The sequence below is a fragment of the Confluentibacter flavum genome (assembly GCF_002843175.1).
Taxonomy (GTDB): domain Bacteria; phylum Bacteroidota; class Bacteroidia; order Flavobacteriales; family Flavobacteriaceae; genus Confluentibacter; species Confluentibacter flavum.
In genome coordinates, this window is the sequence record NZ_PJEO01000033.1 from 1 (window position 1) to 57,671 (window position 57,671).

Consider the following 57,671-nt stretch of genomic DNA (forward strand, 5'->3'; position numbering starts at 1 on the left):
TGCATGTGTTAGGCCTGCCGCTAGCGTTCATCCTGAGCCAGGATCAAACTCTTCATCGTTAATTTTTAGGCGCTCATCGCGCCAATGTTCTTAACAACCAATCGGAATTCCAATACTCAAAATAATCTATTCTCTTTGTCGATCTTCGCCGTTTCCGGCTCGATCTTACGCTGTCAATTCAATATGTCTATGAACTTCTTTTTTTCTTCCCCCAGCTCGTCTCCTTGCTAAGCGGGTGCAAATATAAAACCCTTTTTCCTTTCCCGCAATACTTTTTGAATGTTTTTTGAAAAAAGTTTTTTGATCCCTTTTTCTTTAAAACCTTACAGTCTCCTGCCGAACGTCGCCCCAAAGGCTTCCCTTTTTTAGCGGCTGCAAACATACGACCCTTTTCACATTCCTAACAAACTTTTTTGAACCTTTTTTTGAAGTTTTTTTGAGGAGGTTTTAATGGTTTTATTATCAAATGATTACATGATTAATTTTATTTGAAATTCATAAAAACCCTTCTTGAAAGAGATCAAATCTTAATTGATGTCTCTATTATTTTGACCAAAAAAAGCATCAAAAACAAGGAAGCTAACTTAAATTAAACAAAAAAACCTTCCATACATTACTTAAAAATCAACTTAGAAACTGTTTAAATTTTATCTAAAAGCCATTTTTTGTTTCTTTTTTACCCATATTTCGTTGATTTTTTTTCTAATAGCTCTGCTATTAGAAAAAAATCCGCCTCATCTGACCCAAAAATAATTCAAAAAAGCATCAATAAACAAAACTTAAACAGTTTATAAACATTTTGACATAAAGCCTAAAAGTTTACCTGAAACTAGCGTTAGGGATGGCAATGGCATCCTTTTGCCTATAGGGCAAAAGATATAATGGACAGCCCGACAGCTCCCAAAGTGCTGTAACGCCACGAAAAAAATCCTAAATAATAATACCTATATATATATTGTGTGTATTTGTTTATACTACTATCTTTGCACACTGAATTTAATTTATTTTAATGATACATATAACATTGCCCGATGGAAGTGTAAAGGAGTTTCAACAAAATGTTACTCCCATGGATGTTGCTAAAAGCATTAGTGAAGGATTTGCCAGAAATGTCATTTCGGCCAGCTTTAATGGTACTACTATTGAAACGGCTACACCTTTAACTACGGATGGCTCATTGGTTTTATATACATGGAATAATGATGAAGGCAAAAAAGCGTTTTGGCACTCCTCCGCACACGTCATGGCACAAGCTATTGAAGAATTGTACCCTGGGGTTAAACTTACTATTGGCCCCGCTATTGAAAATGGGTTTTATTATGATGTAGATTTTGGGGATCATTCCATATCTGATAAAGATTTCAAGGCTATAGAGGATAAAATGATAGAGATTTCCCGTGGCAAGCATGATTTTAAAATGCGTTCTGTTTCAAAAGCAGAAGCGTTATCTATATATAAAGGTAATGAGTTTAAAACGGAGCTTATTGAAAACCTTGAAGACGGCACGATTACTTTTTGCGACCACGCTACGTTTACCGATTTATGCCGTGGAGGACATATCCCTAACACAGACATCATAAAAGCTGCAAAAATTTTATCGGTTGCTGGCGCTTATTGGAGAGGCGATGAAAAGAATAAACAACTTACAAGGGTTTACGCTATTTCTTTTCCAAAACAAAAAGACCTGACCGAATATTTAAACTTTTTAGAAGAAGCCAAAAAACGTGACCACAGAAAATTAGGAAAAGAACTTGAGCTTTTTACTTTTTCTAAGAAAGTTGGACAAGGGCTGCCTTTATGGTTGCCTAAAGGTGCTGCTTTAAGAGAACGGTTAGAGAATTTTTTAAAGAAAGCACAAAAGAAAGCAGGTTACGAAATGGTGGTAACACCGCACATTGGACAAAAAGAACTTTATATTACATCTGGACATTATGCTAAATATGGCGCAGATAGTTTTCAGCCCATACGTACGCCTAAAGAAGATGAAGAATTTTTATTAAAACCTATGAACTGTCCTCACCACTGTGAGATTTACAACAGCAGTCAATGGTCGTATAAAGATCTACCAAAACGTTACGCCGAATTTGGTACCGTATATAGGTATGAACAAAGTGGCGAATTACATGGATTAACCCGTGTTAGAGGGTTTACACAAGATGATGCGCATTTATTTTGCACTCCAGATCAACTAGATAAAGAGTTTAAAGATGTTATTGATTTAGTTCTTTATGTATTTGGTTCCTTAGGGTTTGAGAATTTTACTGCCCAAGTTTCGGTAAGAGATCCTGAAAATCCAGATAAATATATAGGAGACGTAAAAAACTGGGAGAAAGCCGAACAAGCTATTATTAACGCCGCAACAGATAAAGGTCTGAACTTTGTTATTGTAGAGGGTGAAGCCGCTTTTTACGGTCCTAAGTTAGATTTTATGGTTAAAGACGCTTTAGGAAGACGTTGGCAACTGGGTACCATTCAGGTAGATTATAATCTCCCTGAACGATTTGATCTAACTTACAAGGGTAGTGATAACGAATTACACCGACCCGTGATGATTCACAGAGCCCCTTTTGGAAGTATGGAGCGTTTTGTGGCGTTATTGCTGGAACATACAGGCGGTAATTTCCCTATTTGGCTCATGCCAAAACAGGTTGTCATATTATCTCTTAGCGAGAAATATGAAAAATACTCTGAAAAAGTTTTAAATTTGCTAGAAAATGACGAAATTCGCGCCCTTGTTGATAATAGGAATGAAACTATAGGTAAGAAAATTCGGGAAGCCGAGATGCAAAAGTACCCTTTCATGTTGATTATTGGAGAACAAGAGCAAGAACAAAACAAAATAACAGTGCGTAAGCATGGTGGAGAAGATTTAGGAATGATTTCGATTGAAGCATTTTCTAAAATTATTGAAACCGAAATAAGCAAAACATTAAAACAATTTTAAATAAGTTTAACTTAAAAAGATAAAGCCATAGCAATTAGAAGAAGAAGTCAGCCCAATTCAAGGGCTTCACAAGAGGACAAGCACAAGATTAATTCTAAAATTACATCGCCAAACGTTCGTTTAGTTGGTGAGAATGTAGAGATAGGGGTTTATTCCACCCGAGATGCTTTAAAAATAGCAGACGAGCAAGGATTGGATCTTGTTGAGATTTCACCTAACGCCGATCCTCCTGTATGTAAGGTTATGGATTATAAAAAGTTTCTTTACGAACAAAAGAAACGAGATAAAGTCATAAAAGCTAAGGCTACAAAAGTTATTATTAAAGAAATTCGTTTTGGCCCTCAAACAGATGACCATGATTACGAATTTAAAAAGAAACATGCCGAGAAGTTCTTAAAAGAAGGTGCTAAATTAAAAGCATTTGTATTCTTTAAAGGGCGTTCTATCATATTTAAAGAGCAAGGACAAATATTATTATTAAAACTTGCACAAGATTTAGAAGAGTTTGGAAAGGTTGAACAGATGCCTAAATTAGAAGGTAAACGTATGACCATGTTTTTAGCTCCAAAAAAATAAAGAAAGAAACTGAAACAACCCTTCGACTTTGTTAAGGGCAACAGATTTAGTAAAGATAAGATGCTGAAACAAGTTCAGCACTAAAGTAATTAAGCGAAATAATTAAAACTAGGAGAACAAGATGCCTAAAATGAAAACAAAATCTAGTGCCAAAAAACGTTTTAAACTAACTGGCACTGGTAAGATTAAAAGAAAGCACGCTTTTAAAAGTCACATCTTAACAAAGAAGTCTAAAAAGCGTAAACTTGCCCTGACTCATGATACTTTAGTACATAAGGCAGACGAGAGCAATGTTAAATTGATGTTACGTTTAAAGTAATATTATTTTAACCGGTTAAATAAATTATAAACCCTGGAGTTAGGCAAAAAAAGAGTTAAAAGTTGAAAGTTGAAAGTTGAAAGTTTTCAAATCTACACTTAGTTATAGTTAGACTAAAAACCAATAACCAATGATTAACAACTAAATTGACCGCCTACTACAAAAAAAACAATTAAAAATTATGCCAAGATCAGTAAATTCTGTAGCAAAAAGAGCCAGAAGAAAAAAGGTTCTTAAACAAGCAAAAGGCTTTTTCGGACGTCGCAAAAACGTTTGGACAGTAGCAAAAAATGCGGTTGATAAAGCGATGTTATACTCGTATAGAGACCGTAGAAACAAAAAGAGATCATTCCGTGCTTTATGGATTACGCGTATTAACGCTGGAGCCAGAACTTACGGATTATCGTATTCTCAATTTATGGGGAAATTAAAAGCTAATGACATTGAGTTAAACCGTAAGGTTCTAGCAGATTTAGCTATGAATAACCCAGAGGCTTTTAAAGCTGTAGTAGAGAAAATAAAATAAGGCGTTTCGCCTATTGTAAAACATATTATTCGCTTAATAAAAATCCGGTTCTTAATTGAATCGGATTTTTTTTATTTACTTAAATGAAGCTTTTATCTAAAAGACATATTTAATTTTTTTTCAATTTGGAAGCTATCATATTCTTGGAAAAAAGAATATACTTTAGTAAAAATGGTATAGGATCCTTTATTGCGAATTTTATAGGCGTGTTGTTTAATATAAAATCAGTCTCAAAAATGAATTTTTTGTTTAACTGTAACGTTTTTAAAAGCCCTTTTATATTTAAATACTCCAAATATTCATAATTAGGTTTTTTAAAATCAATCCCTAAACTTGCTAAAATATATAAATAAGGAAAATTAACTCCCGCAATCATCGATGCATCTAGTGAAGTCCAAAATCTTGTATTGACTTCAAGAATTTTAAACTTTTCTTCCTTTTTATCAAATAGTAAATCCACATGGGCAATACCTGACCAATTGAGTAATTTCATTAACCTTTCAATAGTTAAATATAAATCTTTGTTTTCAACAAAAATCAATCCGGTTAATGGAGCAAAGGGATTATTGTCCTTTAATGTTGCTTTTTGTATGGTATGAGCCAAAATGACGCCATCTTTGCATAAAACACTGCAACCAATATCATACCCTTCTAAACGCTCTTGAACAATAATGTCATGATCAAATTTACTATTTATAAAATAAGCCTCTAAACTACTTTGATTGTCAAAGGAACAAATTCCTGTACCACCACCAAGACCACTTGCTGGCTTAACCAAAACCGGATACTTCAATGATTCAACTTTGGGTATGTCTCCAAACTTAGCTACAAATCCTCTTGGATGAGGCAAATTGTGTTTCTCTAAAAAATACAACAACAACCCTTTATTATTAGCCAACTTAAAGTTATCTAAAGAGGGTAATATGCAAAGTTTATCTTTGAATGAAATTTGGTTTCTATACTTTGCAATAATCTTAATTCCATTTTCAAAAATGGGCATAACAAGATCAATATCATGCTTTTTTAATTCTTCATTTATATTGTCAATCCATTCAAGTTCAACATCAGTTTGAGGGTAATACGCAAAATTGTGAATATGTCGAGAATACCTCATAGGATATCTCTTCTTATTTGAAATCACAAAAATCTTAATGTCCTTTACTTGTGATAAACAATTTATCACACTAGGTAAAATAGGAACTTCTCCATCTGGAATTAAAATTGAAAATTTCATTTAAAAAATAAGGCTGCTTTATCCCTCTAAAGATATTCTTAAATTTCATCCAAAAAAATATTTAACATTTATTATAATTTAAAAGCAACTTATATTCTGTAAGTATGATCATCGGTTTTATATGACAATAATCTAATAATTAATTATTTACTAATCTTTATTTATAATTTTAGATTCATCTCGGATCAAAGGTTAATAGCAAAGCAAATATTAATTAATCAATTTATAAAACATTTAATTATGAAACTTACCAAAATTCACACTGTTTTATTTGGTGTTTGCATTCTTCTTGGAGCCTTGAGTTGCCAAACTGAATCATTAACCGATGAAAACTTAATTACTTCAGACAGTGCTGCCAAAAAGGGCAATGACAAAGCTGCAGCAACATTAGTATGGGATGAATGTTCCACTACATCAACCCAAGTAGATTTACTGGCGGGGCAAAATACGCTGGTTGGAAATGTAACCGTTGAGAGTGACGGAATAAATTACACGATTACTTACAACATTACCGACGCCGGGTGGTGTTTAACTGAAACGCATTTATCTGTTGGATTAACTCCTAATGATTTTCCTCATACTAATTCAGGAAATCCTAAAAATGGGCATTTTGAGTATGGCGAATCTCTGGATTGTGCTTCAAGTGCTTCTTACATGGTACCTGTATCAGAAGGCACCTATATTGCCGCTCATGCTGTTGTAAAATGTAAATCGAATGCGGAATTCACAGCTGATATTGAGTCACTCCCAATCACTATCCCAATTTGTGTAACAGATAAGGGAGATGCTGATAGCTATTTTGACATTTCCATTGGTGGTGATAGTTTTTTAGCCGGTGATTATAATGCATGGTGTATAGACCTTTATAAATCTCTTAACAATGGAGTTTGTTTTGATGCCAATGCCTACTCAATGTATGGTGACAATTTACCTGATGTATTTGGAAAACCTGGAAATCTTGGAGCTGTAAATTGGATTGTAAACCAAGACTTTATATCCCAAGGCTATACTTATGGAGAAATTCAATGGGCTATATGGGAGTTATTGGAACTTGATAACACGATTTCATATTGCTGTTTAGGAACATGGGCCAAAGCAAAAGGAGAGGAAATTGTTACCATGGCATTGCAACATTTGGATTTTGAACCTGTATGCGGAGAATTATTGGGTATAGCAATACTACCAACAGAAGAATTCTCAAGTACTCAGCCTGTTATGATTACTATTCCTATTCCTTGTGGTGGAGAATGTGAAGAAACTGCTTGGGCTGATGGTTGTGACTTCCCTGGAAATAACTGGGCTACTTACTTTCAGTACGGTGAAGAATAATAAAAATTAAAAAATTAAAATTAGAAATCCGGTTCAAAATGAACCGGATTTTTTTATTAGAAATTTTCACAAAGTTAATATTATGACAAAAGTAAACTGGACAATAATCTTTACCTTTGCACTTTTAATTAATGCCTTTTTCTATATTTTATGAATTTATCTGGAATTAAATTAGTCGTGTCGGATATGGACGGCACATTATTAAATTCCAACCACGAAGTTAGCAGCTTGTTCTTTGAATTATTTAAAGAATTAAAAAAGCACAATATTCTTTTTGTAGCGGCAAGCGGAAGGCCCTATTATAGCATCACAGAAAAATTAAATTCAATTAAGGATGACATTATCATAGTTGCTGAAAACGGTGGTATTGTAATTAAACAAGAAGAACTCTTATTATCTACCCCAATAAAAAAAGAACATTTATCTCAAGTTGAATCATTAATAAACTCCAATAATCACATTCATCCTGTTTTTTGCACCAAGTTAAAGGCCTATTTTAAAAGTGCTTCGAATGGATATATCAAATTATTAACAGAATATTATTCAAACTTTACGGTTGTTAATAGTATTGAGGAAATTGAAGAGGACATCATAAAAATTGCATTATACCACGACTTAGATTCTGAAAAATACATCTATCCACATTTTAAACATTTAGAACCCGACTATAAAGTAAAAATTTCAGGTAAACATTGGGTGGACCTTTCAGATGATTTGGCTAATAAGGGACATGCCATTGAACTGCTTCAAAAAACTTATAATATATCACCTAAAGAAACCTTGGTTTTTGGTGACTATAATAATGATATTGAAATGCTGAAACTTGCCACTTATAGCTTTGCAATGGAAAACGCACACGAGAATGTAAAAGAAATTGCCAATTACAACACCAAAAGCAACAATGACTTTGGTGTTGAACTTATTTTAGAAAAATTAATAGAAGCTAAACAAATATAATCAGTTACCAAAAGCTGTGAGTACCAATTGCCTTCCACTGGCATTATTTCTATGTTCGCACAAATAAATACCTTGCCAAATACCTAAATTTAATTTACCATTGGTAATTGGTATTTGTAAAGAAGCCCCTAGTAAAGACGCTTTAATATGAGCAGGCATATCATCACTTCCTTCATAAGTATGCACATAATAGGATGCGTTTTCTGGAACCATCACATTAAAATGCCTTTCAAAATCATCTCTTACGGTATAATCGGCATTTTCATTAATAGTTAAACTGGCAGATGTATGTTTAATAAACACTTGCAGCTGCCCTATACTTATATCCTTTATTTCAGGTATTGCCTCAATAATATCGTTGGTAACTAAATGAAATCCTCTAGGATATGGTTTTAATTTTAGTTGTTTTTGATAAAACTTCATCGATTAATATTTAGAACAAAATTTAAAATTTCATTTTCTTATTATAATAGAATCTATATTTTTAAAGTTATAAAGACGCAACCTTTTAACTTTATTACATCTATATAAAAAACAAGTATAATAAAATCTAAACAAAAACAACATGAAATCGCCCTTAATAATAAGTTTGTTGAAACACACCAATGAAAATAAGGCGATAACATATGACCTTTTAATAAACAATTAAACATTTACATATGAAATATTATTTAATAATTGCTTGCATTAGTTTTTTAACTTTAACAAATTGTTCCCTTGGTGATGTCGACAATAGTGAGCCTCAAGTAATAAGAGTGCTTTGGCATTTAAAAAATGTTAGTGGAGGCGTCGCTGGCGTTGATAACGATTTTAATTCTGGTGTCATTGTATGGGAATTTAAGGACGCAACTTCCACTTTGACTGTTTCTAATAATAATAGCAATGCTGCTATTGAAGATGGTTTGAATTCTGGAACGTATACTTATTCTATTGATGATAATAGTACTGGCAATGATGACTATATTAGTATAGGGCCCAATGAATTTGGAAGCATAGCCATTACCTCAAACGGTAACCAATTAATTATCGACCAAAATAAAACTTCAACTGGCCCTGCTGCCGATGGTTACATTTACACTTTTGATAAAAGCATTATTGTTGAAAATTAAATTAGGTTTTTTGTTTCTTTTTTCTTGCCGCAGGAAACAATACATTGTTTAATATAAGTCTATACCCAGGAGACGTAGGATGTAAATCTAGTTCTGTTTTAGCATCTCCTACCCTATGCTGATAATCTTCTGGGTCATGTCCACCATAAAACGTAAAAAAACCTTTGCCTTTTATACCGTGAATATATTTTGCCTCGCTATTAATTTTGCTCTCACCCATTACCAGTACATTCGATTTTATTTCGTCTCTAGTAAAAGAAGTTGTTTGTCCCATAAAACCCTTTACCAAAGCAGTATGATTTTGACATAACATGGTTGGAATGGGATCCCATTTTGCAGAAAATTCCATTAGAGAAAAATAATCGCTCGTGGCCGTAATCATTCTTTTTTGAGTCATATCAATGGAGGAAAACTCATAAATCATTGGATTTTGCTCTAAGGTAAAATTGGTAAATGCAAAGGTTCTGTTATAATCTATTTTGTTTTGATATCCTGGATCGCTACCATCGCCATCAAACATAGGTTCGCAAATATCCAATCCTTCAGCAGCCAAAGCAATATCAAAGCTATCGGCAGCACTACACATGGCAAACATAAAGCCGCCACCAATTACGTAATCCCTGATTTTCAAAGCTACTGCCAATTTCTCTTCCGATACTTTGCTGTACCCCAATTTTTCAGCTAACGCTTCAGCCACTTTTTTCTCTTCAATATACCAAGAAGTGGCTCTATATGCCCCATAAAATTTGCCATATTGCCCTGTAAAATCCTCATGGTGTAAATGCAACCAATCAAATGCCAAAAGCCCATCATTCAATACCTCTTCATCATATACAGTTTCATAAGGAATCTCGGCATATTGCAAAACCATCGTTACGGCATCATCCCAAGGTTGTTTTCCGTTAGGTGTATAAACAGCTATTCTTGGTGCTTTTTCTAAAACCACGGCTTCCATATTTTGACTTGGACTACTGATGTCTTCTAAAATACTTTCGGTTTTAGAATCTGAAAACACTTCAAATGACACGCCTCTAATTTGACATTCTCTTTGAATTTCTGGAGTATCTGGCAATAAAAATGAACCGCCCCTATAATTAAGTAGCCACTTTACCTTTAGTTCTTTATTAAGCACCCAATAAGTAATGCCATATGCTTTTAAATGATTTTTTTGACTATCTGTATCCATAGGAATTAACACATACGAAGCGAACGTATGTATGGAAAAGAATAAAAATAATATGATAGATAGGGTTTTCTTCATAGACCGAAAGGTAATGAAAAATTATATTGGCTTAAAATGCTTTAGGGAAATATTAAGTTTTATTGCTAAAACGGCACATCACTATCATCGTCCTCATTAAAGGAACTACCAAAAGCTTGGCCCGGACTTGCCTTGAAATTATCAGATTTAAAAGTATCATCGTTGGCTGCCGCATTCATTTTAGAATGAAATTCGAAAGGCGAATCAAAATTATCTAGATTATCAAACTTTCCTAAATGCCCAATAAATTTTAAACGAATGTTTTCTAAACCTCCATTACGGTGTTTTGCCACAATAAATTCCGCTTGCCCTTCGGTTGGCGAACGCTCTTCATCATCCCATTCATCAATTTTATAATATTCGGGCCTATAAATAAAGCTTACAATATCGGCATCTTGTTCAATGGCACCAGACTCACGTAAATCCGAAAGTAATGGTCTTTTACTTCCTCCACGGGTTTCAACAGCACGTGATAATTGCGATAATGCAATAACAGGTACATTTAATTCTTTTGCTAGTGCCTTCAAGTTTCTAGAAATCATAGAGATTTCTTGCTCACGGTTTCCGCCATGGTTACTGCCACCTGTCATTAATTGTAAATAATCAATCATGATGAGTTTGATACCATGTTGTGATGATAAACGGCGTGCTTTTGCTCTTAAGTCGAAAATAGACAATGATGGTGTATCGTCAATAAACAAAGGGGCTTTTTCAAGACCTTTCACTTTTACGTTAAGTTGTTCCCACTCGTGTTTTTCAAGTTTACCTGTTCTTAATTTTTCTGAAGACAGACCTGTTTCACTCGAAATTAAACGTGTAATTAATTGCACAGACGCCATTTCTAAAGAGAAAAATGCTACTGGAATATTTAAATCTACCGCAATATTTCTTGCCATAGACAAGGTTAACGCCGTTTTACCCATACCAGGACGTGCTGCCACAATAATTAAATCGGATGGTTGCCAACCAGACGTTAATTTATCCAGTTTGGTAAATCCTGTTGGAATGCCACTTAAACCTTCCTTATTGGAGATTTCTTCAATTTTTTTCTTCGCCTGAATAACTAAATCTTGCGCTGTTTCACTAGATTTTTTAATATTTCCTTGCGTAACTTCGTAAAGTTTGGATTCGGCATTATCCAATAAATCAAAAACATCCTTGGTTTCATCATACGCATCTTCAATAATTTCACTGGAAATTTTAATCAAACTACGTTGAATATATTTCTGTAAAATGATACGCGCATGAAACTCAATATGGGCAGAAGATGACACTTTTTGGGTTAATGAAATAAGATAAAAATCTCCTCCAGCCAACTCTAATTTTGAGTTTTTTTTAAGTTGTGTTGAAACGGTTAATAAGTCTACTGGCTCACTATTTTCGAATAACTGATAAATGGCCTGAAATATATGCTGGTGGGCTTCTTTGTAGAACGCATCTGGACTTAAAATATCAATAACCTCATCAACACCTTTTTTATCAATCATCATAGCACCTAATACAACTTCTTCTAAATCAAGTGCTTGAGGTGGTATTTTTCCCTTTTCAAGACTAATTAGGGTACTTTTATCAACTTTATAGGATTTAATTTGGTCTGGTTGTTTCATAAAACGAAAATAACTAATTATGGGAGTTCTTAAACATTATTTAAATTATCGTTGTTAACCAGCCATTAACAATTGAACTGTTAACAACTCACAAATATTGTGGATAAGCATAAAAAAATCTGAAGCCGAAGACTTCAGATTTTTTTATGCTATGATTTTAAAAGGATTATCCTTTGAACACGCCCATATTAGCATATTTTTCCATACGCTGATTCACTAAATCTTTTGGTGATAAGTTTTTAAGAGTATCATAATACTTTACAATAGCATTGCTAACAGATTTAAATGTTCTTTCTCTATCCCTGTGAGCGCCACCTAAAGGTTCTTTTATTATTTCATCAATCAACTTCTGTTTTTTCATATCTGTTGACGTCAGTTTTAGGGCGTCTGCAGCCTGTTCTTTGTATTCCCAACTATGCCAAAGTATAGATGAACAAGACTCTGGTGAAATAACAGAATACCATGTATTTTCTAACATCAATACCACATCGCCAACACCTATTCCAAGAGCGCCACCAGAAGCACCTTCTCCTACAATAACGGTAATAATAGGCACTTTCAAACGTGTCATTTCAAAAATATTTCTAGCAATGGCTTCTCCTTGCCCACGTTCTTCAGCCTCTAAACCAGGATATGCCCCAGGTGTGTCAATCAGCGTTACCACAGGAATACCAAATTTTTCAGCAGATTTCATTAAGCGTAATGCTTTACGATACCCTTCTGGGTTTGCCATTCCAAAATTTCTATATTGGCGGGTCTTGGTGTTATACCCTTTTTGTTGCCCTATAAACATAAAGCTTTGATCTCCAATTTTTCCCAAACCACCAATCATGGCTTTGTCATCTTTAAAGTTTCTGTCTCCATGGAGTTCCAAAAACGTTTCCCCACAAATGGCACGAATATGATCTAACGTATAAGGCCTATCTGGATGTCTGGATAGTTGAACACGTTGCCAAGCTGTAAGATCTTTATAAATCTTGGTTTTTGCCTCAATAAGCTTCTTTTCAATTTGCAAACAGGTTCCTGTAACATCTACTTCACTCTCCTTACCAATTACTTGACATTTTTGAAGCTGTTCTTCTAACTCTTTAATGGGAAGTTCAAAATCTAAATATTCCATAAAAATTTATGACTCTATTTTTAATTAGCTTACAAACCTACATATTTTTTTCATTCTAACTTAAGTAAAAATACAAAATAGTAGGATCTCTTTGACCGATAAACAAAAGTAATCATAATCAAAGAAAATATAAAAACTTTAATTCTGTTTGACTAAAAACCTTTTCTTTTTAGCCTTCTCATGTTTTTTAACACGGCATTTAATAGAACGGTAACAATAATAATGGAGGCTCCATAGTAAAACGCCGGACTCATTTTCTCCTTTTCAGGAAAAAGTAAAATAGCGATAATAATACCATAAATAGGCTCCAAATTATAAGTAAGAACCACTGTATACGGACTAATATGCCTCATAACATAAATAGCAGCTATAAATGCATATGCAGTACAAATAGATCCTAAAATGAATAAATACCAAAAGTCAATCGTACTTATATTGAAAAACTCAAATGAAAAACCACCTTCAAAAAGTAGTATAAAAAATGTGATAAAGATAACGCCACTAATAAATTCATAAAATGAAATGACCGTTGCTGTATGTTGTTTTAAAAAACTACCGTTAAGGACTGCAAACAATGATGAAAAAAATGCCGCTAAAATACCAAGTACAATCCCTTTAATATAGTTGATTTCACTTTGGGTTATTACAAAAACACCAAGCATGACGAATATTCCAAAGAAAATTTCGTACCAAATGATGCGTCGTTTATAAATGATAGGCTCTAATATAGACGCGAAAAAAGTCCCTGACGAAAACACCGCCAATGTAATGGATACGTTTGAGGCATCAATGGCTCCAAAAAAAGTTATCCAATGTAATGCAATCACAATGCCTGCAATGGATAATTTAAAAATCGATTTAAGAGGTATTTTAATATGGATTTTGGCTACTTTAATATAAATTAAAATTAAGATAGAAGCGATCGACATTCTAAACCAAACCAAAGGCACAGCATTTATAGAAATAAGTTGTCCTAAAATAGCGGTAAAACCAGCTATAAAAACTAAAAAATGTAGATGCAGGTAATTTTTAAACCTATCGTTTAGCATTATGAAGAAGGAATAAAGCGATGATGCCAAAAATAACATTAGGGAACCATGCTGCAATTATTGCTGGAAAATCCGACTGTTCAGCCATGACGCCAAAAATCTTATCAAAGAAAATAAAAACCATTGCAATACAAATACCCACGGCTAAGTTTATTCCCATACCGCCCCGTCGTTTTATAGACGACACTGCCACAGCAATAATGGTTAATATAAAAACAGACACTGGTAAGCTCCATTTTCTATAAAGCACTAATTGATAACGCCCTACATTGGAAGACCCTCTCAATTCTTCTTTTTCAATAAAATTCAATAAATCGTTATAAGACAGTATTTCGGCAATATAAATTACAGGTGTTAAATCTTCAGCATCAAAAGCAAACAGGGTATCCTTTTTTCTTTCTATTTCTAATTCATCTGGATTATCACCAATGATACGCTTGGTATAATTAGTCAATGTATATAAGGTATCTTCATCACTGTATTTAATAATGTCCGCAGTTATTTTATGGGTCATAACATTATCTTCAAAATATTCTAAAATAAAATTAGTCCCTTGTTTATTTTTAGGATCAAAACTGCTCACATAAATAAGTTCATTTTCATTTATCTGCCTAAAAACGTTTGAGTTTTCAACATCACTTCTTCCAGTTTTGAAGTATTTATAGTCAAATTCATTGAAACCCTTACTTGCAATAGGCGCTAAGTATAAGCCTAATACCAAAGCTAAAATAGCCGCTATAATAGCCCCATAGATATAAGGTCTTAGAAATCGGGAAAAAGACACGCCAGAACTTAAGAAGGCTATGATTTCGGTGTTATTAGCAAGCTTCGAAGTAAACCATATAACTGATAAAAATAAAAATAAAGGGAATAATAAATTTGCAAAATAAATAGTGAAGTTTAAAAAATAAACAAGCACTTCACTTATTGGTACATTGTTATCTAAAATCTTTCCTATTTTTTCGGCCAGATGCACTGTAATACCAATAGGAATGAACAGCAATAACATTGCAGTAAATGTAAAAAGGTAACGCTTGAGTATGTACCAATCTAAAATTTTCATTCTCTCCCAACCTCTCCAAAGGAGAGGCATATTATTTATGTTTACAATTATGGCTTAAACAAAGTTGATTTTAAAAGAAACTATATCATTTTAAAGGCGATTATCCATTTGCTTTATCATGTTGTCTTTCCAAATTTTAAAATCTCCTGCTAATATATGTTTTCTGGCTTCACGAACCAACCATAAATAAAATCCTAAATTATGAATGGTCGCTATTTGTTTTCCCAGTAATTCATTAACCATAAATAAATGTCTTAAATAGGCTTTTGTGTATTCGGTATCTACAAAGGTTATTCCCATATCATCAATAGGAGAGAAATCTTCCTCCCACTTCTTATTCTTGATATTTATAGTACCGTAAGCCGTAAATAACATCCCATTTCTAGCATTTCTTGTGGGCATGACGCAATCAAACATATCTATACCTAACGCAATATTTTCTAAAATATTAATGGGTGTACCAACACCCATTAAATAACGAGGTTTATCTTCAGGTAAAATATTACAAACCACCTCTGTCATAGCATACATTTCCTCCGCAGGTTCTCCAACGGATAAGCCTCCAATGGCATTCCCAACCGCTCCTGCATTGGCGATATATTCGGCAGACTGCATTCTTAAATCTTTATAGGTACTTCCTTGAACTATGGGAAAAAAAGCCTGACTGTAATCGTATTTAAATGGCACTTTTTCCAAATGATTGATACATCTATCCAACCATCTATGCGTCATGTGCATTGACCGTTTTGCATAATTATATTCGCACGGGTACGGTGTACATTCATCAAAAGCCATAATAATATCCGCCCCAATGCTACGCTGAATTTCCATCACATTTTCAGGTGTAAAAACATGGTAACTACCATCTATATGCGACTTGAACTTGACCCCTTCTTCCTTGATTTTCCTGTTAGCAGACAATGAATACACTTGATACCCCCCAGAGTCTGTTAAAATATTCCTATCCCAATTCATAAACTTGTGCAATCCGCCAGCCTTTTCAATAACGTGTGTTTGTGGACGTAAGTATAGATGATAGGTATTTCCAAGAATGATATCAGGATTAATATCGTTTTTAAGTTCGCGTTGGTGCACCCCTTTTACAGTGGCAACGGTTCCAACAGGCATAAAAATAGGTGTCTCAATGACACCATGATCGGTTGTGATTACTCCTGCCCTCGCTTTGCTTTGTGTATCTTTTGCTTTTAATTCAAATATCATATTCAGAAATAATAAGTCGGCAAACCTACATATTTTTTTAATTTTAAAATGATTTTATCACATTTAACTAGGTTGGCTAATTACAATTTATCAAAACAAATAACATTGATACAATTGATGTATAAGTAACTAAGTAGAAGTATACTCATTAATTTTTTTAAAACAGTCCCAGACCTTTTAATTTTTTTTTAAACTCGTTCTTTACTTAAAAATAGAACATTAATCTTTTGTAAAACTATCTTAATAGCCTATTTTTGTCAAGCAAAATTAACAAATTAGATATGCCAAACACTAAACATTTAGAAGATTTAACCATTCAAGTTAGAAGAGACATCTTACGCATGGTTCATAAAGTAAACTCTGGTCATCCAGGAGGTTCATTAGGTTGTACAGAATTCTTGGTTTCACTTTATAATGAAATCATGGTGAGAAAAGAAGGTTTTGATATGGATGGTATTGGTGAAGACCTTTTCTTTTTATCTAACGGTCATATCTCGCCTGTTTTTTATAGTGTGATATCAAGAGCAGGCTATTTCCCCGTTGAAGAATTAAATACATTTAGACTACTGAATTCTCGCTTACAAGGCCACCCAACCACTCACGAAGGTTTGCCTGGTGTAAGAATCGCTTCTGGTTCTTTAGGCCAAGGGATGTCCGTAGCTTTAGGTGCGGCTCAAGCCAAAAAACTGAATCGTGACAACCATTTGGTTTATACGTTGCATGGTGATGGTGAACTTCAAGAAGGACAAAATTGGGAAGCCATTATGTATGCTGCTGGGAAAAAGGTGGACAACATCATTTGTACCATTGATTTAAATGGACAACAAATTGATGGTGCTACTGATGAAGTTTTACCTATGGGAAGCATCAAAGCTAAATTTGAAGCTTTTGGTTGGGTTGTGATCGACATAGAAGAAGGCAACAACATTGAAGCTATTTTAAAAGGCATGGCAAAAGCTAAATCTAACACAGGAAAGGGCAAACCTGTTTGCGTACTTTTAAAAACAATGATGGGAAATGGTGTAGATTTTATGATGCATACACACGCGTGGCATGGTAAAGCACCTAATGATGAGCAATTAGCAAAAGGTTTAGCACAAAACCCTGAAACTTTAGGAGATTACTAATAGCCCCTCCTAACCTCCCCAAAAGGGGGGAATCTTTAGATAACCTATAAACAATGATTACTATAATTTAAATAATACCTAAAAAAAGTCCCTCCTTTGGAGGGATTAGGGAGGCTTATGAAAACATATACATATACAGAAAAAAAAGATACAAGAAGTGGTTTTGGAGCTGGCTTAGCTGAACTTGGAAGAACGAACCCTAATGTTGTAGCTCTTTGCGCCGATTTAGTTGGATCTTTAAAAATGGAAAAATTTATTGAAGAAAACCCTGAGCGTTTTTTTCAAATAGGTATTGCTGAAGCTAATATGATGGGCATTGCTGCTGGTTTAACTATTGGAGGTAAAATACCATTTACAGGTACTTTCGCTAATTTTTCAACAGGTCGTGTGTACGATCAAATTCGTCAATCTATAGCCTATTCAGATAAAAACGTAAAAATATGTGCATCGCACGCGGGTTTAACATTGGGTGAAGATGGTGCAACGCATCAAATCCTAGAGGATATCGGTCTTATGAAAATGTTACCAGGTATGACTGTTATCAATACGTGTGATTACAACCAAACAAAAGCAGCGACCATCGCTATTGCAGATTATCACGGTCCCGTTTATTTACGTTTTGGAAGACCTGTAGTTCCAATTTTCACACCAGAAGACCAAAAATTCGAAATTGGCAAAGCTGTTATGCTTACCGAAGGTACCGATGTCACTATTGTGGCTACCGGACATTTAGTTTGGGAAGCTTTGGAAGCTTCAAAAGTATTGTTTGAAAAAGGCATTTCTGCTGAAGTTATAAACATTCATACCATCAAACCTTTAGATGAAGAAGCTATTCTTAAATCCGTAGCAAAAACAGGATGTATTGTAACTGCGGAAGAACACAATTATCTTGGTGGATTGGGTGAAAGTGTCGCTAGAGTTTTGGCATTGAACAATCCAACTCCGCAAGAATTTGTAGCGACCAATGATACTTTTGGTGAATCTGGAATACCTTCGCAACTTATGGACAAATACGGCTTAAATAGTGCCGCCATAGTTGAAAAATCGTTATCAGTTATAAAAAGAAAGTAATAATATTCGTTTGGCAACGTTTTTGATTGAGTACAATATCTAGTTTCAATCAGTATATAATTACATATAGTACTGTATGTAAAATTCATTTATCTAATTATATAACAAACTAAATTAATTATATAACGGATAACTATTAAGGACTATATACTTTTGGAAAAGAAAAAAACTCAAGTCAAATTAAAAACGAAACTTATGAAAAATTTAAAAAGTAAATTAAATGCTAGTAAAAAAACTATTTTACTAGCATTATTTTTGGTAGCAATATCATCATTTACCTATGCTCAAACTGCAACAGGATTTGGTATTAAAGGAGGTTTAAACTACAATGCCAATGGTGATTATTTTGAGTCTATAGAAAGTAATGCTAAAAATCCGGACAGAAACGTGGGTTATCATGTTGGTTTATTTGGAAAAATAGGCAACAAAATATACTTTAGACCAGAACTTGTATATACCAGTACCAAGAGTGATTATGATAATGAAAGCTTTGAAATGCAAAAACTGGATGCACCTATGTTAATTGGTATTAATATATTAGGACCTCTTAGTGTTTTCGCTGGACCTTCGTTTCAATATATTTTAGATTCTGAATTTAATGGTGTTACCTTTGATGATATAGAAAATGAATTCAGCGTTGGCCTAAATTTTGGTATCGGCCTTAACATTAATAAACTCGGAATAGACTTAAGGTACGAACGAGGTTTTAGTGAAAACGAGGCTACTTTTATAGGTAATAATGGTGTTGGAACCAGTAGATTAGATACCAGACCTAATCAGCTTATTTTAAGTTTATCATTGATATTATAAACGCATTTGTATAAATAAAAAAGCTCACTAAAATTAATTTTAGTGAGCTTTTTTATTTATACATTTTTAAGAACTTTTACTTAGCATCTAAATAATCTGGAATACCATCTGAATCTGTATCTGGAAATGTTATGATAGTTCCTGTATAAGTACCATCTTGCTCTTTTTTAATTTTATTTATAAGTACTTGATTGGTTTGTAAAGACGTGTCAAGAACCTCTTGCCTTGTTGGTTTATTAACTGTTGCAACTTCAATTTCATTCTTAGTTAAAACACCATCACCATCATCATCTGCATCTGCATAATCAGGATTAAAATCACCATCGGTATCATCATCATCTGGATCATTGGCATTTTCAAAATTAACCGTAAATTCACCATCATCAGTTAAATCTTCTAAATAAGATGGAATACCATCGCCATCATGATCGTTTTGAAACATTTGAAACAATTCAAACTTAAATACTATTGGTGAATACGCTGAAAGATTAGTTTGAGCATTCGAAAAATATGCTAACCCTGAAGGTAAAAACATGACGCCTACTCCGTGATTTATAAAATTCACGGTGCCATCATCGTTATCAACAAAAGATTCTGCCGTATTAAAATCCGGCAATACTTTTCTCCAGCCAGAAATTAAATTGGTTAAATCTAATGTTACAGGTGTTACTGCACTATCAAATACTTCATTATCTAAAGTAAAACCTTCATAAGTAACAACAATGTTATCAGCAAAAGTAGGTGAATCTTCTCCGCCACCCTCATTTAATACAAGAACATAAAATTCATAATCCGTGTCAGCAAAATTAACTGTTTTGGCTGGTTCAACGGCAGTCATTAACAATTCACTACCATCTGGCACAACTTCTCCGTCAGCTAATTTCGTTATAATAAGATCGGATATGCTTGGGTTTGGATTTGATTCGAAATCTACTGAATTATAATAATGGCTTTCTAAATAACCAATTAAAGAATCATTGTCAATTATTTGTTGTTCACCTCGATCCCTAGGAGGTGTTACAGGTGTAACGTCATCGTCATCTTTTTTACAAGACAGTAAACCCAATGCTAAAAATAAAATAAGTAACCCTATTTTTCCTAAATTCATTCGCAATTTTTTGGTATTTTTTTCTAATTTCATACAATACAATATATAATCATTCAACATTTACAAATTTAAATAGTAAATGCATCATTATTGTTTATTTTTGAGGTCGCAAGATACAATTTTAATATAATCTTGTACAACAACATTAACGTAGTTTTTATAATTATTATATGCGAATTGATAAGTATTTATGGTGTGTTAGGTACTATAAAACAAGAACTTTAGCAACTATCGCTTGCAAAAAGGGACATATTAGGATAAACAATGATATTGTAAAACCTAGTAGAGAAGTTTATGCACAGGATAAGATTGAGATTAGGTTAAATCAAATCAAATATCAAATTACCGTAAATGACCTCCCTGAAAGCAGAGTTGGAGCGAAATTGGTAGATATATATAGAATTGACCACACACCCAAAGAGCAGTTTGAAGCACAAGAACTCTTAAAATATGCTAAAGATTATTATAGAGAAAAAGGCGTGGGAAGGCCAACCAAAAAAGACAGAAGGGACATAGACGAATTTAAGGATGAAGCATCTGATGATTGAATTTTAATACCAAAGAAAATTAATCTATGTCTGTTTTAGGTCTGATTTGAAAAAAAATAAAATGAACAGATAAAAATGAGTAATTTTATGCTTTAATTTTTTAACCAAAACCCATGGAAGTTAAAAACAACATTATACTAAACCACGACGAAATCAATCATAAAATTAGACGCATTGCGTTTCAAATTTATGAATCAAACGTGAATGAAAAGGAAGTGGTTTTGGCTGGTATAGATAGTAATGGCTATGTCTTTGCAAAAAAATTAAAAGCTGTGCTTCAAAAAATATCCGACATAGATGTAATTCTTTGCAAAGTAACCATTGATAAAAAAAATCCATGGTTGGAAATTAAAACGACACTATCTCCTGAAGATTATAAAAATAAATCTTTGGTTTTGGTTGATGATGTTTTAAATTCTGGAACAACACTAATTTATGGTGTAAAACATTTTTTGAATGTCCCATTAAAACAATTTAAAACAGCTGTTTTGGTAAATAGAAACCACAAAAAATATCCTGTTAAAGCCGATTTTAAAGGCATTTCCTTATCTACTTCCTTACACGAACATGTACATATAAATTTAGACGGAAAATCTTTTGAGGCCTTTTTAGAGTAAATTTAAAAGCAATTCTTCTACAATCTCAGATTCCGTTTTATTATCGGTTGTAATTTTTGCTTCGGCCAGATTATAAAATTGAGAGCGTTCAAACAAATGTTTACCTATAAACTCTGAAAGTAAATCATCTGTTTCTATATGTGCTAATAAAGGGCGTTTGGATTTTTCATTTTTTAATCTACTAACCAAAGCAGGAATACTAGTTTTTAAGTAAATACTTTTAGAATTAGTATCGCTTAAAATAACATCCATGTTGTTTCCATAGCAAGGTGTGCCGCCCCCCAATGATAAAACCACATTGTTTTTATGCTCTAAAATAGCTTTCAAATACGCTGTTTCCAACTTTCTAAAATAAATTTCCCCTCTAGATTTAAAAATATTTACAATAGTGGTTTGCTCCTTTTTTTCGATATAATCATCTAAATCAATAAAATCATAATTCAATTTATTTGCTAAAATCTTCCCTATAGTTGACTTTCCGGAAGCCATATACCCAATTAATATTACATTCATTATTTGGCTTTTAATTGATTCTTAAAAAGATAGATATTCGTCAGGCAAAAAAACAAAAAATTATACAAAAAAAGCATTGTTTTATTAATTAAACATTTTATATTTGCACCCTCATTAAAGAGACTAGACCTGGTAGCTCAGTTGGTAGAGCATTTCACTTTTAATGAAAGGGTCCTGGGTTCGAATCCCAGCCCGGTCACTTTTAATTAACTTTCAACAAGTGGTTACAAAGCCTTGAAAATTATAATATTTTCAAGGCTTTACTTTTTTAGGAGATTTTTTATTCTATATGATTTAATTTAAAAGGATTTATGTGAATATAAAAACTACTCGTAGGTGAAAACTAGTATTCAATTTTTCAGGAATTCACTGATAATACCATTATCAAAAACAATAAACCTCTCAGAAGAAACCGCAGTTAATGATATTACAAAAATGCAATCTTAACAATAACAAGGACTACTAATAAATCTGGTGCCTGATATATATCATAGTTTCTATTTAAAAAACAGTTTAAATTTAGCTAGAATTCTAAAAGTATATGCGATGCTATCCATACTTCTTCCTACAGATTTTTCCGAAAATTCAATGAATGCAGTCAAATATGCCTTGGATTTTTTTAAACAACAAAAGGTTGATTTTTTCTTTATGCATGCCTATCAAAACGATTTCTATAATCATGAAGATTTGGTCTATCGTGAGGTTTTCGATGATGTTCTGGAGAAGGTGAAGAGCCAATCACAAAAAAATCTTGAAAATCTTCTTGATACCGTAAAAAAAATGGCCCCAAACCCTAAGTTTAGCTATCATATCTTATCTGCTTATAATACGTTGGTATATGAAGCTAATTTAATTGCTGAAGCCAAGAATATTGATTTGATTGTAATGGGCACTAAAGGAAAGTCGGACGACCGACATATTATATTTGGAAGTCATACTTTTCAGGTTTTGAAGTACGTGAATTGTCCTGTTTTGGCGATTCCTTCGCATTATACCAATATGCAGCCAAAACGAATTTTGTTTCCAACCGATTATCTCATTCCCTACAAACGTCGCGAACTAAAATTGTTATGTGAACTGGGCACATCTTATAGAAGCATTATTGATGTATTGTATATTTCGATGAGTGATAAACTATCCCTTAGACAAGAAGACAACAAAGCTTTTATAAAGGAAACTGTTTGTAAAACCAAGGTTGATTTTCACATAGAACATAGTAAAAAAATAACAGAAACGATTCAAGATTATATAAAGAACAATCATATAGATATGTTGGTTATGGTCAATACCCAACATTCATTTTTAGAGGATATGCTGTTTCCATCTAATATAGATATAGTAAGTGTGGACCTTAAAATACCACTTTTAGCACTACAAAATACCATGCGTTATATATAATTACATTAAAAATGATTGGTTATGAAACATGAAATGTCCGATTCTAGCCATTCCATCCGATTTTGAATATGAGTCACCATTTGAGATTCTGTTTCCAACCGATCTTGATGTTGATTATCAAAAAACATCATTAGACTTTCTGGTAGATATTGCAGTAACCCATCATTCAAGAATACATGTCATGCACGTATCTACTGGCTATGCTTTTACTGAAGAACAAGAGAACCATAAAATGATATTGGAAGACATGTTTAAAAGCACGGCTTATTTATTCCATGATTTTGAAAGTATGGAGATAGCTGATGCCATTAATAAATTTCAGTTTAAACATAAAATCAATATGTTAGCCATGATAAACAACAAGCATTCGTTTTTTGAAAATTTATTTTTCAAGAATACAATCAATCAAATTGGTTTTCATTTGAATATTCCATTTTTGGTAATTCCTTCTAAAACATACCGTGAGCCATGAAAACAAATACATTAAATATTTTATTGCCAACCGATTTTTCAGATAATGCTTGGAACGCTATTGTATATGCTTTAAAATTATATGCTGACGAATATTGTACCTTTTATTTTTTACATTCCACATACATCTCAAATTCAGTGTCCAGAACTTATATTACAGCACATTATGTTGAAAAACTAAAAGAAGAGGCTTTAAGGGAATTGGCGGAATTAAAAGCCCAGATGGAAATTGTCGATGCCAATGCCAACCATGATTTCAAAACGCTTTTATTTGAAGAGGAACTCATGGATGCCGTTTTTAAAGCAATTAAGCAAAATACCATTGATATCGTTGTGATGGGAACCAAGGGAACAACAGGTTCAATTGAATATTTTTATGGAAGCAATACAGTTAAAGTAATTAAAAAGATTAAAGACTGTCCTGTCTTAATTATCCCAGAGGATCGTGATTTTGTTACGCCAAAGCAAATAGCGTTTCCAACAGATTACAATCGTTTCTATGATGATAAAGAATTAAGGCCACTTAAAAGTATGGCAGATTTATTCAATTCCAAAATTCGAGTAGTACATATAAGTGTCGAGAAAAAATTGTCAAGTATTCAAGAATATAATATGACGATGCTTAAAAACTATCTGGCAGATTATGAATGCAGTTTTCATTGGTTGCCCAATCATCCAAAAAAAGCAGAAGCCATTGCAGCATTTATTGAAGATTTGGAAATAAAGATGCTGGCTATGGTAAAATATGAACACAGCCTCCTTGAAATGATAGTAAATGAGCCAGTGATAAAGAAATTGGCGCTTCATCCTAAAGTTCCCATATTCGTAATACCAGAGTGAGCTGATATTTATCATTGCCATAAAGCATATTCTCAATTAATAGGTTTTCTTATGAAATATTATATCACATGTTTGTCCCTAATGCTTTGCTAGGACTGTTTTCCTTGGTTATGTCTTTATTTATTAAATTAGATACCATACCTAAACAATTATGCCAATGATTTCAGTGGAGAATTTCAATATTAAAGGTCTTTCAAGTAATGAAGTACTTCAATCAAGAAAGCAATTTGGAGTTAACAGAGCCAATTTTAAAAAGGAAAACGAGCTTATAAAGGCTCTTAAAAGTTTATTGAAAGAACCAATGGTGATTTTACTGTTGGTTACAGCAACCATCTATTTTATAACTGGCAATGTAGGGGATGGTATTTTTCTATCGGTTGCCATCATTTTAGTGTCCACAATCTCCCTATATCAGGATTCCAAAAGTCGTAATGCGTTAGAGAAATTAAAAGACCTCACTAAGCCACACAGCAAGGTCATTAGGAATGGTGAAGTCATTGATATCAAAAGTGAAGATATCGTTATTGGTGATGCCTTAATTGTTGAAGAGGGCTATACAATAGCGGCAGATGGTACCATCATACATTCTAATGATTTTTCAGTCAACGAGTCACTTCTTACAGGAGAATCCCTAGCAGTTTACAAGGATAAAGACAAAGTAGACCATTTTGTGTTTCAAGGGACCACTGTTGCTAGTGGATTGGCTATTGCCACTGTTACCGCTATTGGTGAAAAGACCAAATTGGGTAAAATTGGAAAGAGTCTAGAAAACATAGAAGAAGAAAAAACGCCTATCGAAATTCAAATCCAGAATTTTATCAAAAAGATGGTTATTGCTGGGGTGGTTGTTTTTATTGGCGTTTGGATTCTGAATTATTTTAGAACGTATGATGTTTTAGATAGTTTATTGAAATCGTTGACCTTGGCTATGAGCATCTTGCCAGAGGAAATCCCCATTGCCTTTACCACTTTTATGGCTTTAGGCACCTGGAGATTATTAAAAATGGGCATTGTTGTCAAGCAAATGAAAACCGTTGAAACCCTGGGAAGTGCCACGACAATTTGCGTTGATAAAACGGGGACCATTACGATAAATGAAATGAGCCTAGTTAAAGTCTATTCCTTAAAATCGAATACCGTTTCAGATGCTGATTCGTCTACATTTAAAGCGGATGAAAAAGAACTTATAACACTCGCCATGTGGGCCAGTGAACCTATACCATTTGATGCCATGGAAATTTCCTTGCACCACGCCTATTCCAAGACGGTTCATAAAGATGAACGTCCAAGTTATAAAATGGTTCATGAATACCCTTTAGGTGGAACACCTCCCATGATGACCCATATTTTTGAGAATGAAAGTGGCAAGCGTATCATCGCGGCAAAAGGCGCACCCGAAGCCATCATGAATGTGTCCAGTCTTTCAGAAAATGAAAAAAAACAAATCAATGAAAACATCAGCAGTTTAGCATCCCGTGGTTATCGCTTACTGGCCGTAGGCACATCTAATTTTTCAGGAAATGATTTTCCTCTTAATCAACAAGATTTCAAATTTAAATTCATAGGAATTGTCGCCTTCCATGATCCGCCTAAATCAAACATTCAATCGGTTTTTGAAGCTTTTGATAACGCTGGAATTAAAGTGAAAATAATCACAGGTGATAATGAAGATACGGCGCTTGCCATTGCAAAACAAATACACTTTAAAAATGATGACAAACGCATTTCTGGAAGAGAATTAATGAACTTGTCGGAAGTTGAATTGCAAACCGCCTCCACAGATAATTTTTTGTTCACCAGAATGTTTCCGGACGCCAAATTGAAAATCATCAATGCTTTAAAAGCTCAAAAAGAAATTATAGCCATGACAGGTGATGGTATTAATGATGCACCTGCTTTAAAGTCAGCTCATATTGGTATAGCCATGGGTACGAGGGGTACCGAGATTGCAAAACAAGCAGCTTCCATTATTTTGGTAGAAGATGATTTATCCAAAATGCTCGATGCAGTTGCTATGGGTCGCAAAATTTATGCAAATCTCAAAAAGGCGATTCAATACATTATCTCCATTCATATTCCCATTATCCTGACTGTTTTCATTCCTTTGGCGCTGGGATGGGTTTATCCCAATATTTTTTCGCCGGTACATGTTATTTTGTTGGAATTGATTATGGGACCAACATGTTCCATCATTTATGAAAATGAACCCATGGAAAAGAACATAATGGTACAAAAACCACGTCCTTTTTCACGTACTTTTTTCAATTTAAGGGAACTCACAACGAGTATTTTTCAAGGATTGATGATTACGGTCGGTATTCTACTTATTTATCAATATGCAGTTCATAGTAATTACGGCGAATCATTGACGAGAACAATGGTTTTTTTGACGCTTATTGCCTCAAACATAACGCTCACATTAGTCAATCGTTCCTTTTATTATTCGGTTATTACCACTTTGGGTTATAAAAATAAATTAGTACCGCTTATAATAACTATTACTATTGTTATAACGGCATTATTTATTTTTGTGGAACCTTTTATAGGATTTTTAAAATTTGAAAGACTATCCTTAAATCAAGCATTTTTGAGCATTTTTATGGGGTTTTTATTTGTTATTTGGTATGAAATCCTAAAATGGATTAAAAGAAAACAACCTATTTAAATAGAAGCAACTATGACAATTTCTTAATGAAAAAAGTGTTGGATTTGTTTGTAGCTTTTAAGTTATTTTGAGCATTTTCAAAACGTTGTCAACATGTGATTTACTGGCAAGATTGGTTCCTTCATTAATGGTTGTGGCCACACCACATGCAACACCCCATTTTAAAATATCCTTTACCAAAAAATCATTCTTAATTCCATAGATTAATCCTGCAACCATACTATCACCAGCGCCAATAGTACTTTTTACGGATACAGAGGGCGTGGACTGATAAACAACGCCATCTTTGGATGCCATAAAGGCGCCTCTAGCACCTAAAGAAACAACGACATACTCGGCTTTACCTGATTTAACCATTTCTAAAGCGAAATCTTCTTGTTCTGTGCTTGATAAAAATTCCTTGTCTGCCCATTGCGCCAATTCTTTTTGATTGGGCTTCACCAGAAAAACCTTTTCTTTAAGAGCTTCAGTAAGTGCTGGACCAGAAGTGTCTATAACAATCTTTATATTTTTATGGGAAACGTGTTTGATTAATGTCGCATAATAATCTGTTGGCACGTTTTGAGGGAGGCTTCCGCTTAATACAAGGATATCACCATTATTAAGATATTTATCCAATGTCGACTTAATGTCATCGAGTTCTGCATTTTGTAAACCGTTACTAGGCATCCCAAAACGATATTGAAAATTGGTTTTTGTATCCACTATGGATAGGTTTTCCCTTGTCCATGCTTTTATATAAATAGTTTTTGGGTTAATGCCTTCTTTTAAAAGTAATTCATTAAGATTTTGTCCGGTATCTCCACCAGCCGTAAATATGCAATGTGTTTTTTCATCAAGCCTTTTAAGCACTCTGGAGACGTTGATGCCACCTCCACCCGGTTGATATACTATGGAATGGCACTGGAGTTTTTGTTCAGGTATAAGACCATCTACCTTGGCACTTTTATCTAAAGCTGGATTTATGGTAAGTGTTATGATATTCAAAGTTATAATCTTTAAAAATTAGTAGTATTTTAAGCACTTCTAATATAGCTATAAACTTTTAATATGTGTTTGAAAAATATACTTTATCGGTAATTGTTTGAATATGCTTTTCCCTTTTATCTTACTGCTCCGGCAATGAATATTTACTTAAGTCAAAATGGTGCTCAATGGTGTTTTAAATTTGTGGAAACTAATTCATTCTTGCTATAGCCGAACATCGTATCTGCGGAGATATTTGCAGGAACAATAATCTGATTAGCATCGACAATTACAATGCCCCCTGAAACCGCATCAGATAAAATTCGAAAAATGTCCTTGTTATTCTTGAACATTTGTTTTCTCAGATTGAAATGTTCTATAAAGATAAAGTTTATACATTAATTATTAGGGTATTGTTTCAAAAATCCGTGATAATTCCACATGAAAATACAGCTATGATATATATCATTTTTAAATAAAAAAACTGGGTTTAAATTTGCGATTAGGAAAACTATCAAAATGAACACAAAAAAGCATTTGACCTTAAAATTCTATCAAAATTTGGGAAAACTATTTTATGCCATTGCGGCTGCAGACAACAAGGTTCATGAGGCAGAAATAAATACACTCAAAGAACTTGTTAAAAAAGAATGGCTGGACGTTGACGACATCGAGGATGGTTTTGGAACGGATGCTGCCTACCAGATAGAAATTGTTTTTGATTGGCTATTTAATGAGCAAGATACAGGGTTTAATATTAAAACCTGTTATGATGATTTCATAAGCTATAAAAAAGACCAAAAACACCTTTTCACAAATAATGTAAACCGATTGATTCTTAAAACGGCAAATGCCATTGCAGATAGTTTTTCTGGTAAAAACAAATCGGAATTGATACTTTTAGGAAAACTAAACATTGAATTAAATAAAGAATAACCATGAGCTATTATTTTAGTACAATTATTAAAGATGATTTTGATAACGCAGTCGACAAGACTACAGAATTACTTCAAAAGGAAGGGTTTGGTGTCCTTACACAAATCGACATACAACAAACGTTAAAGAAAAAGCTGGATGTGGATTTTAATAGATATAAAATCCTAGGTGCTTGCAATCCACAATTTGCTTATAAAGCACTTCAAGCAGAAAATAAAATTGGCACTATGCTGCCTTGCAATGTCATTATACAGGAACTCGACAACGGAACCATTGAGGTTGCTGCGGTCAATCCCATTCAGTCCATGCAAGCAGTAACAAATCCAGCATTGGAAGGTATTGCCAATGACGTTGCAAACAAATTAAAGAATATGATTAAAAACCTAAGCGACAAAACGTCATTTTAACAAGTTTATAGATTAGCGCAAGCATGTTCTTGTTTTATTTTTTTGCCTATTGACCTATACTTTCAAAAAAGTTGAACCTAATTTAAATTAAGCAAAATAAAATCAACAATCAATGAGCTTACATATTGAAGCAAAAAAAGGAGCCATTGCCGAATCAGTGTTATTACCAGGAGATCCCTTGCGCGCCAAATGGATTGCAGAGACTTTTTTAGAAAACATTGTATGCTACAATGATATGAAACTGATTACCTGTCCTTAAGACTTGGTATCGCTAAAACATTTTAAAAACCAAGTTATGCGTTTTGTTTTTGCATTCTTAATTATTGTTCACGGCCTCATACACCTTATGGGTTTCCTAAAAGCTTTTGGATTTGCAAATCTTAATCAATTAAGCAAAAACATTTCAAAAACAATGGGATTGTTTTGGCTTTTTGCCGCAATACTGTTATTTATTACTACCCTTTTTTACCTAACAAAAGACCGATGGTTTTTTATTGCTGTTCTGGCAATCGTTCTTTCGCAAATTCTGATTATCATGTCTTGGAAGGATGCCAAATTTGGTACTGTGGCCAATATAATTATTCTTATGGTTTGCATGTCTGCTTATGGGAATTATATATTTAATAAAAAGGTGAGCAATGAAACCACATCCCTATTAAAAGGCGTTTCAGTAAATAATGATTCCATTATAACAAAGGAATATTTAACACATTTGCCAGAAATAGTTCAAAAATGGATACAGAATTCAGGTGTCATTGCTAAGGAAAAAATGGTTTCTGTATGGTTGAAGCAACAAGGAGCACTGAAAACCAAACCTAGTGGTAAATGGATGCCTTTTGAAGCAGAACAACATTTTGATGTTTCCCATCCCAGTTTTATATGGTCAACCGAAGTCGATTTTATGCCAATGGTGAAAATGGTTGGTAGAGATAAATTGGTAAATGGTGAAGGCGAAATGCTCATCAAAATGGCAGGTTTAATTCCAGTGGTGGATGAAGGTAAAAACGAAAAAATAAATCAGGCTGCCATGTTACGATATATGGCTGAAATGGTTTGGTTTCCATCGGCAGCTTTAAATAAATATATGACTTGGGAGCCTATTGATAGTACTTCGGCAAAAGCAACATTTACAATAAACTACAAAAGTGTCGTTGGGCTTTTTAAATTTTCTTCTGAGGGTCATTTTCTGTCTTTTGAAGCTCAACGTTATTATGGAGCAGGAGATGATGCAACTTTAGAAACATGGTATGTGCAATCAAAATCTTTTAAGGAATTTGATGGCTTTAAAATACCAAACAAATGCGAGGTCATTTGGAAATTAAAAGAAGGCGATTTCAATTGGTTGAATTTAGAAATCATAGATTTAAAATACAACGTGAAATAATAATAACGCATATGAAAATTAACAAAGAATGGCACCACGCACATAAAATGCCCAAAAACCCAACACTTAAGCAACGCATTAATTGGCATTTGGAACATTTGAAAAATTGCCAATGCAGAACCGATATTCCTAAAAAGTTAAAAGTAGAAATGAAGAAGTTAGGTATTAATAGTTTATGAAAATAGACAAACTTTTAATAATAAAAAGCATACACACTGCCGTTTGGCTTTTTTTCAATGTGGTTATATTTTACCTTTTGTATGCGGTTATAATAAATAAAATTGACCATTGGGTTTGGATTTGCGTTAGTTTGGTAGTCCTAGAAGGAATTGTTTTGGTACTATTTAAAATGTTTTGTCCTTTAACGATAATAGCTAGAAAGTACTCTAATTCCACAAAAGATAATTTTGATATTTTCTTGCCAAATTGGTTGGCCAAGTATAATAAGATTATTTATACCAGCATATTTTTAATTGCTGTAGGCATTCTAATCTATCGCTTGATACGTGATTAACTTAATTATCTTTTGCTTTTCACTCCTCTTTCTCCAATTTTCTAAAGTACCCTCTTGTTAAAAAATCATGCTTTAAGGTTTACATGTTCTGGTTAAACTTGTCGGTACCTTCATTCCCGTTTTTTAAAGTGGTTTTTAGACTAGTGAAATAAGACAGTTCAACTATTTCTTTCAAAAATGTTTGAACCCTATTTAGTCATTTTGGTTAATTTTCAACAAGTGGTTATAAAGCCTTGGCATTTGAAATTAATTAACTGTTGCTCTAGTCTCTTTCAAGAATTAATACCAAAAATTATTACCTCAGAATTTAGTTCGCTAAGTATATAATTAAACTGATTGGGTTAAGAAATTTCTTTTTAAGGGTAATGATGCTCTTTCTTAAGATTTAGATTAGCTAAAATAAATTTCCATTTTTTAATTAAAATTTTCAATTAATATTAAGTATCACATAAACCAACGCTATGAGGTAAACTAAAATAAATCTTTAAAGATATGATAAGCAATATAAAAACTATAAATCCAGTTAATCGCAAGGCCAACATCAATAAAAAGACAAGGTTAAAAGACAGGATTAGTTCCAATGACATCAAACTTAAACGTTTGCCAAAGGTATTAATGATATCAACATACCCTCCAAGACAATGTGGCATTGCAACCTATACTAATGATTTAAAAAATGCGCTTGACAACAAATATGAAAATTGCTTTGAAACAAAAATTTGCGCTGTAGAATCGAACGTAGAAAGTCACACTTATAAAAAAGGAGATGTCGATTTGGTATTAAACACGGACGATTTACAATCGTTTATTTTAATTTCCAAAAAGATAAATGCCGATGAAGACATTGAACTGGTTATGGTTCAACATGAGTTTGGATTATTTAAAAATAATGAAGACGTTTTTGTGAACTTTTTAAAAATACTCACCAAACCAATAACACTTGCATTTCACACCGTATTGCCCAACCCAACATTAGCTTTAGAAGTACATGTTAAAGCTTTGGCATCGATTGCTAATATAATTACGGTTATGACTAAATCTTCATCTGAATTACTAATAAACACCTATGGGATAAATCCAAGGAAAATAGAGATTATACCCCATGGAACCCATTTAATAAAACACAAGAAAAAATCGATTCTTAAAGAAAAGTATGATTTATCGGGAAGAAAAGTGATATCAACTTTTGGTTTATTGGGACCAGGTAAAAGTATTGAAACCACTTTAGATGCGTTACCCGAAATTATAAAAGAACACAATAATATTATTTTTTTAGTTATAGGTAAAACACATCCAACGCTTTTTAATAAGGAAGGTAACACATACATGAATTTCTTGCAGAGCAAGGTTGAAGAATTAAAATTAAAAGACCATGTTAAATTTATCAGCAAATTTGTTCCTCTTCCAGAATTACTTGAATACCTACAACTATCTGACTGTTATGTGTTTACTTCAAATGATCCCAATCAGGCTGTAAGTGGTACATTTTCTTATGCCGTAAGTTGTGGTTGCCCTATTATATCTACACCTATTCCCCATGCAAATGAAGTATTACGAAATGGAAGTGGTGTTCTTTTTGATTTTGGTAATTCTAAACAATTGTCTATGGAAGTGAATAAATTATTAAATAATAAAAATCTTAGAGATGATATGAAATTGAAAGGATTACATGCTTCATCTGCTACCTCATGGGAAAATGCGGCTATAGCTCATGCCCATGTTTTTTCTAATGAAATAAAAAAACCATTGAAATTGATCTATAAGAAGCCACAGATCAACCTTGACCATATAAAAGCAATGACCACAGATGTTGGTATCATCCAATTTTCAATTATTAATACCCCTGATTTAAACTCTGGGTATACCATAGATGATAATGCCAGAGCGCTTATAGCTGTTTGCCAACATTACAAAGTAACGCATAATCCATCCGATTTAAAATTGATAAAGATATACATCAATTTCATTTTAAAGTGCCAACGTTACAATGGTTTATTTTTTAACTATGTGGACAAGGATAAAAAATTCACCAAGCAGAATGATGAAGAAAATTTAGAGGATGCTAATGGAAGGGCCATTTGGTCTTTAGGCTATGCGTATTCATTATTGGATGAAGCAATTGATTTAGATATAACCCTTCTTCAAAATATGAAATGGGCAATCAATCAATTTCAATTACCAATGCAAAACTTTGAATCCCCTAGAGCCATTGCCTTTATTATAAAAGGTTTATACTTCTTTAATATGAAATTGAATAGTAGCGATATAACCATATCAATTGAAGATATGGCTAATAAGCTTGTTGATTCATATAAGTTCCATTCTGAAGACGATTGGAATTGGTATGAACCTTATCTTACCTATGCCAATAGCGTATTACCGGAAGCGTTATTATGTGCATGGAAAGCTACTGAGAAAACAAAATTCAAGCGCATAGCGAAGGAATCTTTTGATTTTCTACTTTCGAAAACGTTTGACGGAGATTCAATCAAAATTATATGCAATCAAAACTGGCTAGTAAAAGGTTCTGATGAAAAATTAGCATATATTGGAGGAGAACAACCCATTGATGTTACCTACACCATATTGGCCTTAAAACAATTTGATCTTATTTTCCCTTTAGAAGGTTACAATACCAAAATGGAAATAGCTTTCAGCTGGTTTCTTGGTAACAACCAATTAAAACAAATCATTTACAATCCATGTACAGGTGGTTGTCATGATGGCCTTGAAACGCATAATGTTAATTTGAACCAAGGTGCAGAATCTACAGTTAGTTATTTATTGGCCCGGTTAGCTTTTGAGGAAATAGCGTAAATATGGTATTTCCTTAAAAGATAATCTAAAATGCAATCAATCTTTTGCTTTAAGAGCTGCTAGTAGATCGTCCATATTAACAGTAACATATGAAGATGAATAATCGGATACAGCATATGGTAAGATTAAATGGTTATTATGGATGAGGCTGCCACATGAATACACAACATTTGGCACATAACCTTCTCTTTCTTCTTCCAATGGGGAAAGCAGAGGTTCTTTTAACCTGCCAATCTCTTTGGTTGGATCTTCTAAATCCAATAATGAAGCACCAATACAATAACGTCTCATGGCGCCGACACCGTGGGTAATTAACAACCAACCTTGATCTGTGTAAATGGGTGAACCACAATTTCCTATTTGCGTAAACTCCCAGGGGAATTTAGGTTCTTGAATTTTTATGGGATTATTCCATAACGTAATTCTTTTGGAATAAAAAAGATAATTATTAACCCCATCAATTCTTGCCAACATGGCATATTTTCCTTTAATCTTACGAGGAAAAAGTGCAAAGTTTTTGTTTTGGGCCCCATCTCCGTGCATGGGCATAATTCTAAAATTCCTAAAATCGTTTGTTGAAAGTATCTTGGGAAGAATGGCATAACCATCATAGGCCGTGTAAGTGGCATATATTTTTTCAGTGCCATCATCTTCTGTAAAACGCACAAATCTAGCATCTTCAATTCCTTTACTTTCTGATGGTGAAATGGGGAAAATGGCGCGTTCTGAAATATTGGAGTCTTCATGAAATTCAATATCATAATAGGAATCAACTAGCCAGGTCATTTCGTTAAGTGCCTTTTTCCTTTGTTCATCAATGTTCTGCTTCAATACATCGCTAACGGCATCTTTTAAAGCAAAATATTCGAATCTGCTTGATAATGAATTCATAATGGTTGAAGAATATTCCTTTGGAATATTCATTTCCTCCATTTTCTTCATAAATCGTTTTTTGTTGTATGTTTTTTTATTTGTAAGAATTGGAAGATCGATATGATTGTGTACATGCTGCATATGTAAATTATTGGAAGTATCCAATATGCCTTTCCTAAAAACTATAGAGGATAAATGCCCCTCTCCTGTAGCCCTAAAGGATATTATGACCCTCTTTTCTCCCTCAGCCAAAAAAGACTGATCGAAATGTTCAACAATTGAAGGGTTAAACAAAGCGGAGGCCTCTACGGAATATTCCATTGTACTATAGGAGCCTATCAAAAGTTTTCGTTCCAAGGATAACTTTTTATGATCCATCCCCATGGATTCTATTAGATTTACATAATTGTAAAAATGCTTTAAAAAAATATTTGAAATATTTCTGTGTCTGTCTAGAAACTCTTTAAGGATTATTTCAAGTTCATGTTTAACATCAACCTCACTTAAACTCATGATGCGGTTCACTAGATTTATGGTTCTAGCATCACCATTATTAAAAAAACGGGCAACTACCCGACTGGAATCTGGTTTAAAATATAGATTTTTACGAACTACTGCAATTGACATGGTATTATCTAATTTTTAAATTATTTTTTAATTTCATCTTAAAATCTGTTACTAAACCACCTGAATAATAAAATAAACTGCCTATAAATTAATTAGAGATTACCCAATTAATTTACAGGCAGTAAAATATTTGAATTAGGTTACTTAATTAACAGCTTTTCTGTTGAGTCTGTTTTCTGCTAGCTTATTTAACTTGTTATTTGCATTATATTCTTCATCCAAGGTTTCCTGTAACTTCCTTGCTATATTATCGTAACCTAATTCTTTGGCATAGCGAACTGCAGTACCATACGCCGCAATCTCATAATGCTCAAAACGTTGAGCTTCTGCAATTAGACCTGCGTCCATAACCTCATCATCATTTGCTTCTTCTATAAAACTCTCGGTTTCGCTAATTAAACCTTTCATCGCTTTGCATGTTTCTCCGTTTGGGGATATCTCTAAATCGCCACAAATTTCTTGAAGTCGTCTTTTATGTTCCTTGGTTTCTTGCAAGTGATCTTCAAAAGCTTGCTTTAACATACTATCACTTGCCTTATTTACAGCTTTAGGAAGTGCATCTATTAATTGGTTTTCTGCACTAAATAGGTCTTTTAAATGATGCTCTAATAAATCTTTTAATGTTTTCATGATTTTAAGTTTTTTATAATTAATTGTTTAAAGATATTTTGAAAAGTAACGGGCGACTAATCTTAAAAATAAAATTATTGACCCAAATGATACAAAATTTTGACAATTCTATTACTTTAACATATCACATTAACATGGTCGTTCGCCAGCCTTAAGACCTTAAGAATTGTGTCATATACTAGAAAAATGCCTATTAGTTCTTCAGGGATTTTATAAATAATAAATAATAGTAATAATGTAAAAAGATCCTTATTAATTTAGCGAATATCCTCTAATCTTTTAATGGTGTTAAGGTCGTTTGCAATAGCCTCTCTTTGCTTAAGTATTACTCCTTGAGTGCTGAATGGCAATGACGTTTCGTTAAGAATATCATTATATTCTTCTAAAGCTGCCTTTTCACCTCTAATAGCTTCTTCCAGCATAGATTCATCATTGTTCGTTGAAAACATGGCCTTTACATCCATCCACGTACGATGAGCTGCACCAGCAAAGCTTCCCCCTTTATCAATATCTTCACCAAAAGATTTAATTTCCCCTTTTAATTCTTGTCCAAACCCATAACGCTCTTGAGCTTTTCTTTGGAAATAATTTTTTAAATACGTATGATTTGTATTCTCTGCTGCCTTCCTAAAACCTTTTTCAGCATCAAATGTTTTCTCTAACAGGTCATTTAATTTATTTCCTATTGTTTCTGTGTATGTATTCATAATAATTTAAGTTTAATTATTGATTAAAATTTACTTGTGTAATTTAGAGATGAAAACCTCCACCTCTTGATTCTTTTAAATGAATAATTGACTCATTTAAATTTAAACGGCATTCATATTGAAGCTTTTAATATCTAAAATATTTTGATGGTTTTGATAGTGTTTTGGACTACAGTTATATTTTTCTTTAAAAATTTTAGAAAAATAACTTCTACTGGTAAGACCTACCGAGTATACAATTTCTGAGATATTGAGTTCTGTTGTTCTTATTAAGTTTTCTGCTACTTCAATTCTTATATTTCTAATAAAATCGGTAACTGTTCTATTATGTAATATTTTAAAACCCTCTTGTAATTTGAAAGGTGATAAACCGGATTTTCTACTTAAATATTTTAGACTATATTGAATTTCTGGAGCACTTCTTATATGTTCTGCTATATCTTTTACAGCTTCCATATCTGTTTGGGTAAGGGAGTAGTAATTAGTCATTGCATTACTTAGGTCATTTTTATGTTGTTCAATTTCTAGGGCTAGAATTAAATAAACAACACTATTAATCAACAAATTTCTAACCAATCCTTTCTGGTTAAGAGATTTAAGATGATTTATTTTTTCTACAATTTTCAAGTTGAAAGAACCTATGTAAGAGTAAACACTATTTTGCTGATCAAGAATGAATGTGATTTTTAATTGATCTCTTAATTCTTTATCTGAAACCGATAAAACATCTACAGTAACCATAGAGAATTCTACCTTTTTATTTTTTTCGAAACTGAAAAAGATATTGTTTTCCGAGGAATTTGAAAAAATACCAGTTTGAAATTGTCCTAATTTGTTTTCTTTACCATTGCCTTCGAAGCTTTGCTTAACATGTCCTTTAGAACAGTATCCGAAATACATTGAATTCGTTTCGCTAAGTCTATTTAAAAATGTTACATCTTCCTTAAATACAAGGCTATATTCCATATAAACTATGGCCTTTTCTATGGAGACTCCGGAAATAAATCCTTTAACAATGTCATTGTTTAGTTCCAATTTGTATTCTTTAGATTTTATGTCTAGTTTTCCACCCAATTCCGCTTGAATTTGATCAAAAATAACAGAGAGGGAATTTGAAGTTATTGATACCGTTTTCATACTTATTCTTTTTAAATGATTAAAAGTGGGTTGCTTTTGTAAATAGGAAATTAAATCAGTACAGTAAGTATTATTAACTAAGACCGATTTAATTTAATATTTGTATAAATGCCTAACAATATTTTTATATATACTTCACAATAAACTCTAAGATCGAATGCCTTTTTAAAAAGTGCGTTCTGCTTTAAACCTTGAATTTTAAATGAGCTAAATATCTATTAAATAATGTTTTAACAAAATTGCAATAAGAGGCCACATGTTTTGTTACATCATTATTAAATTACTTTATATAATTTTTGTTATCTTGAATTTTTCTTAAAACATTAGACACCAAGCAATTCTTAATGGTTATAAAATGCCGGTGAGTTCTTTATGTCCTATTTAAACAAAAGCGTTTCGCAAGAATATTTTTTTGATTATGGCTCACAAGGAGAAATCTTTAGCGATACTTATTTCTCTGATTCTATTAAATATTTTTACTGAAATTATTTTATTTTAAAAAAATAATTTTATGGACTATCAAAATAAGGATAAAAAAAAACCTGACTCATTTAAGCTTAAACATATGCCAGATTTACTTATTAAAACATATAAAGCTTGGATGGAAAAAGAACCCTTTAAGTTAGGTGCCGTTGTTGCTTATTATGCCATATTGTCTCTTCCTGCCTTGCTAATTTTAATTTTAAATTTGGTTGGTACCATTTGGGGGAAAGATTTAGTTAAAGGTGAATTGTATTCAGAAATGTCAATCGCTTTAGGCGCTGACACTGCCACTTCAATTTTAAACATGGTTAATAAAACAGGTGACGAATCTACCTCCTTATTTACTACTATTTTGGGCATAGGCATTTTATTATATGGTGCTACGGGCGTTTTCTATCAATTACAAAACGCACTAGATGATATTTGGGAGAAAAAACAAACGTTTTCAAATGAACTAATAGCGACCTTATTCGGTAGGTTAAAAAGTTTCGGATTTATTTTAATTTTTGGGTTCTTACTGTTGATAAGTTTTATCTTAACGGCTTTACTTACCACATTCGCCGGTAGAATATCTCAGCTACTTTCAAGTAATATTTTAGATTTTGCTTATATTATCGATATCATATTATCCATGGTATTTATATATTTCTTATTTGCTGCCATGTTTAAATATTTACCAAGTACGCCTGTAAAATGGAAGGCCGTTAAAATAGGAGCAGGTTTAACCGCTTTTTTGTTCATTTTAGGCAAATATATTCTTGCCTTCTACTTTGGAAAAACAGAACCTGGCTCCACATATGGGGCTGCAGGATCTATAATAATTGTCATGCTTTGGACCTCATATACCAGTTTAATTCTCTTTTTTGGTGCACAATTTACAAAAGTATATTCGGATAGGTATTTGATAAATAATAGCACAAACTCTTAACAGTTATCATCTATTGTATTCATGGCATATAAACTGATTGCGTTAAAATTAAGTGGGAATGAGTTAAATAAAATTACCCACAAGACCTAGATTTAACTTTATAAGACGATGTTTTTGATTGAAATATAAATAACTGAATAACAACTAATTAAAATTATATTATTATGAGAAGTATTCTTTGGCTAATTGCAGTTATATGTATAATTGTGTGGATTTTAGGATTTTTTGGGTTAGTAAAAGGTATAGCTACGGGTAGTCTTATATATGTTCTTTTATTAATTGCTATTATTGCTATTCTGTATAATATAATTTCCGGACGAAGACCCCTCCCCTAGATTAATCTATAATTGACATTCCTGTTTTTATAATTAAAAGAAATTCAGGGAAAAGTTCAAAAATAATCATTGATTTCACATAACTAATCCTATATAAATCATTATTAAAAATAAAATATATGCTATTAAAACCCCTCTTAATTTACTTAGCCGATGATGATAAAGAAGACCGTATGCTATTTAAAGAAGCCCTGGATGATTTAGATATGAATGTATCTATTGAAGATTTTGATAACGGGGTAACACTTATGGTTAATCTTTTAGACTTGGATAAACCATTGCCTGATGTTATTTATTTGGATCTGAATATGCCCCTAATGAATGGTGAGGAATGTTTGAATGATATTAGAAGCGAACCTCGACTTTCAAACATCCCTATAATCATTTACTCTACCTATGCTGACAAATCCATCTCTGATGAGTTACAAAAGAAAGGGGCTAATTTATATTTAGTAAAGCCCAATTCCTTTAAGATGCTTAAAAATTTATTAAGTAGAAGTCTAGAATACATTCATCTTTCAAGAGACACAACTGATTTTTCGGAATTTGTAATCTCTGAAAAAAAAAGTAAGGTACGGAGTTAGTGTGTTTTAAGCCATATTGCGACATTCTTTTGCACAAGCCAAACACGAAGCGGCACAAACTTTACAATGTTCATGGTCATGTTGTTGGCATTCTTCAGCACACCATTCACATATTTCCGCACATAATTGGCAATACTCTTTTGTTAAAGGGCCACTAGCAACCATAAATTTAATACATATTAAACAGGCATCTACACATAATAAACAACATTTGGGGCAATCGTTCATACTTTCTTTACCCATCATTTGAACAAGGCAATTTTGACAATCGATCATGCATTGTTGGCAAGCTTTTATACAATTTTCATAATTAAGTTCCATATCTTTTATTTTTATAATTAATTTAAAATTAACTGAATAGCCCAAATTGCTTTTGCTCAAAACCTATAATTTTTGACGCTTTAGAATAAAAAAGCATATTCAACCAAAATGAAAAGAAAGTTAAAATAGCAAGATATTAAAGTGGGATAATGGGTAGGTAAACAATAAATTCTGCTCCAAGTCCAACTGAACCTTTAGCAAAAATATACCCGTTGTGGTTTTCAACAATTTTTTTACAAATTGCTAAACCAATACCATTGCCAGTATATTCTGTTTTTTGATGTAACCGTTGAAAGACTTCAAAGATTTTATTTGTATGCTGGAAATCAAAACCAATACCATTATCGACGAAAGAAATTTTATAATACTGTTTTATTGATTTTTCTATATGTTCTGATATCTGAGAAGCCGAAATTTTTTCGCAGCGTATTTGTATTATTGGGATTTGGTTAATATTCCTGTATTTCAGGGCATTCGATATGAGATTTGTAAACAACTGCTCCATTTGAAATAATACACCATTTATTTGAGGTAATTTATCTGAAACAATTTCGGCATGGCAATCATTAATACTCGTGGTTAAATCTTCTTTAATTTTATCTAATACCTGGTTTAAATCTATTTCTTCAAAACCTCTTCTACTATTCTCAAGTCTGGAATAAGCCAATAAATTTTGAATAAGTGATTGCATACGGTTAACCCCACTAATCACTTTACTAAAATATTCTTGGCTCTTAGTAGAAAGATGATTGTTTTCAGTATCCTTTATTCTTAAAGCAAATAGTTCTATTTTACGCAAGGGCTCTTGTAAATCATGGCTTGCTATACGATTAAAAGATTCTAGTTCAGCATTGCTTTTTTTAAGTTCAAGATTGCTTTTTAACAATTTTTTTTCAGCTTCTATAGTTTGTGTAACATCTTGTACAACACCTATTATAACATCCGTGGTTAAAAATTGCACTCTGGTTTTAAAATGTTTAACTAGACCATATTTAGAAATAATCCTGAAAACATGTTCAATATCATTTAATTCGTTTATCGCTATTTTTGTATTTTTATCATACTCATCCAAATCCTGTTTATGTATAAATCCCCTATACATCTCATATGTGAGTTTAATTTCTTTTGGGTCATAGTCTAACATTCGATAAAGATTGTCTGAAAAATCACAAACACCAGTATCTAAATACCATAAAAAACTACCAGTTTTTGCAATTCGCTCTGCATCTGTTAAAATTGAATTCTGGATAATGAGTTCTTCATTTAACTTTATCACTTCATTCGCTTTTTCCTTCTCTTCTGTTATATCTCTAGTGGTAACAGTAACACCATCGCCCAATTTAATGGCTGTATAACGATACCATTTTACGGTACCATTATTATGGTAAGGCATTTCATAACGTCCAGGTTTATCACTTTCCACGGCATTGACCAAATGTGTAAAAACTTCAGATTTGAAAATGTCTGGGTAGATTTCAGATATTTTTTTGTTTTTGATGTTCTCTGGCATACCTAGATTAATTGTAATTGCCTCTTCATTGATAAATAAAATTTCAAAATCTATTATACTGCCATCTTCGGCCCTGATGCTTTTAAAATGAATGACTATATGCAGTATACTTTTAAAAATATTGGTTAGTAATGCCCGGCTATCCAATAATTCTAAATTTTGATTCTCTAATTGTTTTTTAAATAGTAACTCTGCCTCTTTAGCTTCTTCTTCGGCTGTGGAATTACGGGACGTCACCAAAATCCCATTGCCCAAGGGAATAACAACTGAATGAAACCACATTTTTTTATCTTCAACACTAATCTGTCTGTCAAAAAAAATTTTACTGTGTTCTCTATAAGATTGAAACAGTTCTTCTAATTCACCATCACGCTTATGAAAAGGATGTACATTAGAGACTGGTTTATCCATAATGTCGTTTGGTTCAAGATTTAGATAGTCACGGACACAATCGTTAGCATATACAATTTTAAAATCTATTAGTTCATTATTGTGGTATATGGGCTCATAATAGTTTACAATATTATCGGTAGTTGTTAGTACGCTTTTTAAGAAAGCCTCAGATTTTTTAATCTTTAATTTGTTACTATAAATTCCAAAAAAAGAAATAACAAATACAGTTAGTGCAAAAAAAGCCATGACCAATAACATGGTAGGCGTTAAAGATTTATGAAAAGAATAATCAGCTTTTCTTGTATTCATCAAACGCTCTTCGTCTGCTAGCATTCTGTTTGTAATACTTCGTATGTTGTTTGTTGTTGTTTTAATTTTAGCTCTTTGCAATTGACACGCTTGCAATTCTTCTGGAGTATTTATATCATTAACAAGGTTAAGGCTTATTAATTGGTCATACAATGTAATCATCAAACCTTGTAATGGCTTTAATCGCGCTTTATGCAATTCATTATCATTAGTAAGAATTTTTAAGGTATCAAGTATTTTTACTCCTTGTAATTTATAAGTTTCAAAAGCCTTATTAAAAGGTTTATTTTTTAATAGATTTTCCCTAAATTCTTCAGATTCCACTTTGGAGTAATGGTTGGTTAAGTCGCCAATCGCATTATACACGTGCAGTGTATGTACAACCATTTCAGCAGATTTCTGCGTAAGCATGACCTGTCTATATGCCATACTTGTAGTAAACAAAAGCAATGCTATTGCACTAATCAATAATATGATATAGGTTTTAGTAGAGGTATAAACACGCTTAAACTCCATGATTCATAATTTAAATACGAAATAGAAAAGTATCTTTATTTAAATTAGAGATATGGTCCTGCCAATTGAGATTAAGAACCTTTTCTACTACTTTCCGTAACTTTGAATAGCAGTTGGGTTTACTTATATACAAATTGGCACCATTTAAAAATGCATCACTAATATCTTTGTCTGAGGACGAAGTAGAATATATGGCGATGGGTAAATCTTTTAATTTTGGATGGTTTCGAATTTCACTTAAGCATTGCATGCCGTTCTTTACAGGCATATTAAGATCCAGGAATATTAAATTTGGAAGTTCGGCATGCGGTTGAAAAAGATAATCCAGCAATTCTTGGCCATGTTTAAAAAGCAATAATTTGGTTTGTATGGATATTTCTTCTAAAGCTTCAGTAAATAACATTCTATCATCTTCATCGTCGTCGACTAAAATTAGGTTAAACATGTTATCTCTCATATTCTGTTTCATGTTAAAATATTTTACTTTCAATAAAGATGAAAAACATTTATTAACAGTGAGATTTTTAAACCAAACAGATAAATAGTTTTGAGAGGATTGGAATATAACATGTATATATTTAGAATACGTAAAATATAGTACAAGCTATAATTCAATTCATCTTATATGATTCAAAATTATACTATTTTTCTTCAGAATAAAACAATATTATTAAAAAAATAATATGAATTTTATTTTGGTCCTAAATCAGACAAATGTAAAAGCTTGGTGATTTTAATGCGATGAGTCATTTTCATTAATATTTTCGTCATTCGTAATATTGGCTTTGGGTATTTCATTAAAGAATTCTGAAATATCCATATCTGCAGTAGGTCCATAAGCCATTAAAAAAGTGCCTTTTTCGTCCTTACTTGTACTAATAATATATAAAATTGACATATCGGAAGGATCGCTCATACCCTCATACCTGTGTTCTGCAACAATGAGAATATCTTGGGGAAAGTACTCCTCCTTTGTTTCACTATTAATGAGTTTATTGTTTTTAAAATAAAAGTTAGATGTATAACCTTTATCTTGATAGACCTTAATATAGTCCTTTTCGTGTTTTGCATATTTATTGTCCATTCCTTAACTCTTTTTAAATTTAATAGGAACATAAGATTTTGTATCCTGCTTAACAAAAATGAGGCAAAAAGGAAATTAATAATGACTCAATAAAATTCTATTTTAACGCTATCGGTCTTTAATTAAAAATATTTATGTGAATTTTAAAGCCATGTTATCTCTAGATACTTATACTATTTCTTTCAACTTCTAGAAGACTGAATTTACAATGTTCCATTGTGGAATTTATTGGTTTATATAATCAACTTTATTACATTAAGAAATTATTGTTTTGCGTTAATTGTAACGCATGCGAATAAGTAATTTTAATTAGTTGAAATATTGAGCAGAATTCAGGAAAAAGACAGTATATGAGCTAAAAAAGAAAAATGGATTTGTTGTAAAGGCAGTATTAGCTTTTATTTTGTTGGTTGGTTGAATGCCCCTAATGTTAAAACATGAGGGGCATTTTTTAATGTGAATTGGAGTTAACATTTATTTCGAAATCCTACCAAACAAAAAAAGTTGGCACAGGATGCCAACTTTTTTTGTTTGAATAAATTTTATTATTTAAATGGGTGATATTCGAACTTCTGGCCGCCTACAGAAGCATCAGCCATAAGGCCAGCTTTAGGCATAGCAAAAATCACTACACCATCGTCATAATTGGCCTCTGCAGCTTTTCCTTCATCTAAAATAACAGCCGAAGCTTCCGCCGAAAATTCAAAATTCCCTTCCTTAAATTTAGCCAGGGCAGCATCGGTTTCAAAAAAGATGACTTGTGTAACAGCTTGTCCACCTGCTTGAAGCCCAATATTCAATTTTTTCATTCCTGTCATTCCTACTGGTTTTCCGTTTTCATAAAGAACACCATTACCACTCGCGCCTCCAACAATTAATCCGCCCTTTCCAACGTTCGGAAAAATAGCATACCCAGAAGCAGTATCGAAGAATTTTTCCAATCCAGAATCTTTGGCAATAAGCGTGTCCTTGGCTCGGTCCGCATCTTTTAATATTTCATTGTCTTTATCAGTTTGAGCTAATGCACCAAAGCTTATAAATAGCAAACAAACCAATATCATTTTTTCTAGTGTTTTCATAAATATTATTTTTTAAATTAAAGTTTATGATTCAAATCTAGGGGAATGCTTTTTACATCTGTAACTCTATTACATTGATTATTAGCTCAAAAAATGAATAAGATTCAAAAAGAGACTAGCTTCTTAGAATGAAAAGTAGCTCTAATTATAATAGGCACACAAAGGCATTCAGTTTAGTATGGTATTAACTTTCAACAAGTAGTTACAAAGCATCGGAAATTATAATATTATAAAGCTTTATTTAACGAATTTCCAATTAATTCAATCAACTTCGTCGTTTTTCATCTAATTTTAAGGAGAATCCAAAGTCTAAACAAAATCATAGAGTTTTAAACCAATCTTCTGATTTTTAAAATTTCACATCTGACTTAATTGATTTTTAAAAATATTTAAACTTAAAGGTGTAATATTTACACTTTATTCAATATATTTATTAATTGAATTTTTTACCAACTAAATTCAGAATACAACTAAATCAAAATACAACTAAAAATGAAAAAAAATCTAATTCCCCTTTTATTTCTCATAGGAATTTCAATATCAGGATTTGCTCAAGATACAAAAGCCATGAAATTATGGTATAATGCACCTTCTGGAAAAGTATGGGAAAATGCGTTGCCTATTGGAAATGGTTTTCAGGCAGCTATGGTTTATGGCAATGTAGAAAAAGAAATTTTCCAGTTAAATGAACATACTGTATGGAGCGGAAGCCCAAACCGAAATGATAATCCGAATGCTTTGGGAGCTCTTGATAGTGTTAGAAAGCTCATTTTTGAAGGGGAATATAAAGCCGCTGAGAATATGGCTAACCAAAGAATTATCACTAAAAAATCGCACGGACAAATGTTCCAGCCAGTTGGAAATTTAGAACTGACTTTTACTGGTCATGAGAATTATTCTAATTATTATCGGGAATTGGATATTGAACATGCTACCTCAAAAACCAGTTACACCGTTGATGGTGTAACCTATACCCGAGAGGCTTTTACGTCTTTTCCAGACCGAGTGATGATTATTCGTCTTTCTACAGATAAACCCGGGACATTATCTTTTTCAGCAGCACTAACAACCCAACATGTCAAACAGCAAATTAAAGTTAATGGCAACAATGAATTGTCGCTCTGGGGCACGACTAGCGACCATGAAGGTATTGAAGGGAAAGTAGAGTTTAACGCCCTAAGCAGAATAAAAACTGATGGAGGGAATATGACACCTACTGATAATTCAGTAGATATTAAGAATGCAAATTCCGTAACCATATTTGTGTCCATTGCATCCAACTTCAATAATTATAACGACATAAGTGGTGATGAAAACCAACGTGCAAAAGACTACCTGGATAAAGCATTCAATAAGAATTTTGAAGACATGAAAGCGGCACACATAAAAGCATACCAAAAGTATTTTAATAGGGTAACTCTAGATTTAGGTTCTACCGAAGCAAGTAAATTACCAACCAATGAACGACTTAATAATTTTAGAAATACCTCAGATCCTTCCTTTGTATCTTTATACTACCAATTTGGAAGATATCTTTTAATTTCCTCATCTCAACCAGGAGGGCAACCAGCTAACCTTCAAGGTATTTGGAACGGGAATATGAAACCTGCATGGGACAGCAAATACACCATCAACATCAATACGGAAATGAACTATTGGCCAGCTGAGAAAACCAATCTTTCAGAAATGCATGAGCCCCTTTTAAAGATGATTATGGAACTTTCTGAAACTGGCAAAGAAACCGCAAAAGTCATGTATGGTGCTAATGGATGGATGGCTCACCATAATACCGATATTTGGAGGATTACCGGCCCTTTAGATGGGTCATTTTGGGGTATTTGGAACGGCGGTGGCGGTTGGTTGAGCCAACACTTATGGGAACATTATCTTTATACTGGAGATAAAACGTATTTAGAATCTGCATATTCTGCCATTAAAGGAGCTGCGGAGTTTTATGCTGATTTCCTTGTGGAACACCCAACATACAAATGGCTGGTAGTTGCCCCTGGGAATTCACCAGAAAATGCGCCAAAAGAACATCAAGGTGCTTCCATAACTGCAGGTTCCACAATGGATAATCAAATTGTTTTCGATGTCTTTAGCGCCACCATTAATGCTGCAGAAATACTTGGTAAAGACAAAGCATTTGTTGAAAAGTTAAAAAATATGAAAAAGAGATTGCCTCCAATGCATATTGGTAAACACAATCAAATTCAAGAATGGCTTGACGATGTTGACGATCCTAACGATAACCACCGTCATATTTCACACTTATACGGGTTGTATCCATCCAATCAAATATCACCTTACAGCAATCCAAAACTTTTTGCTGCAGCAAAAAACACGCTTTTACACAGAGGTGATGTGTCTACTGGCTGGAGTATGGGTTGGAAAGTGAATTGGTGGGCAAAAATGCAAGATGGTAACCACGCCTATAAATTAATTCAAAACCAATTAATGCCACTTGGAACCGTACGTGGTGGTGGTGGTACTTACAATAACCTTTTCGATGCGCATCCACCCTTCCAAATTGATGGTAATTTTGGTTGTACATCAGGTATTACTGAAATGATCATGCAAAGTTCTGATGGAGCCGTTCATTTATTACCTGCTTTACCAGACAATTTTGATAAAGGTACTGTTGGTGGTTTGCTTACCAGAGGTGGTTTTGAAATCACCAATATGGTTTGGGAAAACAGCAAATTGGTTTCGGTTGAAATTAAATCAAACTTAGGTGGTAATCTTCGTTTAAGAACACCTAACGAAATAAAATCAAAAGCTGGTAAAAAGATTAAAAAGGCATCAGGTGAAAATCCGAATGGCTTTTTTATGGTTAATGATATTGCTACTCCAATTATATCGGAAGCATCCACAATTGAACCATTAGAATTAAAGCCAACATATTTATATGATTTACCTACCAAAAAAGGCAAATCATACACGTTTGTTGTGAAATAAAAAACAATTAAATTAAAATTACAACTATATGCAATTTCAATATTCAAACAAATCAATTTCATTTCTGCCTAAACATTTAATCCATTTGTTTTGCTTTCTTATTTCTTATGCTGCTTTGGCACAAATGCAGGCTTTTAAATTCCAAGATGTTAGGATAACTGATGGTCCTTTTAAAAATGCCCAAGACATTGATTTAAAATACATTCTTGATATGGAACCTGACAGGCTTTTAGCTCCCTATTTAATAGATGCTGGGTTACCAATAAAGGATGAAAGATATGGCAACTGGGAAAGCATTGGTCTTGATGGCCACATAGCTGGGCATTATTTATCGGCTCTAGCTATGTTGTATGCTTCCACTGATAATCAAGAGTTAAAAACCCGTTTGGATTATATGTTATCGGAATTGGAACGCTGTCAGAATAAAAATGGTAATGGCTATGTTGGTGGTATTCCGCAAGGCAAAATATTTTGGGAACGCATCCATAAAGGTGATATAGATGGTAGCGGTTTTGGTTTAAATAATACGTGGGTACCTCTTTATAATATTCATAAATTATTTGCAGGCCTAATTGATACTTATCACTATACTGATAATGAAAAGGCCAAAACCATCGTGATAAAATTAGGTGATTGGTTTATGGATTTGATTGAACCACTTTCAGATGAACAAATTCAAAACATTTTAAAGACGGAACATGGTGGTATTAATGAATCTTTTGCCGATTTATATATTATTACAAAAGATGAAAAATACTTAGACACGGCTAAAAAACTAACACATAAAAATTTCTTAAATCCATTATTACAGAAAGAAGACAAGTTAACGGGTATGCATGCCAATACCCAAATACCAAAAGTTATTGGGTATGAAAAGGTGGCTTCTCTAACTAATGATGAGGAATTATCTGAAGCTGTGAAGTATTTCTGGAATAATGTAACTCACACCCGAAGCGTAGCTTTTGGTGGAAATAGCGTGGGTGAACATTTCAACCCTGTTGATGATTTTAGTGGTATGGTAAAATCGAACGAAGGCCCAGAAACATGTAATTCATACAACATGTTGCGGTTAAGTAAAGCCCTCTTTTTTAATAATAATGATGTGTCTTATTTAGATTTTTACGAGCGTACGCTGTACAATCATATTTTGTCTAGTCAACATCCAGAAAAAGGCGGTTTTGTGTATTTTACACCCATACGTCCTAACCACTACCGAGTATATTCCCAACCTGAAACTAGTATGTGGTGTTGCGTGGGTTCTGGTTTAGAAAACCATACTAAATATGGAGAACTCATTTACAGTCATAGCAATAGCGACGTGTTTGTAAATCTTTTTATTCCGTCTACGTTAAATTGGAAAGAAAAAGGGATTGAGTTAACTCAAAACACCCAATTCCCTTATGAAAATCAGTCGGAAATAGTCTTAAAACTCAAAAAGAAACAAACATTTGCTTTAAATATAAGACAACCTAAATGGGCAGAAGATTTTGAAGTTTTAATAAATGGAAAGGTTCAAAAAATACAAACGAACCCATCTAGTTACATCAACATCAAAAGAAAATGGAAATCTGGAGACAATATTACTATCAAATTTAAAACGGCAACACATTTAGAAAATTTACCCGATGGTTCCAATTGGGTTGCGTTTGTTGATGGCCCCATCGTTTTGGCCGCTAAAACGTCAACCGAAGATTTAGATGGTTTATTTGCAGACGATAGCCGTATGGGGCATGCGACCCACGGCAAATACATCCCATTAGATCAAGCATATGCTTTGGTTGGCAACAAAGACACTTATCTTTCTAAAATCAAAGATATTGGAAAAGGTCGTTTCAGTTTAGATTCATTAGAACTTCAACCATTTTTTGAAGTACACGATGCGCGCTACCAAATGTATTTTCAAACGTATAGTCAAGAAGAATACAAAGAAAAACAAGCCTTATTAAAACAGCAGGAAATCAACGCCGCGGCTCTTGAAGCCAAAACAGTTGACAAAGTAAACTGTGGTGAACAACAACCTGAAGTAGGCCATTTATATAAGGGAGAAAAAAGCAACTCTGGATTTAGTGATGATAAATTTTGGAGAAGTACTCGCGGGTATATGTCCTACCAACTTTCTAATAAAAATCTACAAGGTAAATTTTTAGACATTATAGTATTGGATGAACTAAAATTAGATAATGTTGACATTTCCATTAATGAAAAACCTGCTAAGATAATTTCAACAAAAGACAAAACCATTAGAATAAATGTAAGTGATATGGAAGTAATTGATGTAAAAATAACTTCTGTGGACGGCAAACCAACTCCTAGGTTTTATGAATTAAGAATTTTGAAAGAGTAATGAATATTAATTTAAAAATAAAAAATTGTTTCAAATTAAGAGTAGTATGTCTATTCAGTTTATTGGTATTTAATAGTTATATAATAAATGTAAATGCCCAACAAGGAAAAAAAATTAGCCCATACCTTTTTGGGCTATTTTTTGAAGACATAAATTATGCCGCCGATGGCGGGTTGTATGCCGAAATGGTACAAAACCGTTCTTTTGAATATGCTCCCGCAGACACGCCTCAATGGCACTCTTTAACCTCTTGGGAATATGTAAAACAGGTGTTTTCCTATGGTTCTTTAAACATTGAAACCAATAATCCCATCCATCTTAATAATCCGCATTATGTTGTCTTGGATATTCAACATGTGGGTAAACATGCTACTGGAGAATATAGCGATATTCCCGAAAACAAAGGTACACCCGGAGTCGGCATTAAAAACTTAGGGTATGACGCTATGATTGTTAAGGCTGGCGAACACTATGATTTTTCAATGTTTGCTCGCCAAATATCTGGAAAGCCCATGTCTTTTGTAGTTAGTTTACAAGGAACAGATGGAAAAATCTTAGTTGAAGACAAAATTATTATTGACTCTAAAGATTGGAAAAAATACACAACCACTCTAACGGCTTCAGAAAATAGTGATTCCGCCTCACTTTTAGTTTTGGGCACTTCGAAAGGAAAATTAGCCATAGACGTGGTTTCGCTTTTTCCCCAAAATACATTCAAAAATCGTAAAAACGGACTGCGGGCAGATTTAGCCCAATTGCTTGCTGACATGAAACCGGCATTTGTTCGTTTCCCAGGTGGATGTCTCGTTCATGGCGATGGTACAAATAATATGTACCGTTGGAAACATACCGTTGGTCCCATAGAACAGCGTGTTGAACAAAAAAACCTTTGGGGGTATCATCAAACTATGGGCTTGGGGTATTTTGAATATTTTCAATTTTGTGAAGACATAGGCGCAAAACCAGTTCCTGTATTGCCCGCAGCCGTTAGTTGTCAAAACTCGGGAGGTACATGGCGAATAGGTGGCACAGGGCAACAAGCTTTGCCTATGGAAGATATGGAAGCATACATTCAAGAGGTTTTAGATCTTGTAGAATGGGCAAATGGTTCTGCCACTTCTAAATGGGGTTCCATACGTGCAGCAACAGGTCATCCAGAGGCATTTAACCTTGAATTTATTGGTATTGGTAATGAAGATAAAATCACGCCAGAGTTTCAAGAACGTTTTAATATGATTACCCAAGCTGTGAAAGCAAAATATCCCGAAATTCAACTTATTGGTACTTCAGGTCCTTTTTCTGATGGAGAAGATTTTGAAAAAGGTTGGGCAATAGCCAATAAAAACAATCTTCCCCTTGTAGATGAACATTATTATAAACAACCAGAATGGTTTCTTTCCAACCTAAATCGTTATGATTCTTATGACAGAAAAAAACCTGGTGTTTACTTAGGCGAATATGCTTCTTGGGGCAACAAATTAAAAAATGCTATTGCAGAAGCGGCTTATATGACAACCCTTGAACGCAACGCCGATATTGTAAAAATGGCTTCGTATGCGCCTTTATTTGCTAAGAAAAACCATACTCAATGGACAACAGATATGATATTTTTTGATAATAAAGAGTACAGCTTAACCCCAAACTATCATGTTCAAAAAATGTTCAGCACCAATTATGGTGACACGTATTATAAAAACATTATTTCTACAGAAAAAGATACAACGCTTAGTGCTTCTTGTTTAAAAGATAACAAAACTGGAGATATCATTTTGAAAATGGTGAATACAGGTGTAGAATCAAAAAATATGAAAGTGAATTTAAGCAAGTTTAAAAATTTCATACCTGATGCAGAACAAATTACACTAACTGGAGATGCGGAAGCAGAAAACACTTTAGAAAATCCAACCCATATAGTTCCAAAAAATTCAAACACCAAGGTGAGCAAATCATTTGATTATATAGCACCACCTATGTCATTAACTGTTATCAGAATAAAAACTAAAACAAAATATTAAAACAAATGACTAATTTTTTTAAATCTATACTTCTAAGCCTTATGGTAATGGCTTCGATGTATGCACAGAATAATAAGGCACAAAACCCGCTAATTTTTGCCGATGTACCAGACGCCTCCATGGTGCGTGTGGGCGACACCTACTATATGAGTAGCACCACCATGCACATGAGTCCGGGATTGCCAATCATGAAATCTAAGGATCTAGTAAATTGGGAACTCATCAATTACGCCTACGATACGCTTGGTAATAATGATGAACTTGATTTAGAAAACGGAAAAAACATGTATGGAAGAGGCTCTTGGGCAAGTTGCATTCGCTATCATAATGGGACTTTTTATGTGAGCACGTTTTCCGCTACAACTGGAAAAACCTATATTTTTACTACCAAAGATTTAGAAAAAGGTCCTTTGAATAAAATAGAATTCAAACCTTCTTACCATGACAATACCATCTTTTTTGATGATGATGGTAAAATATATATGATTTGGGCTGCTGGGAAACTTAATATAGCTGAATTGAAAGATGATCTTTCAGGTGTTAAGGAAGGCACAGAGCGTGTTTTGATAGAAAATGCCAGTGCTCCCGCAGGAACTAATATCATGCTAGGTGCTGAAGGATCTCAACTCTTTAAAGTAAACGGAAAATACTATTTATTTAACATCACTTGGCCTAGAGGTGGCATGCGTACGGTAATTATTCACCGTGCAGACAATATTAATGGTCCTTGGGAAGGCAAAGTTGGTTTACAAGATTTAGGAGTAGCACAGGGCGGACTTATTGATACACCAGATGGAAGATGGTTTTCTTATTTATTTAGGGATTATGGTGGTGTTGGTCGTATACCATATTTAGTTCCTGTAAAATGGGAAGATGGCTGGCCTATTTTAGGTGAAGATGGTAAAGTACCTGAAACTCTTGACCTTCCTGCCAGTAAAGGTTTAATCCCAAACATTGTTGCTTCAGATGATTTTAAACGCAAGAAAAAACATAGAGCACTTCCTTTAGTGTGGCAATGGAACCATAATCCAGATAATTCGCTTTGGTCACTTAAAGAACGAAAAGGATATTTAAGATTAAAAACCGGTAGAATTGACACCAGTTTTGTTCAAGCAAAAAACACACTTACCCAACGCACCATTGGCCCAGAAAGCACAGGTTCTACATCATTGGACATTTTTAATATGAAAGAAGGAGATTTTGCTGGATTATGTTTATTACAAAAAGAATTTGGATTGGTTGGTGTAAGAATAGAGAATGGGACTAAAAAAATTGTGATGGTTAGCGCCGCAGGCAATGTAATTAAGGAATTAGAAAGTGTTCCTTTAAACCAAAACAAAATCTATTTTAAAGCTGAATGTAATTTTAAAGATAAAACCGATAAAGCTAATTTCTTTTATAGTTTGGACGGAACATCTTGGACACGTATTGGGGAAACTATCAACATGCCTTACACACTCCCACATTTTATGGGATATAGATTTGGTTTGTTCAATTATGCAACAAAACAAGTAGGAGGCTATGTGGATTTTGATTATTTCCACATAAGTGATCGTATCTCTAATAGTGATTAGTTATGCTGAAGAATTTTAATATCAAATATGAATAATAGCATTAATTATGAACTCTTTAACAACTAAAAAAACGACAAAACGCCTATGGTTTTTATCCCTATGCGTTTTGGGAATGTGGCATTTAAATGCACAACAATTCCCTTTTCAAAACCCTGAATTAAGTTCAGAAGAACGAGCAAAAGATTTAATTTCCCGCTTAACCATTGAAGAAAAAGCGGCGTTGATGTGCGATCAGTCCGATCCAATCCCACGATTGGGCATTAAAAAATTCAATTGGTGGAGTGAAGCGTTGCATGGCTATGCCAATAATGATAATGTGACCGTATTTCCTGAACCCATAGGCATGGCAGCGTCTTTTGACAACCAATTGGTTTATCAGGTTTTCGATGCGGTTTCTGATGAAGCTAGAGCTAAATACAACCAATGGATTAAAGACGGAAATGAAAACAAACGATTTTTAAGCCTTTCTGTATGGACGCCAAACGTGAATATTTTTCGCGATCCGCGTTGGGGTCGGGGCCAAGAAACCTATGGAGAAGACCCTTACCTCACATCACTCATGGGCGTTTCGGTTGTTAAAGGGTTACAAGGCCCAGAAAATTCCAAGTATCGAAAACTTTTAGCGTGTGCTAAACATTACGCGGTGCACTCCGGTCCGGAATGGAGCCGACATGAACTCAATCTTAATGATGTTAATCCACGTGAATTATACGAAACCTATTTACCCGCTTTTAAATCTTTGGTACAGGATGCCGATGTGCGTCAAGTGATGTGCGCATACCAACGATTAGATGATGAACCTTGTTGTGGGAACACCCGATTGCTTCAACGCATTCTGAGAGATGAGTGGGGATATAAATATTTGGTAGTGTCTGATTGTGGTGCTGTGACCGATTTTTTCACCACTCACAATGTGTCTTCTGATGCTACGCATGCAGCATCAAAAGCTGTTCTTGCAGGAACTGATGTGGAATGCGTTTGGGAAAATTATCCTTTTAAAACATTACCAGAAGCCGTTGCAAAGGATTTAATAAAAGAAGCCGATGTTGATAAAAGTTTGGCTCGTGTTTTAATCGGCCGTTTTGATTTGGGAGAAATGGATGATGATGCCATTGTCCCATGGGCACAAATACCAGCATCTGTCTTAAATAGCAAAAAACACCAAGACTTAGCTCTTGAAATGGCTAGAAAATCCATGACGCTTCTTCAAAATAAAAATAATATACTTCCTTTAAACAAATCCATAAACAAAATTGCCGTGATTGGTCCGAATGCCGATAATGAGCCTATGTTATGGGGAAATTATAATGGAACACCCAATCAAACCATTACTATTCTGAATGGCATAAAATCAAAAGTATCTGAAAATAGCATTTTTTACGATAAAGCTTCCGATTTGGTTGAAGACAAAGTAACCACTTCATATTTTCCTCAAACCATGTTTGACGGTAAAAAAGGGTTTAAAGCGATTTATTGGAATACACCCGACAGAAGTGGTGATGTTATCGCAACTACACAAATCGTAAATCCTTTAAAATTAACGACTGCTGGACAACACGAATTTGCTCCTAGTGTAAAACTTGAAGGCTTTTCTGCAAAGTATGAAACCGAATTTATTGCAGAGGAAAACGAAGAACTCGTGTTTAAAACAGGTGCCACGGGTGATTTCGAATTATTGGTTAATGGTACCTCAATAAGCAAATATACGAACTGGCGTACTATTCCAGCAAGGATTCCATTCGCAGTAGAAGCTGGGAAAACCTATAAAATTGAAATTCTTTTTGCACAGTCGAACAACTGGCAAGCCAATCTTGAATTTGATTTTGGAAAAGAATATGATATTAATTTCAGTGGATTGATTCAAAAACTAGAAGGTATTGACACCGTCGTATTTGTTGGCGGTCTTTCAACCTTACTTGAAGGTGAAGAAATGCCTGTCTCCTACCCTGGTTTTAAAGGTGGAGACCGAACAAACATTGACCTTCCTGCTGTTCAAAGAAAATGTTTAAAAGCTTTGAAAGAGGCTGGGAAAAAAGTTGTTTTTGTTAACTGCTCTGGATCAGCGATTGCGTTAACACCAGAAACCGAAAGTTGCGATGCTATTCTTCAAGCATGGTATGGTGGTGAATCTGGTGGACAAGCCGTTGCCGATGTACTATTTGGAGATTATAATCCTGCTGGCAAATTACCTATAACGTTTTATAAAAATTCGGATGCTTTGGGCGATTTTGAAGATTACTCCATGAAAGGACGCACCTATCGTTATATGGATGATGCGTTGTTCCCTTTCGGATTTGGATTAAGCTATTCAAAATTTAATATTGGTGCTGCTAGCTTAAATAAAACAAGTATAAAATCGGATGAATCTATTCAATTAACCATTCCTGTAACCAATTCCAGTAAACGTGATGGCACGGAAATCGTCCAAGTATATGTGCGTAAAGTAAATGATACCGATGGGCCATTAAAAACATTAAAAGGTTTCAAACGCGTGGATGTTAAAGCTGGTAAAGCAGAAAATGTAACTATTGATTTACCGCCGTCTTCATTCGAATTTTACGATTGGAACACTATGGGAATGAATGTAACACCAGGCGACTATGAAGTTTATTATGGGAATAGCTCAGATTCCAAAGATTTAAAAATGACCAAAATCAACATACAAAAAACGAGCATTTAACGGTTATTGCAACGTTATAAATAATTAAACATGTTTATAAAAATGGCTTCTATATTATTTGTTTTTATCCAGCTAAG

Annotated in this window: 52 protein-coding genes, 1 tRNA gene and 1 pseudogene (1 of these 54 running past the window's edge); 33 read left to right on the forward strand and 21 right to left on the reverse strand. The window is 33.4% G+C overall.

Annotated elements, in window-relative coordinates:
* Window positions 1-1,009: 1,009 nt before the first annotated feature.
* The 4 genes from thrS to rplT all read left to right on the forward strand — a co-directional run bounded on the left by thrS (window position 1,010) and on the right by rplT (window position 4,365).
* The gene (thrS, locus tag CSW08_RS09430) at window positions 1,010-2,944 is read left to right on the forward strand and encodes a threonine--tRNA ligase (RefSeq protein WP_106659642.1); all 1,935 of its coding nucleotides are present in this window, start codon (window positions 1,010-1,012) and stop codon (window positions 2,942-2,944) included.
* A 27-nt stretch (window positions 2,945-2,971) separates the two neighbouring features.
* Window positions 2,972-3,520 carry a translation initiation factor IF-3 gene (infC, locus tag CSW08_RS09435; protein ID WP_203226873.1) on the forward strand — a complete coding sequence of 183 codons (549 nt, stop codon included), beginning with the start codon at window positions 2,972-2,974 and terminating at the stop codon, window positions 3,518-3,520.
* Between the two features lie 121 nt (window positions 3,521-3,641).
* The gene (gene rpmI / locus CSW08_RS09440) at window positions 3,642-3,839 is read left to right on the forward strand and encodes a 50S ribosomal protein L35 (protein ID WP_100609850.1); all 198 of its coding nucleotides are present in this window, start codon (window positions 3,642-3,644) and stop codon (window positions 3,837-3,839) included.
* A 181-nt stretch (window positions 3,840-4,020) separates the two neighbouring features.
* Window positions 4,021-4,365 carry a 50S ribosomal protein L20 gene (rplT, locus tag CSW08_RS09445; RefSeq protein WP_106659644.1) on the forward strand — a complete coding sequence of 115 codons (345 nt, stop codon included), beginning with the start codon at window positions 4,021-4,023 and terminating at the stop codon, window positions 4,363-4,365.
* Window positions 4,366-4,474: 109 nt separating this feature from the next.
* Here rplT and CSW08_RS09450 read toward each other — a convergent pair whose 3' ends face one another.
* A complete protein-coding gene (locus CSW08_RS09450; RefSeq protein WP_106659645.1) occupies window positions 4,475-5,599 on the reverse strand; it encodes an ATP-grasp domain-containing protein in 1,125 nt (374 codons plus the stop codon).
* A gap of 240 nt (window positions 5,600-5,839) precedes the next feature.
* Between CSW08_RS09450 and CSW08_RS09455 the strand changes: the two genes are divergently transcribed.
* The gene (locus CSW08_RS09455) at window positions 5,840-6,928 is read left to right on the forward strand and encodes a hypothetical protein (RefSeq protein ID WP_106659646.1); all 1,089 of its coding nucleotides are present in this window, start codon (window positions 5,840-5,842) and stop codon (window positions 6,926-6,928) included.
* A 150-nt stretch (window positions 6,929-7,078) separates the two neighbouring features.
* Complete coding sequence (locus CSW08_RS09460) at window positions 7,079-7,885, forward strand: HAD family hydrolase (protein ID WP_106659647.1); 807 nt, start codon at window positions 7,079-7,081, stop codon at window positions 7,883-7,885.
* Here the strand turns inward: CSW08_RS09460 and CSW08_RS09465 are convergent, their stop codons facing one another.
* A complete protein-coding gene (locus tag CSW08_RS09465) occupies window positions 7,886-8,308 on the reverse strand; it encodes a secondary thiamine-phosphate synthase enzyme YjbQ (RefSeq protein ID WP_106659648.1) in 423 nt (140 codons plus the stop codon).
* Between the two features lie 236 nt (window positions 8,309-8,544).
* Here CSW08_RS09465 and CSW08_RS09470 point away from each other — a divergent pair, with 236 nt between their 5' ends.
* Entirely contained in the window at window positions 8,545-8,994 is a 450-nt protein-coding gene (locus CSW08_RS09470; protein WP_106659649.1) for a hypothetical protein, read from the forward strand.
* A gap of 1 nt (window position 8,995) precedes the next feature.
* On the opposite strand, the gene CSW08_RS09475 is transcribed toward CSW08_RS09470, so the two are convergent.
* From CSW08_RS09475 to tgt, 6 genes are all read right to left on the reverse strand, one after another.
* Window positions 8,996-10,180, reverse strand: coding sequence for an asparagine synthetase B (locus tag CSW08_RS09475; protein WP_106659650.1), 1,185 nt, complete (start codon window positions 10,178-10,180; stop codon window positions 8,996-8,998).
* Window positions 10,181-10,320: 140 nt separating this feature from the next.
* Complete coding sequence (gene dnaB, locus CSW08_RS09480) at window positions 10,321-11,862, reverse strand: replicative DNA helicase (RefSeq protein WP_106659651.1); 1,542 nt, start codon at window positions 11,860-11,862, stop codon at window positions 10,321-10,323.
* Window positions 11,863-12,028: 166 nt separating this feature from the next.
* Window positions 12,029-12,982: an acetyl-CoA carboxylase carboxyltransferase subunit alpha gene (locus CSW08_RS09485; RefSeq protein WP_106659652.1), complete on the reverse strand. Its 954-nt coding sequence runs from the start codon at window positions 12,980-12,982 to the stop codon at window positions 12,029-12,031.
* A 152-nt stretch (window positions 12,983-13,134) separates the two neighbouring features.
* Window positions 13,135-14,031, reverse strand: coding sequence for a DMT family transporter (locus CSW08_RS09490; RefSeq protein WP_106659653.1), 897 nt, complete (start codon window positions 14,029-14,031; stop codon window positions 13,135-13,137).
* A complete protein-coding gene (locus CSW08_RS09495; RefSeq protein WP_106659654.1) occupies window positions 14,018-15,094 on the reverse strand; it encodes an LptF/LptG family permease in 1,077 nt (358 codons plus the stop codon). Before CSW08_RS09495 ends, CSW08_RS09490 begins: the two co-directional genes overlap by 14 nt.
* A 90-nt stretch (window positions 15,095-15,184) precedes the next feature.
* A complete protein-coding gene (gene tgt, locus CSW08_RS09500) occupies window positions 15,185-16,315 on the reverse strand; it encodes a tRNA guanosine(34) transglycosylase Tgt (RefSeq protein WP_106659655.1) in 1,131 nt (376 codons plus the stop codon).
* A gap of 281 nt (window positions 16,316-16,596) precedes the next feature.
* Between tgt and CSW08_RS09505 the strand changes: the two genes are divergently transcribed.
* The 3 genes from CSW08_RS09505 (at window position 16,597) to CSW08_RS09515 (ending at window position 19,323) form a co-directional block, all read left to right on the forward strand.
* A complete protein-coding gene (locus tag CSW08_RS09505) occupies window positions 16,597-17,442 on the forward strand; it encodes a transketolase (RefSeq protein WP_106659701.1) in 846 nt (281 codons plus the stop codon).
* A 117-nt stretch (window positions 17,443-17,559) separates the two neighbouring features.
* The gene (locus tag CSW08_RS09510; RefSeq protein WP_106659656.1) at window positions 17,560-18,513 is read left to right on the forward strand and encodes a transketolase family protein; all 954 of its coding nucleotides are present in this window, start codon (window positions 17,560-17,562) and stop codon (window positions 18,511-18,513) included.
* Between the two features lie 195 nt (window positions 18,514-18,708).
* The gene (locus CSW08_RS09515; protein ID WP_106659702.1) at window positions 18,709-19,323 is read left to right on the forward strand and encodes a porin family protein; all 615 of its coding nucleotides are present in this window, start codon (window positions 18,709-18,711) and stop codon (window positions 19,321-19,323) included.
* Between the two features lie 76 nt (window positions 19,324-19,399).
* On the opposite strand, the gene CSW08_RS09520 is transcribed toward CSW08_RS09515, so the two are convergent.
* Entirely contained in the window at window positions 19,400-20,464 is a 1,065-nt protein-coding gene (locus CSW08_RS09520) for an FKBP-type peptidyl-prolyl cis-trans isomerase (RefSeq protein ID WP_106659657.1), read from the reverse strand.
* Between the two features lie 137 nt (window positions 20,465-20,601).
* On the opposite strand from CSW08_RS09520, the gene CSW08_RS09525 reads away from it, so the two are divergent.
* Window positions 20,602-20,979 carry an RNA-binding S4 domain-containing protein gene (locus CSW08_RS09525; RefSeq protein WP_106659658.1) on the forward strand — a complete coding sequence of 126 codons (378 nt, stop codon included), beginning with the start codon at window positions 20,602-20,604 and terminating at the stop codon, window positions 20,977-20,979.
* Window positions 20,980-21,092: 113 nt separating this feature from the next.
* Entirely contained in the window at window positions 21,093-21,596 is a 504-nt protein-coding gene (locus tag CSW08_RS09530) for a phosphoribosyltransferase domain-containing protein (RefSeq protein ID WP_106659659.1), read from the forward strand.
* Here the strand turns inward: CSW08_RS09530 and CSW08_RS09535 are convergent.
* Window positions 21,588-22,109 carry a shikimate kinase gene (locus CSW08_RS09535; RefSeq protein ID WP_106659660.1) on the reverse strand — a complete coding sequence of 174 codons (522 nt, stop codon included), beginning with the start codon at window positions 22,107-22,109 and terminating at the stop codon, window positions 21,588-21,590. The genes CSW08_RS09530 and CSW08_RS09535 overlap by 9 nt on opposite strands.
* Window positions 22,110-22,235: 126 nt before the next feature.
* On the opposite strand from CSW08_RS09535, the gene CSW08_RS09540 reads away from it, so the two are divergent.
* The 5 genes from CSW08_RS09540 (at window position 22,236) to CSW08_RS09560 (ending at window position 27,483) form a co-directional block, all read left to right on the forward strand.
* Window positions 22,236-22,308 (forward strand) — tRNA-Lys (locus tag CSW08_RS09540).
* A 347-nt stretch (window positions 22,309-22,655) separates the two neighbouring features.
* Entirely contained in the window at window positions 22,656-23,507 is an 852-nt protein-coding gene (locus tag CSW08_RS09545; RefSeq protein WP_106659661.1) for a universal stress protein, read from the forward strand.
* A gap of 28 nt (window positions 23,508-23,535) precedes the next feature.
* The gene (locus CSW08_RS09550; protein WP_106659662.1) at window positions 23,536-23,979 is read left to right on the forward strand and encodes an adenine nucleotide alpha hydrolase family protein; all 444 of its coding nucleotides are present in this window, start codon (window positions 23,536-23,538) and stop codon (window positions 23,977-23,979) included.
* Window positions 23,976-24,818: a universal stress protein gene (locus tag CSW08_RS09555; RefSeq protein WP_106659663.1), complete on the forward strand. Its 843-nt coding sequence runs from the start codon at window positions 23,976-23,978 to the stop codon at window positions 24,816-24,818. The genes CSW08_RS09550 and CSW08_RS09555 overlap by 4 nt, the downstream gene beginning before the upstream one ends.
* A gap of 157 nt (window positions 24,819-24,975) precedes the next feature.
* Window positions 24,976-27,483 (forward strand): cation-translocating P-type ATPase, encoded by a 2,508-nt coding sequence (locus CSW08_RS09560; RefSeq protein ID WP_203226869.1) that lies wholly within the window; start codon window positions 24,976-24,978, stop codon window positions 27,481-27,483.
* A 57-nt stretch (window positions 27,484-27,540) separates the two neighbouring features.
* Here CSW08_RS09560 and CSW08_RS09565 read toward each other — a convergent pair whose 3' ends face one another.
* Entirely contained in the window at window positions 27,541-28,470 is a 930-nt protein-coding gene (locus CSW08_RS09565; RefSeq protein ID WP_157831457.1) for a 1-phosphofructokinase family hexose kinase, read from the reverse strand.
* 164 nt (window positions 28,471-28,634) lie between these two features.
* Window positions 28,635-28,802 (reverse strand): PAS domain-containing protein, encoded by a 168-nt coding sequence (locus CSW08_RS18505; protein ID WP_157831458.1) that lies wholly within the window; start codon window positions 28,800-28,802, stop codon window positions 28,635-28,637.
* Window positions 28,803-28,968: 166 nt separating this feature from the next.
* On the opposite strand from CSW08_RS18505, the gene CSW08_RS09570 reads away from it, so the two are divergent.
* The 7 genes and pseudogenes from CSW08_RS09570 to CSW08_RS09600 all read left to right on the forward strand — a co-directional run bounded on the left by CSW08_RS09570 (window position 28,969) and on the right by CSW08_RS09600 (window position 34,507).
* Window positions 28,969-29,385 carry a hypothetical protein gene (locus tag CSW08_RS09570; protein ID WP_106659665.1) on the forward strand — a complete coding sequence of 139 codons (417 nt, stop codon included), beginning with the start codon at window positions 28,969-28,971 and terminating at the stop codon, window positions 29,383-29,385.
* Between the two features lie 2 nt (window positions 29,386-29,387).
* On the forward strand, window positions 29,388-29,792 hold the full coding sequence (locus CSW08_RS09575; RefSeq protein WP_106659666.1) for a DUF302 domain-containing protein: 405 nt from the start codon (window positions 29,388-29,390) through the stop codon (window positions 29,790-29,792).
* 112 nt (window positions 29,793-29,904) lie between these two features.
* Window positions 29,905-30,033 (forward strand): annotated as a pseudogene (locus CSW08_RS09580) (purine-nucleoside phosphorylase); the annotation flags it as partial.
* A 54-nt stretch (window positions 30,034-30,087) separates the two neighbouring features.
* The gene (locus CSW08_RS09585) at window positions 30,088-31,176 is read left to right on the forward strand and encodes a DUF6544 family protein (protein WP_106659667.1); all 1,089 of its coding nucleotides are present in this window, start codon (window positions 30,088-30,090) and stop codon (window positions 31,174-31,176) included.
* 11 nt (window positions 31,177-31,187) lie between these two features.
* Window positions 31,188-31,355: a hypothetical protein gene (locus tag CSW08_RS18260; protein WP_203226870.1), complete on the forward strand. Its 168-nt coding sequence runs from the start codon at window positions 31,188-31,190 to the stop codon at window positions 31,353-31,355.
* Window positions 31,352-31,690: a hypothetical protein gene (locus CSW08_RS18265; protein ID WP_106659668.1), complete on the forward strand. Its 339-nt coding sequence runs from the start codon at window positions 31,352-31,354 to the stop codon at window positions 31,688-31,690. The genes CSW08_RS18260 and CSW08_RS18265 overlap by 4 nt, the downstream gene beginning before the upstream one ends.
* Window positions 31,691-32,182: 492 nt before the next feature.
* Window positions 32,183-34,507: a glycosyltransferase gene (locus tag CSW08_RS09600; RefSeq protein ID WP_106659669.1), complete on the forward strand. Its 2,325-nt coding sequence runs from the start codon at window positions 32,183-32,185 to the stop codon at window positions 34,505-34,507.
* 36 nt (window positions 34,508-34,543) lie between these two features.
* On the opposite strand, the gene CSW08_RS09605 is transcribed toward CSW08_RS09600, so the two are convergent.
* The 4 genes from CSW08_RS09605 to CSW08_RS09620 form a co-directional block, all read right to left on the reverse strand.
* Window positions 34,544-36,007: a glycoside hydrolase family 130 protein gene (locus CSW08_RS09605; protein WP_106659670.1), complete on the reverse strand. Its 1,464-nt coding sequence runs from the start codon at window positions 36,005-36,007 to the stop codon at window positions 34,544-34,546.
* Window positions 36,008-36,151: 144 nt separating this feature from the next.
* Window positions 36,152-36,637 (reverse strand): YciE/YciF ferroxidase family protein, encoded by a 486-nt coding sequence (locus tag CSW08_RS09610; RefSeq protein WP_106659671.1) that lies wholly within the window; start codon window positions 36,635-36,637, stop codon window positions 36,152-36,154.
* Window positions 36,638-36,894: 257 nt separating this feature from the next.
* Complete coding sequence (locus CSW08_RS09615; protein ID WP_106659672.1) at window positions 36,895-37,344, reverse strand: ferritin-like domain-containing protein; 450 nt, start codon at window positions 37,342-37,344, stop codon at window positions 36,895-36,897.
* 102 nt (window positions 37,345-37,446) lie between these two features.
* Window positions 37,447-38,481: a helix-turn-helix domain-containing protein gene (locus CSW08_RS09620; protein WP_106659673.1), complete on the reverse strand. Its 1,035-nt coding sequence runs from the start codon at window positions 38,479-38,481 to the stop codon at window positions 37,447-37,449.
* Between the two features lie 565 nt (window positions 38,482-39,046).
* Between CSW08_RS09620 and CSW08_RS09625 the strand changes: the two genes are divergently transcribed.
* The 3 genes from CSW08_RS09625 to CSW08_RS09630 all read left to right on the forward strand — a co-directional run bounded on the left by CSW08_RS09625 (window position 39,047) and on the right by CSW08_RS09630 (window position 40,811).
* Entirely contained in the window at window positions 39,047-39,892 is an 846-nt protein-coding gene (locus CSW08_RS09625; protein ID WP_106659704.1) for a YihY/virulence factor BrkB family protein, read from the forward strand.
* 164 nt (window positions 39,893-40,056) lie between these two features.
* Window positions 40,057-40,227, forward strand: a complete 171-nt coding sequence (locus tag CSW08_RS18100; RefSeq protein WP_157831459.1) for a lmo0937 family membrane protein — start codon at window positions 40,057-40,059, stop codon at window positions 40,225-40,227.
* A 119-nt stretch (window positions 40,228-40,346) separates the two neighbouring features.
* On the forward strand, window positions 40,347-40,811 hold the full coding sequence (locus CSW08_RS09630) for a response regulator (RefSeq protein ID WP_106659674.1): 465 nt from the start codon (window positions 40,347-40,349) through the stop codon (window positions 40,809-40,811).
* A 6-nt stretch (window positions 40,812-40,817) separates the two neighbouring features.
* On the opposite strand, the gene CSW08_RS09635 is transcribed toward CSW08_RS09630, so the two are convergent.
* The 5 genes from CSW08_RS09635 to CSW08_RS09655 all read right to left on the reverse strand — a co-directional run bounded on the left by CSW08_RS09635 (window position 40,818) and on the right by CSW08_RS09655 (window position 46,023).
* Window positions 40,818-41,192: a four-helix bundle copper-binding protein gene (locus tag CSW08_RS09635; RefSeq protein ID WP_238987237.1), complete on the reverse strand. Its 375-nt coding sequence runs from the start codon at window positions 41,190-41,192 to the stop codon at window positions 40,818-40,820.
* A gap of 76 nt (window positions 41,193-41,268) precedes the next feature.
* Window positions 41,269-43,860, reverse strand: coding sequence for an ATP-binding protein (locus tag CSW08_RS09640; RefSeq protein ID WP_106659676.1), 2,592 nt, complete (start codon window positions 43,858-43,860; stop codon window positions 41,269-41,271).
* Between the two features lie 10 nt (window positions 43,861-43,870).
* Window positions 43,871-44,329 carry a response regulator gene (locus CSW08_RS09645; RefSeq protein WP_238987238.1) on the reverse strand — a complete coding sequence of 153 codons (459 nt, stop codon included), beginning with the start codon at window positions 44,327-44,329 and terminating at the stop codon, window positions 43,871-43,873.
* A gap of 264 nt (window positions 44,330-44,593) precedes the next feature.
* Window positions 44,594-44,944 (reverse strand): hypothetical protein, encoded by a 351-nt coding sequence (locus tag CSW08_RS09650; protein WP_106659677.1) that lies wholly within the window; start codon window positions 44,942-44,944, stop codon window positions 44,594-44,596.
* Between the two features lie 545 nt (window positions 44,945-45,489).
* Window positions 45,490-46,023, reverse strand: coding sequence for a lipid-binding SYLF domain-containing protein (locus CSW08_RS09655; protein ID WP_106659678.1), 534 nt, complete (start codon window positions 46,021-46,023; stop codon window positions 45,490-45,492).
* 492 nt (window positions 46,024-46,515) lie between these two features.
* On the opposite strand from CSW08_RS09655, the gene CSW08_RS09660 reads away from it, so the two are divergent.
* The 6 genes in view from CSW08_RS09660 to CSW08_RS09685 are tightly spaced (at most 46 nt apart) and all read left to right on the forward strand, a layout consistent with a single transcriptional unit that may run on beyond the window.
* On the forward strand, window positions 46,516-48,981 hold the full coding sequence (locus CSW08_RS09660; protein WP_106659679.1) for a glycoside hydrolase family 95 protein: 2,466 nt from the start codon (window positions 46,516-46,518) through the stop codon (window positions 48,979-48,981).
* A gap of 28 nt (window positions 48,982-49,009) precedes the next feature.
* Complete coding sequence (locus CSW08_RS09665) at window positions 49,010-51,325, forward strand: glycoside hydrolase family 127 protein (RefSeq protein WP_203226871.1); 2,316 nt, start codon at window positions 49,010-49,012, stop codon at window positions 51,323-51,325.
* Window positions 51,325-53,340, forward strand: a complete 2,016-nt coding sequence (locus CSW08_RS09670; protein ID WP_106659680.1) for an alpha-L-arabinofuranosidase C-terminal domain-containing protein — start codon at window positions 51,325-51,327, stop codon at window positions 53,338-53,340. Before CSW08_RS09665 ends, CSW08_RS09670 begins: the two co-directional genes overlap by 1 nt.
* 5 nt (window positions 53,341-53,345) lie before the next feature.
* Window positions 53,346-54,914: a glycoside hydrolase family 43 protein gene (locus CSW08_RS09675; RefSeq protein WP_106659681.1), complete on the forward strand. Its 1,569-nt coding sequence runs from the start codon at window positions 53,346-53,348 to the stop codon at window positions 54,912-54,914.
* 46 nt (window positions 54,915-54,960) lie between these two features.
* A complete protein-coding gene (xyl3A, locus tag CSW08_RS09680) occupies window positions 54,961-57,594 on the forward strand; it encodes a xylan 1,4-beta-xylosidase (protein WP_238987239.1) in 2,634 nt (877 codons plus the stop codon).
* 42 nt (window positions 57,595-57,636) lie between these two features.
* On the forward strand, window positions 57,637-57,671 hold the start of the coding sequence (locus tag CSW08_RS09685) for a beta-L-arabinofuranosidase domain-containing protein (protein ID WP_106659707.1). The gene runs 1,798 nt beyond the window's last position; only the first 35 of its 1,833 coding nucleotides appear in the window; its start codon is at window positions 57,637-57,639; the stop codon falls past the right edge of the window.

Coding starts and splice junctions, on each gene's coding strand:
- thrS (WP_106659642.1), top strand. CDS start 1,010: ATGATACATATAACATTGCCCGATGGAAGTGTAAAGGAGTTTCAACAA.
- rpmI (WP_100609850.1), top strand. CDS start 3,642: ATGCCTAAAATGAAAACAAAATCTAGTGCCAAAAAACGTTTTAAACTA.
- rplT (WP_106659644.1), top strand. CDS start 4,021: ATGCCAAGATCAGTAAATTCTGTAGCAAAAAGAGCCAGAAGAAAAAAG.
- CSW08_RS09450 (WP_106659645.1), bottom strand. CDS start 5,599: ATGAAATTTTCAATTTTAATTCCAGATGGAGAAGTTCCTATTTTACCT.
- CSW08_RS09455 (WP_106659646.1), top strand. CDS start 5,840: ATGAAACTTACCAAAATTCACACTGTTTTATTTGGTGTTTGCATTCTT.
- CSW08_RS09460 (WP_106659647.1), top strand. CDS start 7,079: ATGAATTTATCTGGAATTAAATTAGTCGTGTCGGATATGGACGGCACA.
- CSW08_RS09465 (WP_106659648.1), bottom strand. CDS start 8,308: ATGAAGTTTTATCAAAAACAACTAAAATTAAAACCATATCCTAGAGGA.
- CSW08_RS09470 (WP_106659649.1), top strand. CDS start 8,545: ATGAAATATTATTTAATAATTGCTTGCATTAGTTTTTTAACTTTAACA.
- CSW08_RS09475 (WP_106659650.1), bottom strand. CDS start 10,180: ATGGATACAGATAGTCAAAAAAATCATTTAAAAGCATATGGCATTACT.
- dnaB (WP_106659651.1), bottom strand. CDS start 11,862: ATGAAACAACCAGACCAAATTAAATCCTATAAAGTTGATAAAAGTACC.
- CSW08_RS09485 (WP_106659652.1), bottom strand. CDS start 12,982: ATGGAATATTTAGATTTTGAACTTCCCATTAAAGAGTTAGAAGAACAG.
- CSW08_RS09490 (WP_106659653.1), bottom strand. CDS start 14,031: ATGCTAAACGATAGGTTTAAAAATTACCTGCATCTACATTTTTTAGTT.
- CSW08_RS09495 (WP_106659654.1), bottom strand. CDS start 15,094: ATGAAAATTTTAGATTGGTACATACTCAAGCGTTACCTTTTTACATTT.
- tgt (WP_106659655.1), bottom strand. CDS start 16,315: ATGATATTTGAATTAAAAGCAAAAGATACACAAAGCAAAGCGAGGGCA.
- CSW08_RS09505 (WP_106659701.1), top strand. CDS start 16,597: ATGCCAAACACTAAACATTTAGAAGATTTAACCATTCAAGTTAGAAGA.
- CSW08_RS09510 (WP_106659656.1), top strand. CDS start 17,560: ATGAAAACATATACATATACAGAAAAAAAAGATACAAGAAGTGGTTTT.
- CSW08_RS09515 (WP_106659702.1), top strand. CDS start 18,709: ATGAAAAATTTAAAAAGTAAATTAAATGCTAGTAAAAAAACTATTTTA.
- CSW08_RS09520 (WP_106659657.1), bottom strand. CDS start 20,464: ATGAAATTAGAAAAAAATACCAAAAAATTGCGAATGAATTTAGGAAAA.
- CSW08_RS09525 (WP_106659658.1), top strand. CDS start 20,602: ATGCGAATTGATAAGTATTTATGGTGTGTTAGGTACTATAAAACAAGA.
- CSW08_RS09530 (WP_106659659.1), top strand. CDS start 21,093: ATGGAAGTTAAAAACAACATTATACTAAACCACGACGAAATCAATCAT.
- CSW08_RS09535 (WP_106659660.1), bottom strand. CDS start 22,109: ATGAATGTAATATTAATTGGGTATATGGCTTCCGGAAAGTCAACTATA.
- CSW08_RS09545 (WP_106659661.1), top strand. CDS start 22,656: ATGCTATCCATACTTCTTCCTACAGATTTTTCCGAAAATTCAATGAAT.
- CSW08_RS09550 (WP_106659662.1), top strand. CDS start 23,536: ATGAAATGTCCGATTCTAGCCATTCCATCCGATTTTGAATATGAGTCA.
- CSW08_RS09555 (WP_106659663.1), top strand. CDS start 23,976: ATGAAAACAAATACATTAAATATTTTATTGCCAACCGATTTTTCAGAT.
- CSW08_RS09560 (WP_203226869.1), top strand. CDS start 24,976: ATGATTTCAGTGGAGAATTTCAATATTAAAGGTCTTTCAAGTAATGAA.
- CSW08_RS18505 (WP_157831458.1), bottom strand. CDS start 28,802: ATGTTCAAGAATAACAAGGACATTTTTCGAATTTTATCTGATGCGGTT.
- CSW08_RS09570 (WP_106659665.1), top strand. CDS start 28,969: ATGAACACAAAAAAGCATTTGACCTTAAAATTCTATCAAAATTTGGGA.
- CSW08_RS09575 (WP_106659666.1), top strand. CDS start 29,388: ATGAGCTATTATTTTAGTACAATTATTAAAGATGATTTTGATAACGCA.
- CSW08_RS09585 (WP_106659667.1), top strand. CDS start 30,088: ATGCGTTTTGTTTTTGCATTCTTAATTATTGTTCACGGCCTCATACAC.
- CSW08_RS18260 (WP_203226870.1), top strand. CDS start 31,188: ATGAAAATTAACAAAGAATGGCACCACGCACATAAAATGCCCAAAAAC.
- CSW08_RS18265 (WP_106659668.1), top strand. CDS start 31,352: ATGAAAATAGACAAACTTTTAATAATAAAAAGCATACACACTGCCGTT.
- CSW08_RS09600 (WP_106659669.1), top strand. CDS start 32,183: ATGATAAGCAATATAAAAACTATAAATCCAGTTAATCGCAAGGCCAAC.
- CSW08_RS09605 (WP_106659670.1), bottom strand. CDS start 36,007: ATGTCAATTGCAGTAGTTCGTAAAAATCTATATTTTAAACCAGATTCC.
- CSW08_RS09610 (WP_106659671.1), bottom strand. CDS start 36,637: ATGAAAACATTAAAAGATTTATTAGAGCATCATTTAAAAGACCTATTT.
- CSW08_RS09615 (WP_106659672.1), bottom strand. CDS start 37,344: ATGAATACATACACAGAAACAATAGGAAATAAATTAAATGACCTGTTA.
- CSW08_RS09620 (WP_106659673.1), bottom strand. CDS start 38,481: ATGAAAACGGTATCAATAACTTCAAATTCCCTCTCTGTTATTTTTGAT.
- CSW08_RS09625 (WP_106659704.1), top strand. CDS start 39,047: ATGCCAGATTTACTTATTAAAACATATAAAGCTTGGATGGAAAAAGAA.
- CSW08_RS18100 (WP_157831459.1), top strand. CDS start 40,057: ATGAGAAGTATTCTTTGGCTAATTGCAGTTATATGTATAATTGTGTGG.
- CSW08_RS09630 (WP_106659674.1), top strand. CDS start 40,347: ATGCTATTAAAACCCCTCTTAATTTACTTAGCCGATGATGATAAAGAA.
- CSW08_RS09640 (WP_106659676.1), bottom strand. CDS start 43,860: ATGGAGTTTAAGCGTGTTTATACCTCTACTAAAACCTATATCATATTA.
- CSW08_RS09645 (WP_238987238.1), bottom strand. CDS start 44,329: ATGAAACAGAATATGAGAGATAACATGTTTAACCTAATTTTAGTCGAC.
- CSW08_RS09650 (WP_106659677.1), bottom strand. CDS start 44,944: ATGGACAATAAATATGCAAAACACGAAAAGGACTATATTAAGGTCTAT.
- CSW08_RS09655 (WP_106659678.1), bottom strand. CDS start 46,023: ATGAAAACACTAGAAAAAATGATATTGGTTTGTTTGCTATTTATAAGC.
- CSW08_RS09660 (WP_106659679.1), top strand. CDS start 46,516: ATGAAAAAAAATCTAATTCCCCTTTTATTTCTCATAGGAATTTCAATA.
- CSW08_RS09665 (WP_203226871.1), top strand. CDS start 49,010: ATGCAATTTCAATATTCAAACAAATCAATTTCATTTCTGCCTAAACAT.
- CSW08_RS09670 (WP_106659680.1), top strand. CDS start 51,325: ATGAATATTAATTTAAAAATAAAAAATTGTTTCAAATTAAGAGTAGTA.
- CSW08_RS09675 (WP_106659681.1), top strand. CDS start 53,346: ATGACTAATTTTTTTAAATCTATACTTCTAAGCCTTATGGTAATGGCT.
- xyl3A (WP_238987239.1), top strand. CDS start 54,961: ATGAACTCTTTAACAACTAAAAAAACGACAAAACGCCTATGGTTTTTA.